Annotated in this window: 52 protein-coding genes, 1 pseudogene and 4 riboswitches (1 of these 57 running past the window's edge); of the genes and pseudogenes, 10 read left to right on the top strand and 43 right to left on the bottom strand. The window is 37.6% G+C overall.

Translation table 11 applies throughout. The features are described from left to right. Positions 1-264, bottom strand: partial view of an L-dopachrome tautomerase-related protein gene (locus D1953_RS17660; RefSeq protein ID WP_119118493.1) — the start only. The gene continues 834 nt to the left of window position 1, outside the view; 264 of the gene's 1,098 nt are visible here — the first part of the coding sequence; the start codon lies at positions 262-264; the stop codon falls past the left edge of the window. A 268-nt stretch (positions 265-532) separates the two neighbouring features. Between D1953_RS17660 and D1953_RS17655 the strand changes: the two are divergent. Beyond that, positions 533-847, top strand: a pseudogene (locus D1953_RS17655) (tyrosine-type recombinase/integrase); the annotation flags it as partial. A 77-nt stretch (positions 848-924) separates the two neighbouring features. Here the strand turns inward: D1953_RS17655 and sufB are convergent. The 16 genes from sufB to D1953_RS17575 form a co-directional block, all read right to left on the bottom strand. Continuing rightward, entirely contained in the window at positions 925-2,322 is a 1,398-nt protein-coding gene (gene sufB, locus D1953_RS17650; protein ID WP_119118483.1) for a Fe-S cluster assembly protein SufB, read from the bottom strand. A gap of 53 nt (positions 2,323-2,375) precedes the next feature. After that, a complete protein-coding gene (gene sufU, locus D1953_RS17645; protein ID WP_119118482.1) occupies positions 2,376-2,807 on the bottom strand; it encodes a Fe-S cluster assembly sulfur transfer protein SufU in 432 nt (143 codons plus the stop codon). Next, positions 2,797-4,026: a cysteine desulfurase gene (locus D1953_RS17640; RefSeq protein ID WP_119118481.1), complete on the bottom strand. Its 1,230-nt coding sequence runs from the start codon at positions 4,024-4,026 to the stop codon at positions 2,797-2,799. Before D1953_RS17640 ends, sufU begins: the two co-directional genes overlap by 11 nt. Then, entirely contained in the window at positions 4,026-5,333 is a 1,308-nt protein-coding gene (gene sufD / locus D1953_RS17635; RefSeq protein ID WP_119118480.1) for a Fe-S cluster assembly protein SufD, read from the bottom strand. The genes D1953_RS17640 and sufD overlap by 1 nt, the downstream gene beginning before the upstream one ends. 15 nt (positions 5,334-5,348) lie before the next feature. Further along, complete coding sequence (gene sufC, locus D1953_RS17630) at positions 5,349-6,134, bottom strand: Fe-S cluster assembly ATPase SufC (RefSeq protein WP_119118479.1); 786 nt, start codon at positions 6,132-6,134, stop codon at positions 5,349-5,351. Between the two features lie 535 nt (positions 6,135-6,669). Then, positions 6,670-7,518: a MetQ/NlpA family ABC transporter substrate-binding protein gene (locus D1953_RS17625; RefSeq protein WP_119118478.1), complete on the bottom strand. Its 849-nt coding sequence runs from the start codon at positions 7,516-7,518 to the stop codon at positions 6,670-6,672. A gap of 15 nt (positions 7,519-7,533) precedes the next feature. Further along, the gene (locus D1953_RS17620) at positions 7,534-8,202 is read right to left on the bottom strand and encodes a methionine ABC transporter permease (RefSeq protein ID WP_119118477.1); all 669 of its coding nucleotides are present in this window, start codon (positions 8,200-8,202) and stop codon (positions 7,534-7,536) included. Then, positions 8,195-9,229, bottom strand: coding sequence for a methionine ABC transporter ATP-binding protein (locus tag D1953_RS17615; protein WP_119118476.1), 1,035 nt, complete (start codon positions 9,227-9,229; stop codon positions 8,195-8,197). Before D1953_RS17615 ends, D1953_RS17620 begins: the two co-directional genes overlap by 8 nt. 208 nt (positions 9,230-9,437) lie before the next feature. Further along, positions 9,438-9,550, bottom strand: a riboswitch (SAM riboswitch). A gap of 125 nt (positions 9,551-9,675) precedes the next feature. After that, on the bottom strand, positions 9,676-10,980 hold the full coding sequence (locus D1953_RS17610; RefSeq protein WP_119118475.1) for an O-acetylhomoserine aminocarboxypropyltransferase/cysteine synthase family protein: 1,305 nt from the start codon (positions 10,978-10,980) through the stop codon (positions 9,676-9,678). A 100-nt stretch (positions 10,981-11,080) separates the two neighbouring features. Next, positions 11,081-11,183, bottom strand: a riboswitch (SAM riboswitch). 83 nt (positions 11,184-11,266) lie between these two features. After that, positions 11,267-11,581, bottom strand: coding sequence for a thioredoxin family protein (locus D1953_RS17605; protein ID WP_119118474.1), 315 nt, complete (start codon positions 11,579-11,581; stop codon positions 11,267-11,269). A gap of 3 nt (positions 11,582-11,584) precedes the next feature. Beyond that, entirely contained in the window at positions 11,585-11,959 is a 375-nt protein-coding gene (locus tag D1953_RS17600) for a toprim domain-containing protein (protein WP_182480667.1), read from the bottom strand. A gap of 137 nt (positions 11,960-12,096) precedes the next feature. After that, entirely contained in the window at positions 12,097-12,480 is a 384-nt protein-coding gene (gene gcvH / locus D1953_RS17595; RefSeq protein ID WP_119118472.1) for a glycine cleavage system protein GcvH, read from the bottom strand. Positions 12,481-12,579: 99 nt separating this feature from the next. Next, the gene (locus tag D1953_RS17590) at positions 12,580-12,936 is read right to left on the bottom strand and encodes an arsenate reductase family protein (RefSeq protein WP_119118471.1); all 357 of its coding nucleotides are present in this window, start codon (positions 12,934-12,936) and stop codon (positions 12,580-12,582) included. Positions 12,937-13,057: 121 nt separating this feature from the next. Continuing rightward, a complete protein-coding gene (locus D1953_RS17585) occupies positions 13,058-14,842 on the bottom strand; it encodes an acyl-CoA dehydrogenase family protein (RefSeq protein ID WP_119118470.1) in 1,785 nt (594 codons plus the stop codon). Between the two features lie 47 nt (positions 14,843-14,889). Further along, positions 14,890-16,068, bottom strand: coding sequence for an acetyl-CoA C-acetyltransferase (locus tag D1953_RS17580; RefSeq protein ID WP_119118469.1), 1,179 nt, complete (start codon positions 16,066-16,068; stop codon positions 14,890-14,892). Between the two features lie 60 nt (positions 16,069-16,128). Next, the gene (locus tag D1953_RS17575; RefSeq protein WP_425454287.1) at positions 16,129-18,519 is read right to left on the bottom strand and encodes a 3-hydroxyacyl-CoA dehydrogenase/enoyl-CoA hydratase family protein; all 2,391 of its coding nucleotides are present in this window, start codon (positions 18,517-18,519) and stop codon (positions 16,129-16,131) included. Between the two features lie 200 nt (positions 18,520-18,719). On the opposite strand from D1953_RS17575, the gene D1953_RS17570 reads away from it, so the two are divergent. Beyond that, a complete protein-coding gene (locus D1953_RS17570) occupies positions 18,720-18,851 on the top strand; it encodes a YuzL family protein (RefSeq protein ID WP_182480666.1) in 132 nt (43 codons plus the stop codon). Between the two features lie 147 nt (positions 18,852-18,998). On the opposite strand, the gene rodA is transcribed toward D1953_RS17570, so the two are convergent. The 5 genes from rodA to D1953_RS17545 all read right to left on the bottom strand — a co-directional run bounded on the left by rodA (position 18,999) and on the right by D1953_RS17545 (position 23,949). Further along, positions 18,999-20,159 (bottom strand): rod shape-determining protein RodA, encoded by a 1,161-nt coding sequence (gene rodA, locus D1953_RS17565; protein ID WP_119118467.1) that lies wholly within the window; start codon positions 20,157-20,159, stop codon positions 18,999-19,001. Between the two features lie 293 nt (positions 20,160-20,452). Next, positions 20,453-21,331, bottom strand: a complete 879-nt coding sequence (locus tag D1953_RS17560; protein ID WP_119118466.1) for a metal ABC transporter permease — start codon at positions 21,329-21,331, stop codon at positions 20,453-20,455. After that, entirely contained in the window at positions 21,324-22,253 is a 930-nt protein-coding gene (locus D1953_RS17555) for a metal ABC transporter permease (protein ID WP_425454286.1), read from the bottom strand. The genes D1953_RS17560 and D1953_RS17555 overlap by 8 nt, the downstream gene beginning before the upstream one ends. 10 nt (positions 22,254-22,263) lie before the next feature. Further along, the gene (locus tag D1953_RS17550) at positions 22,264-23,016 is read right to left on the bottom strand and encodes a metal ABC transporter ATP-binding protein (protein ID WP_119118465.1); all 753 of its coding nucleotides are present in this window, start codon (positions 23,014-23,016) and stop codon (positions 22,264-22,266) included. A gap of 12 nt (positions 23,017-23,028) precedes the next feature. After that, the gene (locus tag D1953_RS17545; RefSeq protein ID WP_119118464.1) at positions 23,029-23,949 is read right to left on the bottom strand and encodes a metal ABC transporter solute-binding protein, Zn/Mn family; all 921 of its coding nucleotides are present in this window, start codon (positions 23,947-23,949) and stop codon (positions 23,029-23,031) included. A gap of 380 nt (positions 23,950-24,329) precedes the next feature. Continuing rightward, positions 24,330-24,513, top strand: a riboswitch (Lysine riboswitch). Positions 24,514-24,688: 175 nt separating this feature from the next. Between D1953_RS17545 and D1953_RS17540 the strand changes: the two genes are divergently transcribed. After that, the gene (locus D1953_RS17540) at positions 24,689-26,140 is read left to right on the top strand and encodes an amino acid permease (protein ID WP_119118463.1); all 1,452 of its coding nucleotides are present in this window, start codon (positions 24,689-24,691) and stop codon (positions 26,138-26,140) included. A gap of 53 nt (positions 26,141-26,193) precedes the next feature. Here D1953_RS17540 and D1953_RS17535 read toward each other — a convergent pair whose 3' ends face one another. Next, complete coding sequence (locus D1953_RS17535) at positions 26,194-27,873, bottom strand: glycoside hydrolase family 13 protein (RefSeq protein WP_119118462.1); 1,680 nt, start codon at positions 27,871-27,873, stop codon at positions 26,194-26,196. A gap of 82 nt (positions 27,874-27,955) precedes the next feature. Beyond that, a complete protein-coding gene (gene sugE / locus D1953_RS17530) occupies positions 27,956-28,276 on the bottom strand; it encodes a quaternary ammonium compound efflux SMR transporter SugE (protein ID WP_119118461.1) in 321 nt (106 codons plus the stop codon). Positions 28,277-28,328: 52 nt separating this feature from the next. Further along, positions 28,329-28,430, bottom strand: a riboswitch (guanidine-I (ykkC/yxkD leader). 128 nt (positions 28,431-28,558) lie between these two features. Between sugE and D1953_RS17525 the strand changes: the two genes are divergently transcribed. Beyond that, a complete protein-coding gene (locus tag D1953_RS17525; protein ID WP_119118460.1) occupies positions 28,559-29,176 on the top strand; it encodes an RraA family protein in 618 nt (205 codons plus the stop codon). Between the two features lie 61 nt (positions 29,177-29,237). Here the strand turns inward: D1953_RS17525 and ltaS are convergent, their stop codons facing one another. The 5 genes from ltaS to D1953_RS17500 form a co-directional block, all read right to left on the bottom strand. Next, positions 29,238-31,211 carry a lipoteichoic acid synthase gene (gene ltaS / locus D1953_RS17520; RefSeq protein ID WP_119118459.1) on the bottom strand — a complete coding sequence of 658 codons (1,974 nt, stop codon included), beginning with the start codon at positions 31,209-31,211 and terminating at the stop codon, positions 29,238-29,240. A gap of 956 nt (positions 31,212-32,167) precedes the next feature. Next, positions 32,168-33,190 carry a siderophore ABC transporter substrate-binding protein gene (locus D1953_RS17515; RefSeq protein WP_119118458.1) on the bottom strand — a complete coding sequence of 341 codons (1,023 nt, stop codon included), beginning with the start codon at positions 33,188-33,190 and terminating at the stop codon, positions 32,168-32,170. Between the two features lie 257 nt (positions 33,191-33,447). Next, entirely contained in the window at positions 33,448-34,224 is a 777-nt protein-coding gene (locus D1953_RS17510) for an iron ABC transporter ATP-binding protein (RefSeq protein WP_119118457.1), read from the bottom strand. Next, positions 34,221-35,177 carry an iron chelate uptake ABC transporter family permease subunit gene (locus D1953_RS17505; RefSeq protein WP_119118456.1) on the bottom strand — a complete coding sequence of 319 codons (957 nt, stop codon included), beginning with the start codon at positions 35,175-35,177 and terminating at the stop codon, positions 34,221-34,223. The genes D1953_RS17510 and D1953_RS17505 overlap by 4 nt, the downstream gene beginning before the upstream one ends. After that, positions 35,167-36,120 (bottom strand): ABC transporter permease, encoded by a 954-nt coding sequence (locus D1953_RS17500; protein ID WP_119118455.1) that lies wholly within the window; start codon positions 36,118-36,120, stop codon positions 35,167-35,169. Before D1953_RS17500 ends, D1953_RS17505 begins: the two co-directional genes overlap by 11 nt. Positions 36,121-36,484: 364 nt before the next feature. Between D1953_RS17500 and D1953_RS17495 the strand changes: the two genes are divergently transcribed. Together D1953_RS17495 and shc are read left to right on the top strand one after the other, a co-directional pair. Next, the gene (locus D1953_RS17495; RefSeq protein ID WP_342769263.1) at positions 36,485-36,805 is read left to right on the top strand and encodes a DUF1450 domain-containing protein; all 321 of its coding nucleotides are present in this window, start codon (positions 36,485-36,487) and stop codon (positions 36,803-36,805) included. Positions 36,806-36,943: 138 nt separating this feature from the next. Beyond that, positions 36,944-38,821, top strand: coding sequence for a squalene--hopene cyclase (gene shc / locus D1953_RS17490; protein WP_119118453.1), 1,878 nt, complete (start codon positions 36,944-36,946; stop codon positions 38,819-38,821). Positions 38,822-38,956: 135 nt separating this feature from the next. Here shc and D1953_RS17485 read toward each other — a convergent pair whose 3' ends face one another. The 8 genes from D1953_RS17485 to msrA all read right to left on the bottom strand — a co-directional run bounded on the left by D1953_RS17485 (position 38,957) and on the right by msrA (position 45,844). Further along, complete coding sequence (locus D1953_RS17485; protein ID WP_119118452.1) at positions 38,957-39,652, bottom strand: ABC transporter ATP-binding protein; 696 nt, start codon at positions 39,650-39,652, stop codon at positions 38,957-38,959. Next, the gene (locus tag D1953_RS17480; RefSeq protein ID WP_119118451.1) at positions 39,649-40,461 is read right to left on the bottom strand and encodes an ABC transporter permease; all 813 of its coding nucleotides are present in this window, start codon (positions 40,459-40,461) and stop codon (positions 39,649-39,651) included. The genes D1953_RS17485 and D1953_RS17480 overlap by 4 nt, the downstream gene beginning before the upstream one ends. Before the next feature lie 143 nt (positions 40,462-40,604). Continuing rightward, the gene (locus tag D1953_RS17475) at positions 40,605-41,159 is read right to left on the bottom strand and encodes a nitrous oxide reductase accessory protein NosL (protein ID WP_119118450.1); all 555 of its coding nucleotides are present in this window, start codon (positions 41,157-41,159) and stop codon (positions 40,605-40,607) included. Next, the gene (locus tag D1953_RS17470) at positions 41,156-42,427 is read right to left on the bottom strand and encodes a right-handed parallel beta-helix repeat-containing protein (RefSeq protein WP_119118449.1); all 1,272 of its coding nucleotides are present in this window, start codon (positions 42,425-42,427) and stop codon (positions 41,156-41,158) included. The genes D1953_RS17475 and D1953_RS17470 overlap by 4 nt, the downstream gene beginning before the upstream one ends. A 192-nt stretch (positions 42,428-42,619) precedes the next feature. Further along, positions 42,620-43,129, bottom strand: coding sequence for a PepSY domain-containing protein (locus D1953_RS17465; protein WP_119118448.1), 510 nt, complete (start codon positions 43,127-43,129; stop codon positions 42,620-42,622). A gap of 66 nt (positions 43,130-43,195) precedes the next feature. After that, positions 43,196-44,524, bottom strand: coding sequence for a sensor histidine kinase (locus tag D1953_RS17460; protein ID WP_119118447.1), 1,329 nt, complete (start codon positions 44,522-44,524; stop codon positions 43,196-43,198). Further along, positions 44,521-45,216, bottom strand: a complete 696-nt coding sequence (locus D1953_RS17455) for a response regulator transcription factor (protein ID WP_119118446.1) — start codon at positions 45,214-45,216, stop codon at positions 44,521-44,523. Before D1953_RS17455 ends, D1953_RS17460 begins: the two co-directional genes overlap by 4 nt. A gap of 112 nt (positions 45,217-45,328) precedes the next feature. Then, complete coding sequence (gene msrA, locus D1953_RS17450; protein ID WP_119118445.1) at positions 45,329-45,844, bottom strand: peptide-methionine (S)-S-oxide reductase MsrA; 516 nt, start codon at positions 45,842-45,844, stop codon at positions 45,329-45,331. A gap of 137 nt (positions 45,845-45,981) precedes the next feature. Between msrA and D1953_RS17445 the strand changes: the two genes are divergently transcribed. From D1953_RS17445 to D1953_RS17435, 3 genes are read left to right on the top strand one after another with little or no spacing between them, the layout of a single operon-like run. Continuing rightward, positions 45,982-47,091, top strand: a complete 1,110-nt coding sequence (locus D1953_RS17445; protein WP_245980216.1) for an endospore germination permease — start codon at positions 45,982-45,984, stop codon at positions 47,089-47,091. Continuing rightward, positions 47,081-48,583, top strand: a complete 1,503-nt coding sequence (locus D1953_RS17440) for a spore germination protein (protein WP_119118444.1) — start codon at positions 47,081-47,083, stop codon at positions 48,581-48,583. The genes D1953_RS17445 and D1953_RS17440 overlap by 11 nt, the downstream gene beginning before the upstream one ends. Then, a complete protein-coding gene (locus tag D1953_RS17435) occupies positions 48,580-49,752 on the top strand; it encodes a Ger(x)C family spore germination protein (protein ID WP_119118443.1) in 1,173 nt (390 codons plus the stop codon). Before D1953_RS17440 ends, D1953_RS17435 begins: the two co-directional genes overlap by 4 nt. Before the next feature lie 128 nt (positions 49,753-49,880). Here D1953_RS17435 and D1953_RS17430 read toward each other — a convergent pair whose 3' ends face one another. From D1953_RS17430 to desA, 3 genes are all read right to left on the bottom strand, one after another. Continuing rightward, entirely contained in the window at positions 49,881-50,480 is a 600-nt protein-coding gene (locus D1953_RS17430; RefSeq protein WP_119118442.1) for a response regulator transcription factor, read from the bottom strand. Beyond that, a complete protein-coding gene (locus D1953_RS17425) occupies positions 50,477-51,616 on the bottom strand; it encodes a sensor histidine kinase (protein WP_119118441.1) in 1,140 nt (379 codons plus the stop codon). The genes D1953_RS17430 and D1953_RS17425 overlap by 4 nt, the downstream gene beginning before the upstream one ends. A gap of 78 nt (positions 51,617-51,694) precedes the next feature. Next, positions 51,695-52,720: a Delta(5) desaturase DesA gene (gene desA / locus D1953_RS17420; protein WP_119118440.1), complete on the bottom strand. Its 1,026-nt coding sequence runs from the start codon at positions 52,718-52,720 to the stop codon at positions 51,695-51,697. A gap of 245 nt (positions 52,721-52,965) precedes the next feature. Here desA and D1953_RS17415 point away from each other — a divergent pair, with 245 nt between their 5' ends. Beyond that, entirely contained in the window at positions 52,966-53,391 is a 426-nt protein-coding gene (locus D1953_RS17415) for a MarR family winged helix-turn-helix transcriptional regulator (protein WP_119118439.1), read from the top strand. A 188-nt stretch (positions 53,392-53,579) separates the two neighbouring features. On the opposite strand, the gene D1953_RS17410 is transcribed toward D1953_RS17415, so the two are convergent. The 3 genes from D1953_RS17410 to D1953_RS17400 form a co-directional block, all read right to left on the bottom strand. Further along, positions 53,580-54,992 carry a polysaccharide deacetylase family protein gene (locus tag D1953_RS17410; protein WP_119118438.1) on the bottom strand — a complete coding sequence of 471 codons (1,413 nt, stop codon included), beginning with the start codon at positions 54,990-54,992 and terminating at the stop codon, positions 53,580-53,582. A 369-nt stretch (positions 54,993-55,361) separates the two neighbouring features. Further along, a complete protein-coding gene (locus tag D1953_RS17405; protein WP_119118437.1) occupies positions 55,362-56,543 on the bottom strand; it encodes an NAD(P)/FAD-dependent oxidoreductase in 1,182 nt (393 codons plus the stop codon). A gap of 42 nt (positions 56,544-56,585) precedes the next feature. Further along, positions 56,586-57,017: a helical membrane plugin domain-containing protein gene (locus D1953_RS17400; RefSeq protein WP_119118436.1), complete on the bottom strand. Its 432-nt coding sequence runs from the start codon at positions 57,015-57,017 to the stop codon at positions 56,586-56,588. Between the last annotated feature and the right edge of the window lie 654 nt (positions 57,018-57,671).

Raw genomic sequence — 57,671 nt, 5'->3', positions numbered from 1 at the left:
ATCCGCGACTACACTTTGGACACTGATGAAAGACATTGTGATATTCCCTGGGTCAAACAAATTAGTTTCGTAACTAGGATAAGGTTGCAATTGACCCCCAACAATTTCAGCCACGGTAAATTTAACGACATCTCCCCATTTCGGAAAGCAAATGAAAATGCGACCGGTTTCCGACACACTCACACCTGTAGGCATAGCTCCATAAAATGAATAAACTAGTTCTAAATTACCGAAATATTTTTCACTAGGTAACATAGGTTTCATAATATCCTCCTCAAGCATTCAAACGGGATATCTCCTATATATGATTTATGTTTTTTCTAGTGCATGTTTCTTAATAAGTTTTTCTATACGAAAAGATGATTGAATTGATTGTTTTCGAAATTTAATAAGTCTGTCAGAAGAAAGAAAACATTTTAATTTAAAGGTCTCCAGATGAATTAGATTTCAATTAGCAGGTAGCGAAGTTCAATATTCCCGAATCAACGTTAAGCTGTTACAAATAAAAATTTGGAAAGTTTACTTTTCAAATTTAGGAAATAAAAAATTCAGTAAAAATGAAGATAATATCATTTTTCAAAATTATCATGGTCATTATTTAACACCTTATATTGTTCGTGAAATGATTCAAAAATACTGTAAAAAAGCTGGTGTAGAATATAATGGCACTCACGTGTTTAGACATACACACGCTGTTCTACTTCTTGAATCCGGTGCAAGTCTGAAATATGTATCTAATCGATTAGGACATAAAACCATTAAAACAACAGCGGATACGTATCTGGATATAACTGAAAAAATAGAAGAAGACGAACTTCAAAAGTTCGCCTCCTACACTAAAAGATAAAATCAAATCGGCACGTCACCAATTTTACATTTTATAACAATTACTCAAACCCTTGATATACAAAGGTTTCTTATTCATTAACCGATAGAACCTTCCATCTCGAACTTGATTAAACGGTTCATTTCTACGGCATATTCCATTGGAAGTTCTTTTGTAAATGGTTCAATGAAGCCCATAACGATCATTTCTGTTGCTTCTTGCTCAGAAATTCCACGGCTCATTAAGTAGAACAATTGCTCTTCTGATACTTTAGATACTTTCGCTTCATGCTCTAATGAAATGTTATCATTCAAAATTTCATTGTATGGAATCGTATCAGAAGTAGACTGATTATCCATAATTAATGTATCACACTCGATATTAGCACGCGCTCCATCCGCTTTACGTCCAAATTGTACGATTCCACGATACGTTACTTTTCCGCCGTGTTTTGCAATCGATTTAGATACAATTGTAGAAGATGTATTTGGTGCAAGGTGAATCATTTTAGCACCAGCATCTTGATGTTGTCCTTTACCAGCAATGGCAATAGATAATGTCATCCCACGTGCGCCTTCACCTTTTAAGATAACAGCTGGGTATTTCATCGTTAATTTAGAACCGATGTTACCATCAATCCATTCCATTGTTGCATTTTCTTCACATACTGCACGTTTTGTAACTAAGTTAAAGACGTTGTTCGCCCAGTTTTGAATCGTTGTATAACGGCAATATGCACCACGTTTAATGATGATTTCAACAACCGCACTATGAAGAGAGTTCGTTGTATAAACGGGAGCTGTACATCCTTCTACATAATGAACATGTGCGTCTTCGTCAACAATAATTAACGTACGCTCGAATTGTCCCATGTTTTCAGAGTTAATACGGAAATACGCTTGTAATGGCGTATCTACTTTTACACCTTTTGGTACATAGATGAATGAGCCACCAGACCATACAGCAGAGTTTAAAGCTGCAAATTTATTGTCTGTCGGTGGAATGACTTTCGCCCAATGCTCACGGAAAATATCTTCATTCTCTTTTAAAGCAGAGTCCGTATCTTTGAAGACAATTCCTAAGTCTTCCAAATCTTCTTTCATATTGTGATACACAACTTCTGATTCATATTGAGCAGACACACCTGCTAAATATTTTTGCTCCGCTTCAGGGATTCCTAGTTTATCAAACGTTTGTTTAATTTCATCCGGTACTTCATCCCATGATTTCTCTGATTTCTCAGATGGTTTTACATAATACGTAATCTCATCGAAGTTTAAACTTGCTAAATCTCCACCCCATTGAGGCATTGGCATATTATAGAAGTGTTCTAATGATTTTAAACGGAAGTCGAGCATCCATTGCGGCTCTTCCTTCATGCGTGAAATTTCTTCCACGATTTCTTTTGTTAAGCCACGCTTTGAACGGAAAATCGAGACGTCTCTATCCGCAAAGCCATATTTATAATCACCGATCTCAGGCATTTTCTTTGCCATAGCTCGTATTCCTCCTTTTCAAAGTGCTGAATGTGAATCAGCATTTTGATTGTTTATTCCTGAAGTCCTTTTTCCATCGCTTTCCAAGCTAATGTCGCACACTTAATACGTGCTGGAAATTTCGATACACCTTGAAGTGCTTCAATATCTCCAAGGTCCAAATCTTCTTCATCGTATTCTTTGCCTTGAATCATTTCAGAAAAAATATGTGACAACTTCATTGCCGTTTTAATATCTTTTCCTTTAATTGCTTCTGTCATCATGGATGCTGAACTCATCGAAATAGAGCATCCTTCTCCTTCAAACTTCACGTCAACCACTTTATCCTCCTCAACCTTCATCATTAAACGAATTCGGTCTCCACAAGTTGGGTTATTCATATCAACTGTCAGGCTGCCGTCTTCAAGAATACCTTTATTACGCGGTTTTTTATAATGATCCATAATGACTTGTCGGTAAAGTGTATCTAAGTTATTAAAAGACATTACTAAAATACTCCTTTGTTTTGATAAGTGATGAAACTAACTTATCAATGTCTTCTTCCGTGTTATATAGGTAGAAACTTGCTCGTGCTGTCGCTGAAACATCTAACCATTTCATTAATGGTTGAGCACAATGATGACCTGCACGTACGGCAATTCCATCTGCATCTAGAACTGTCGCTACATCATGCGGATGTACATCCTCTAAGTTGAATGTAATAACACCTGCACGTTTTGCCGAATCTTTCGGACCGTAGATTGTCAAACCTTCAATCGTCGACATTTTTTCCATTGCATATGCAGCTAAATGATGCTCATGACGTTCAATATTGTCTAACCCAATTTCCTCTAGGAAATCAATAGCCGCTCCTAAGCCAATTGCTCCAGCAATAATCGGAGTACCACCCTCGAATTTCCACGGAAGCTCTTTCCATGTTGATTCATATAAACCTACAAAATCAATCATTTCGCCGCCAAATTCAATCGGCTCCATGTTTTCTAATAATTCTTTTTTACCGTAAAGCGCTCCAATACCAGTTGGTGCAGCCATTTTATGACCAGATAAAGCGAAGAAATCACAGTCAAGGTCCTGCACATCCACTTTTAAATGCGGTGTGCTTTGTGCCCCATCCACAACCATAATGGCTCCGTGCTCATGAGCAATCGCCGCAATTTCTTTAACAGGATTGATTGTGCCAAGAACGTTTGACACATGCATAACAGATACGATTTTTGTTGCATTCGTTACCGTTGCTCGTACATCATCCAGTGAAATTGTACCATCTTCTTGAAGTGGAATATATTTCAACACAGCACCTGTTTGTTTCGCAACTTGCTGCCAAGGAATAATATTACTATGATGCTCCATATATGAGATGACAATTTCATCACCTTCTTGTACATTAGCCAGACCATAGCTTCTTGCTACCGTATTTAAAGAAGTGGTTGTTCCTCTAGTGAAGATAATCTCTTCAATAGAGGAAGCATTAATGAATTTACGAACCTTTTCACGAGCTCCTTCATACGCATCCGTAGCTTTTGTTCCAAGTGTATGCACTCCACGATGTACGTTCGAATTGTACCCGCGATAATATTGTTCAATCGCCTCGATAACTACAGCCGGTTTTTGCGATGTCGCAGCACTATCTAAATATACTAATGGCTGACCGTTCACTTCTTGATTTAATATAGGGAAAAGCTTACGAATTTCGTATGGGTTCATTACTTAACTTTCCTTTCAATGACCTCAACAAGTTGTTTTTTCACACCTTCGATTGGAAGTTCGTTAACAACAGGGGCCAAGAATCCGTGAATAACTAAACGTTCTGCTTCTTGTCTGGAAATACCACGGCTCATTAAATAATAAAGTTGCAATGGATCTACGCGACCTACAGATGCTGCGTGTCCTGCTGTAACATCATCTTCATCAATAAGAAGAATTGGGTTCGCATCTCCACGAGCTTTTTCACTTAACATAAGCACGCGTGATTCTTGTTCAGCATTTGCTTTCGTTGCACCGTGCTCAATTTTTCCGATTCCGTTGAAAATACTAGAAGCACTATCTTTCATAACTCCGTGCTTTAGAATTTGTCCATCGGAACGTAAGCCGTGATGAATCACTTGCGTAGTAAAGTTTTGTTTTTGTTCTCCACGACCAACAACAACTGTTTTCGTGTCACCTGAAGAACCATCGCCCATTAGATACGTTGTATTATCGGAAATTGTGTCCCCATCATTCATTAGCCCAAGTGCCCACTCAATACGAGCATCGCGCCCAGCTACACCACGACGGTTCACATATGTTGTATACCCTTTATCTAATGTGTCTACTGCACCGTATGTTACTTTCGCATTTGCGTTGGCAATGACCTCTGTTACGATGTTTGCGATACCATCTGTTGTTTCCACATTGGAGAAATAGTTTTCTACATACGTTACAGAACTGTTATCTTCTGCCACGATTAATACATGATTGAAAAGTGTTGCATCAGCATTATCGACTAGGAAAATCGCTTGAATTGGCTCTTTTACTTCTACGTTTTTTGGAACGTATAAGAAAGCTCCTCCGTTTAACAATGCTGCGTGAAGAGCTGTTAAGCGATGCTCATTCACTTTCACGCCGTCTTTCATAAAATATTGCTGCACAAGCTCTGCATGATCGCGAGCCGCTGTTAGAATATCTGTAAAAATAACACCTTGTTCTTTCAACTCAGCTGAAAGACTTGTATAAGCCGGTGTATTATTACGTTGAATATATAAGTTACGCTTTTCTTCAATAGCTACAATCGATTTCACTTGTTCTGGAAGCTCATCTAATGATGTAAAAACTTCACTCTCGATTGAGTGCTTACGGAAAGCGGTAAAGTTCCACTTATCAATCTTTGTTTTGTCTGGCTTTGGCATCGGTAGGTTTTCTAAGTCAGAAAACGCTTGAACACGAAGCTCAGTTAGCCAAGCTGGTTCATTATTTTGAGTTGAAAGAGAGTTAATATCCTCTTTTTCAAACGGTAATTTCGTTTCTGTAGTCATGACAAATCCTCCTACTTATGCTTCTTCGCCGACAGTTTCGTCTTCAATACCTAATTCTTGTTTAATCCAGTCATATCCTTCTGCTTCTAAACGTGCAGCTAATTCTGGACCACCAGATTTCACAACTCGACCTTGCATCATTACGTGAACGTAATCAGGAGTAATGTAGTTTAATAAACGTTGATAGTGTGTAATCATAAGGCAACCGAAATCTTCGCCGCGCATTTCATTAATTCCTTTTGATACAACTTTAAGAGCATCGATATCAAGACCAGAATCAATTTCATCCAAGATTGCAATTTTTGGTTCAATCATCATCAATTGAAGAATTTCATTACGTTTCTTTTCTCCACCTGAGAATCCTTCGTTTAAATAACGTTGTGCCATATCTTCGTTCATTTCTAAGAATTCCATTTTTTCATCCATTTTACGAATGAACTTCATTAAAGAAATTTCATCGCCTTCTTCACGACGTGCATTAATGGCCGAACGTAGGAAATCAGCATTTGTCACTCCGCTAATTTCACTTGGGTATTGCATAGCAAGGAAAAGACCAGCTTTAGCACGCTCATCTACTTCCATTTCTAATACATCTTCACCATCAAGAGTAATGCTTCCGCTTGTTACTTCATATTTAGGGTGACCCATAATCGCTGAAGAAAGAGTAGATTTACCAGTACCATTCGGTCCCATGATTGCATGGATTTCTCCGCCTTTTACTTCAAGGTTAACCCCTTTTAAAATTTCTTTACCTTCAATTGATACATGAAGATCTTTAATCGTTAAAGTAGAACCTGACATAATTATACCTCCGTGAACTAATCCCTATTTTATTTTAGAAAATAATGTGTTTTTATTTTCCTAACATGTATTCTCATTTTATTCTCATTCTAATTTTATAACAAATTTAATTAGTGTGCAACCATTATAAGTGATTTATATCACACCTTACTTTACTACTTATTTCATTATTCCATCAACAAATATGTAAACATAAAATCAAACATTGGCCCCTACTATCTTTTGTTTACAACATATTATTATACGAGAAAACATTCGTTATCACATTAATAGTTAACATTGAAGTCTCCGTGTAGAACGCTGTTAATGGTTGGATGATGTCATTCAACATCGCACGTTGAGCAAAACCAAAGCCTTTTAAATAGTATTGCCATATGTATCTAAACTCAACACTTACCATTTTACCCTTCAAGAACTATCGTTGAAAGACCTTTTTCAGTTAATCGGAGTAAAATAGTACTTATTAACTTTTAACCACCCTAGAAACACTTGAAAAAGACGACTTGCCTATTAACAAGTCGCCCTTCTTCATTACTTATTCACTTACAGGTACAACCGCGCCTTTAAATTCTTTCGTGATGAAATCTTGAATTTCTTTTGAGCGTAAAACTTCTACTAATGTTTTAATCGCTTCGTTGTTTTCATCTTTCTTATTCACTGCAATAACGTTTACGTATGGTGATTTTGAATCTTCAATAGCAATTGAATCCTCAAGAGGATTTAAACCAGCATCAATAGCATAGTTAGAATTGATTAATACAGCGTCGCCTTCTCCATTTGCATAAATTTCTGGAAGAAGAGAAGCTTCGTATTTCGCTTCAAATTTAATATCGCGCTTGTTCTCTACAATATCTTCAACTGTTGCTTTTGTTTTATCAATACCTTCTTTTAATTTAATTAAACCATTTGCTTCAAGTAAAGAAAGCGCACGGCCATGGTCAGCTACTGAGCTGCTCATAATAAGTGTTGCACCTTTTGGAAGGTCAGATAAGCTTTTGTGCTTTTTAGAATAAATCGCGATTGGTTCAATATGGATACCGCCCGCATTCACGAAATCATAGCCGTTTTCAGCAATTTGTGATTCTAAGTAAGGAATGTGTTGGAAGTAGTTAGCATCCAATTCTCCCTCTGCTAATGATTTGTTCGGTAATACATAATCTTGGAATGGAACGATTTCTAAATCAATACCTTTTTCTTTAAGAAGCGGCTTTGCTTCTTCAAGAATAACAGCATGCGGCGTATTAGATGCGCCAACTTTTAGCGTTGTTTTTTCCTCTGCATTATCTGCGGCTTTTTCGTCTTGATTATCTTTTTTATCATTGCCGCAAGCAGCTAGGGCGATTGATAAAACTAAAATTAAAGCAAACCCTAAAAACTTTTTCATTCTGTTCATCCCCTTTTATCTTTTATCTAATTTTGATGTAATAAAGTCTCCAATCATTTGAATAATGAAGACAATTATTAAAATAATGATTGTTGCTACTAGTGTTACGTCATTTTGGTTACGCTGGAACCCTTCTAAATAAGCTAAATTTCCCAGCCCTCCAGCCCCAATTACTCCAGCCATCGCCGTATAACCGACTAAAGCAATCGATGTAACAGTAATTCCGGAAACAAGCGCGGGCATAGATTCTGGAAGCAATACTTTCCATATAATTGTACTCGTTTTGGCTCCCATCGATCTTGCAGCTTCAATAACCCCTTTATCAATTTCACGAAGACCAATTTCAACCATTCGTGCATAAAACGGTGCAGCACCAATAATCAATGCAGGCAATGCTGCATTTTCTCCAATCATCGTTCCGACAATCGCTTTCGTAAATGGAATCAATAACACAATTAAAATGATGAACGGGATAGACCGGAAAATATTAACAAAAGCACTGATGATCCAATTGATGAATCGGTTTTCCCATAAATTATCCTTCCCTGTTAGGAACAAAACTAATCCCAGTATGATTCCTAAAAAGAAAGTGGCCGCAACAGAAATCGCTGTCATATATAACGTTTCATTTGTTGCTTCAATCATCGTTTCCCAATTTATATTTGGCAATAATTCTTCAAGCATGCGTCATCACCTCCACGCCTACTTGCTGCTCTTCTATAAATTGAATAGCGCGAAGAATTTCTTCATTACTTCCATCAATATGAATAAATAGTGTTCCATAAGAGCCATTTCGCGTTTGCGAAATTTTCCCTTGGACAATATTAACATCTAATTCAAAATTACGAACTAACTTTGTAATCAGAGGACTTTCTACATCTTCCCCAACGAAAGTAAGCTGAATGACTTTTCCTTTTGGGAAACGTTCTAGCAAATTCTCAATCGTTTCTCTTGTTTCCTCTGGCTCTGTTACTTGCTGAACAAAACGCTTTGTAATCGGAGCCGTTGGGTTTTTAAACACTTCAAGGACTGGGCCTTGCTCAACAACTTGTCCACTTTCCATTACAGCGACACGATGACAAATTTTACGAATAACGTGCATTTCATGTGTAATCAGTACAATCGTTAACCCTAAACGCTGATTAATATCGACAAGTAAATCTAAAATGGCGTCCGTCGTCTGAGGATCTAAAGCTGAAGTCGCCTCATCACATAACAATACTTTCGGATTATTTGCAAGCGCTCGCGCAATGCCGACTCGTTGCTTTTGTCCCCCGCTTAGTTGAGAAGGATAGGCTTTTTCACGACCTTCTAACCCAACAAGTTTAATCAGTTCATTTACACGTTCTGCTCGTTTTTTAGCTGGAACACCCGCAATTTCAAGCGGAAAGGCAATATTTTCTTGAACTGTTCTTGACCATAATAAATTAAAATGCTGGAAAATCATACTGATTTCTTGACGTGCTTTGCGAAGCTCAGCACCTTTAATTTTAGAAATTTCCTTACCAGCTACAACAACCGAACCTTCTGTAGGAGTTTCTAGGCCATTTAACATGCGGATCAGTGTACTTTTTCCAGCTCCGCTATAGCCAATTATACCGAAAATTTCACTTTTGTTTATCGTTAAATTTACATTATTAACCGCTTTAATGGTCTCGTTTTTCGCAGTCCCTGAGCGGAAATACTTGTTGACTTTTGACAAAGAAATCACTGCACTCACCTCTATATCCAATCAACGAACTATATCATTGAAGGTAGTTGCTTTAACGAGTTGTCACTCCCGACAATATAGAGACTGTTCATCCCGCTAAAATAGATAAAACCTATTAAGATAGTAAACTCTCCTATGTAATGATTTATATACCCTTAATAGAAAAACCTCTCTACATGAGCAGAGAGGCAGGAAAAACTAATCCTTCCTCTCATCTTTCAAAGCGTAACACTTTGTGTGAATTGGCACCTTTTCAAAGCGAGTACTTTGCCGGTTGCCGGGCTTCATCGGGCACAATCCCTCCACCGCTCTTGATAAGAGTAACATCCTGTATAATTAAATCGTACATAGATTAAGTTCATCTATAATTATGTTTGTGATTTTATCACAGATACATAGGGAGTGCAATTATCTTAGAAAAGTCAATCATTTCCGATTATTCTGTTTTATTTAACTTCTTTCGCTGCCGCATCTGTCGCTTTTTCAATTGCTTGATTCAAATCATCAATTAAATCTTCTACATTTTCAATGCCGACAGATAAACGAACTAAGTCTGCGCTTACGCCTGCTTTCAGTAAGTCAACATCACTCAATTGTTGATGTGTTGTACTAGCTGGATGGATAATTAAGCTCTTCGCATCTCCAACATTCGCAACATGTGACCATAGTTGAACAGAATTAATTAATGCCGCTCCAGCTTCTCGGCCGCCTTTAATACCAAATGTAATAATCGAACCTGCCCCTTTAGGCAAATATTTATTAGCTAATGCTTTATCCGGATGGTCTTCCTTACCTGGATATGAAATCCACTCAACGGCCGGATGTTGTTCTAAATAGTCAATAATCACTTTTGTATTAGCAAGATGCTCTTTCATTCTTACATGTAATGTTTCAAGCCCTAATGTAAATTGAAAAGCACTTTGTGCACTTAACGTTGCACCAAAATCACGAAGCAATTGAACACGAGCTTTCACAATAAATGCGGCCTCCCCAAGCGCCTCGGCAAATACTAAATTATCATAACTCGGATCAGGCTCCGTAAATCCAGGGAAGTTCGGTGAATTCCAATCAAATTTACCTCCATCTACAATAATCCCACCAATTGTTGTTCCATTTCCTATCAACCACTTTGTTGCGGAATGCACAACAATATCTGCCCCAAATTCAATTGGTCGGCATAAGTATGGAGTTGCAAATGTATTATCAACAATTAATGGGATCCCAGCTTCATGTGCAATGTCAGCAAGCGCTTCAATATCTAATACATTTAGGCTTGGATTTCCGATTGTTTCTCCATAAATTGCCTTTGTTCTAGGTGTAATCGATTCTTTAAATTTCTCTAGATTATTTGGCTCGACAAACTTCACTTTGATTCCGTATTTAGGAAGTGTATTAGCAAATAAATTGTATGTTCCACCATAAATAGTTGAAGAGGAGATAATTTCATCGCCTGCACCAGCAATATTCAAAATCGCTAATGTAATAGCAGCCATTCCGCTTGAAGTAGCCAAAGCACCTATTCCGCCTTCTAAAAGAGCTACTCGTTCTTCAAACACACTAACTGTTGGATTATGAAGTCTTGTATAAATATAGCCTGTTTCTTTTAATCCAAATAAATTAGCGGCATGCTCTGTATCTTTGAATAAGTAAGCATTGCTTTGATAAACCGGCAATGAACGTGCCCCTGTTTCATCAACTTGCAATCCCCCATGAATACTTAATGTTTCAAAACGATAATTTTTATCTGCCATTTTTTATTCTCCCCTTCTTCTTTTTACTATAACTCTTTATGTTTCTACGAAGGAGCTACCCAAAAACAAAAGCCCCTTCCTAAGAAGAGGCGATATACTCTTCTTATCTTTCAGAGCGAATACTCTGCTGGAATTAGCACCGTGTAGATTATACCGGTTGCCGGGCTTCGTCGGGCCAGTCCCTCCGCCTCTCTCGATAAGTGTTATTCGATTGTCGTGTAAAATTCACTACAGTCAATTTACCACTTTTAATAATCGTCCGTCAATAAATATTGATAGACTATTTTTAATTATCTAAAAATTCCTTAAGAGTCGTGTATAGATAAGGAACAGATTGAAAAGCATAAATCTTCTGAATCAGTTTCCCCTCTTTATATAGTAATAAACATGGTACGCTCTCTATTTCACAATGCTTCGCAATACTCGGAAAAAAATTCACATTCATCTTTCCAATCGTCAATTGCGGAACAAGCTCTAATGCAACAGTGAGCATTTTAGAAGCAACCTGACATGTTCCGCACATCGGCGTATAGGCATAGACACAAAATGTGTCACCTTCCCTAGCGGCTGCTTGTACATCAGTCTCTGTCCAATCTTGCATATACTATTCATTCACCCTTTGTTCTAAAAATTGTACTTTTACATCTATATTAGCAGCTAGTAAAACAGAGGCGAGATGATGTAAAGGCGCACTTGCCACTTCCTTATACATTTTATTAATATACATATGCCTTGCCTCTGGTAATTCTCGCTTAAATTGTTTTCGAAGCTTTTCTCCGGATTGATCTGCATCAAAGAAAATATATACATCGCGGTCTTCAAATTCTTCTACGAACTCGTCAAGCTTGACTTGTGAAATCGTTCCATTTGTACAAACAACTTCAACTTCTTCATTTAATACAAGCTGAACTCTTTTCTTATCAGAACTTCCTTCGACAATGATTACTTTATCGGATTCTCTCCATTCCACGGTAATCATCCTCCCCACGAGTTATAATAAATGAGTTAAAAGTATACGGAATATCTCTCTGAAACAAGTAGTGTTCACACTATATATTTAACAAAACCTTGTTTTAAAAAAGAGAGCAGGCCAATATAAGCCTCCTCTCCTTGTAATTAACCTTCGTTTATCATTTCCTCATATTGTTCAGCTGTCATCAATTTTTCGATTTCGCTGCTATCAGATGGTTCGATTACAATCATCCATGCTTTTTCATATGGTGATTCGTTTACATACTCTGGACTATCGCTAAGTTCCTCGTTCACCTCAACTACTTTTCCGCTAACTGGTGCATATAATTCAGAAACCGTTTTTACAGATTCTACACTACCAAATGGCTCGTCTGCTTTTAATTCAGTTCCAACTTCAGGAAGCTCCACAAATACGATATCCCCTAATTCAGATTGAGCGAAGTGTGTAATACCAATGCGAGCGTTGCCGCCTTCTACTTTTACCCACTCATGTTCTTCAGAGTAACGCAATTCTTTCGGTGTTGTCATCTTAATTCCCTCCATACTATGTATTAGTTAATCTTTTCTATTATAAGATAGATTATACAATATGATTGTTTATAATTAAGAATTTTCCAATAAAAATTCTTATTTCCATGTTTGTTCAAATTGATCTTCTTTAAACCCGACTGTTACTTTATCGCCATCTGTTACAATTGGTCGCTTCAATAACATCCCATCTGTCGCTAAAATATCTAGCATCTCTGTTTCAGTAGCATCCTTTAGACGATCCTTTAAACCTAACTCACGATATTTCTGCCCGCTTGTGTTAAAAAATTTCTTTAACTCAAGGCCACTTTTCTTATAAAGTGTTTCAATTGTAGCTCTAGAAGGAGGATTTTCGACAATGTGGATGGTTTCATATTGAAGTTGATGACTATCGAGCCATTTTTTCGCATTGCGACATGTGCCGCATTTTGGGTACCAATAAAATGTTAAGCTCATTATTTCACCTCCTAGAGATAGAATAACTGTTTTTTCCTTTGTTTACAAACCTTTTACCTCTGTACAGCAAAAAAGAGAATACCTGTCATGATATTCTCTTCTTCTACTCGTTAAAGAGCGTTTACACCACATATTTCTCTGCTTCGATTAGTTTAACGGAAGCCTCGCGTTTCTTCGCAATAACATTCGTTGGGGTGTGACGAGTCAATTTACGAAGTGAGGCAAGGAAAATTCGCAATGTGTCTCCTGTTTCGACTGCAATTAGTGTTTCTTTTGCATGCTGTTCGATTTGATTAAAGGCTTCTTGCACAAAAATTTGTGTGTATAGCAACTTTTGTTGATTCTTTTCTACTCCTGTTTTAGCAATGGCTTTTTCTGTACGAAGAACAACAGACTCTGCTGCATAAGCAAGCGAGGCAATATCCGCAATATTAACGAGCAGCTCTTGCTCTTGCTCAAGCTTTGCACCGAACTTTTGAGCTGCTAATCCTGCTGCTAAAATACCCATTTTCTTCGCATTTCGCACCAAGGCTTTTTCTTGCGCTAATGGTTCATCACCAATTTCTTCCGGCATGAGCATCATAAGCTCTTCTTGCAAGCTTTGTGCTTTTTGAAGAAGCGGCAGCTCGCCTTTTAACGCCTTTTTCAAAAATGTACCAGGTACAATCAAACGATTAATTTCGTTTGTTCCTTCAAAAATACGGTTAATGCGCGAATCACGATACGCTCTTTCGATTGAATATTCTTGCATAAATCCATAACCGCCATGTAGTTGAACCCCTTCATCCACCACATAATCTAATACTTCCGATGCAAAAAATTTATTCATCGAGCATTCAATCGCATACTCTGCAATAGAACCTGCTACAGCTTTACCATCCTTTATTTGTTCATCTGTAAGCTGACCCATTCGCTGCTCAAACAATCCAACTGTACGATATACAGAGCTTTCAGCTGCATAGATTTTAGAAGCCATTGTTGAAAGCTTTTCTTTCGTTAAATTAAAAGAAGAAAGACGAGTCTTAAATTGCTGACGTTGATTTGTATACGCCACTGTCGTTTCAAAGGCTGACTTCGCTCCGCCTACCACGCCTACTCCTAATTTATAACGGCCAATATTCAAAATATTAAAGGCAATGATGTGTCCTCTGCCAATTTCGCCAAGTAGATTTTCCACTGGAACTTGTGCATCCTCTAAAATTAATGTACGAGTAGATGAGCTTTTAATCCCCATTTTCTTTTCTTCCACACCTGTCGATACGCCCGGATAATTACGTTCTACAATGAAAGCCGTAAATTTCTCACCATCAACTTTGGCATAGACAACGAATACATCAGCAAAGCCCGCATTGGTAATCCATTGCTTCTCGCCATTCAAAATATAGTGGGTGCCTTCCACATTCAACTTTGCCGTCGTTTTTGCTCCCAGTGCATCTGATCCTGAACTTGGCTCTGTTAAAGCATAAGCAGCTAACTTCTCACCTGTAGCAAGCAGTGGAAGATATTTTTGTTTTTGCTCTTCATTCCCGAATAAAACAATTGGCAAAGAACCAATGCCAACATGTGCACCATGAGAAATACCGAAACCACCCGCTGGTGCTAGCTTCTCAGCGATTAAAGCTGAGCTGATTTTATCAAGCCCTAGCCCACCGTACTCTTCCGGAACATCAGCCCCTAGTAATCCAAGCTCACCTGCTTGCTTTAATAGTTTTACAGAGCGATCAAATTCATGATTCTCTAAGTGTTCTACTTGTGGGAGCACTTCATTCACTAAAAAGTCTTCCGTTGTTTTTGCAATCATTAATTGCTCATCGGTGAAATCTTCTGGTGTGAATACACGCTCACAAGAAATTTCTTCAACTAAAAACCCGCCGCCTTTGATTAACTTTTCTGTTTGATTAGACATCCGATTACCCCCTATTTAGTGATTCATCGTTTACAGCTTCCACTTGATTAAGCTAGTAATTCAAACACACCAGCAGCTCCCATACCGCCGCCAATACACATCGTTACAATTCCAAATTGTTCATTGCGTCGTTTCATTTCATGAAGCAACGATAAAGTCAACTTCGCTCCTGTGCAGCCAAGCGGATGTCCTAGGGCAATCGCTCCGCCGTTCACATTTACAATCTCTTCATTTAATCCAAGCTCACGAATAATTTGAATCGATTGGGAAGCAAACGCTTCATTTATCTCAAACAGACCGATATCCGATAATTCAAGGCCTGCTAATTTTAACGCTTTAGGAATGGCTGCGATTGGTCCGATTCCCATCACTTCAGGCGGAACACCTGCAACGGCAAAAGAACGGAACTTACCAATCGGCTTTAAACCTAAAGAGTTAGATTTTTCACGATCCATGACCATCACTGCTGCAGCACCATCACTTGTTTGTGACGCGTTCCCAGCGGTTACAGTTCCTGTCACTGAAAAAGCTGGGCGTAGCTTTCCTAGTACTTCAGCCGTTGTATTTGCTCGCACTCCTTCATCTTCCGTAAAACGAAAGGACGTTTCTTTTAGTTTCAAATCTGAACCTACTGAACGCACCGTTACATCTACGGGCACAATTTCATCAACAAATTTACCTGCTGCAATCGCTTTAGCCGCTTTTTGATGACTGCGTACTGCAAATTCATCTTGATCTTTGCGGGAAATACCATACTTCTTCGCTACTTCCTCCGCGGTATGTCCCATCCCCATATAATATTGTGGAGCCGTTTCTGCTAGCCTTGCGTTAGGACGCATAACATGGCCAGTCATCGGAACCATACTCATCGACTCCGATCCGCCTGCAAGAATGGTGTCGCTTTGCCCCAGCATAATTCGTTCCGCTCCATAAGCAATACTTTGCAAACCGCTTGAACAATAACGATTAATCGTAATGGCTGGAACTGTATGCGGCAAACCTGCCAATGCTCCAATATTTCTAGCCATATTTAAACCTTGCTCTGCTTCAGGCATGGCACAGCCCATAATTAAGTCATCAATATTGCCTTCATAATTTCCGGCACGTTTTAATGTTTCTTTCACAACAAGAGCCCCTAAATCATCCGGTCGTACAGTCGCAAGAGAACCTTTCTTCGCTTTTCCTACCGGAGTCCGCGCTCCAGCTACTATAACCGCTTCTCTCATGCAGAAGATCCCCCTATCCATATTAAACTGCTGCTCTATCAAACTATCCTTATCGTTCTATTAGTTACGTAACGGCTTCCCTTTAATAAGCATATGCTGCATTCTTTGCTGAGATTTCGGCATGGAAATTAATCGTAAAAATGCTTCTCTTTCTAAATTTAATAAATATTGCTCATCGACTTCCGTTCCAAATGGCAGTTTTCCTCCTGATAATACATAAGCAAGTTCCTTAGCAATCACCATGTCATGTTCAGACAAATAGCCAGACAGTCGCATCGCTTCTGCACCAAGCAATAGCGTTGCATAGCCGCTTTCGCCAACTACCGGAACTTTTTCACGAACAGGCGGTGTATAGCCTTGTTCATACAGAGAAAGGACAACTTGTTTAGCATCGTATAATTGATGATCCGGATTGACACTAATACCATCGGCAAAGTTTAAGAAGTTCGTTTCATGAGCTTCTGCTGCAGACGTAGAAACCTTCGCCATCGCCACTGTTTCAAACACTTTATTAGCAACTTGTTGAATATCCACAGACACTCCTTTTGGAAGCCCTTTTAACGCTTTCATATACAGCTCTTTCGTTCCGCCACCGCCAGGAATTAAACCGACGCCTGCCTCAACAAGACCAATATACGTTTCCGTTGTGGCTTGAATTCTAGCAGCCGGTAATGATACTTCCGCTCCCCCGCCAAGTGTCATATTGAATGGTGCAACTACTACTGGAACAGCACTATATTTAATTTTGAGCATTGCATTTTGAAATTGCCTGATGACGAAGTCTAATTCAAAAATATTGTCATCTTGGGCTTCCATTAACATCATCGCAATATTGGCTCCAACGCAGAAGTTTTTGCCTTGGTTTCCAATCACTAACCCTTTATAATTCGCTTCCGCTTCATCTACAGCGGCATTAATCATTTGTACAATGTCTAGACCAATCGCATTGTTCGGTGAAGTAAATTCAAGTAAAATGACACCATCGCCAATATCTATTAAGCTTGCTCCACTATTCTTCTTAATAACCCCTTTTTGCTTTTTTATAGTCTGTAAATGAATGACCCTTGGATTTATAATTACTTGTTTATAGTTGCCGTTGTCGTAATAAGAAACAACACCGTTCTCTTCCTTATAAAAAGTTTCATGTCCAGCAGCTACAAAATCTTTTATCCATTGCGGTACAGCGATTCCTTCTTGTTCTAAACGAGCTACAGACTGCGCTATCCCAATCGCATCCCATATTTCAAACGGCCCAGCTGACCAGCCAAATCCCCATTTCATTGCCCGATCTAAATCTACAATTGTTTCAGCAATTTCACCAAGTAGTTGAGCAGAATAAACAAGCGTTGGCATGACTATATTCCATAGCAGTTGACCTGCACGATCTTCGCTATATACAAGCGCTTTCATTTTATTAGCAAACCCTTTTATTTGCTTTGCCATCTCAATGGATGGTGCTTGTAATTTTTTTCTTTCTTCATACTGTAATGTTTCAGGATTCAACTCCAGAATTTCCTTACCTTTTTTCAGAAAAAACCCTTGCCCTGATTTGCTCCCTATCCAACCTTTTTCAAGCATTTTCTGCATAAAATCTGGTGTACGAAAGATTTCTTGTTCATCACCCTCTACCTGGTCATAAACGTTCTTGGCAACATGCACAAAGGTATCCAGCCCAACGACATCAAGCGTGCGGAATGTCGCACTCTTTGGTCGACCGATGAGCGGACCTGTAATAGAATCCACTTCTCCTACACTGTAGCCACCTTTTAACATTTCACGAACAGTCACGAGTAAGCCGTATGTGCCAATACGATTTGCAATAAAGTTCGGTGTATCCCTCGCTTCAACAACACCTTTACCAAGCACATTTTCACCAAATTCCTTCATAAAAGCAAATACTGCGGAATCGGTTGCCTTCGTTGGTATAATTTCTAATAACTTCAAATAACGCGGAGGGTTAAAAAAATGCGTGCCAAGAAAATGCTTTTGGAAATCTTCCGAACGTCCCTCTGCCATTGCCTCAATAGAAATACCCGATGTATTCGAGGAAACGATACTGCCTGGTTTCCGAAACTGATCCACTTTTTCAAATATGCTCTTTTTCACTGCTAAATTCTCTATAACGACCTCAATGACCCAATCAACATCTTTTAACCGTTCTAAATCATCCTCAAAATTTCCACTCTCAATGAGTGCTAGATTTTTTTTGGATGTTAACGGTGCTGGCTTTTGCTTTAATAGCTTTGAAAGCGCCGTTTGACTGATACGATTTCGAACGGATTTATCTTCAAGCGTTAGCCCTTTTCTCTTCTCATCCTCTGTGAGTTCCCGAGGAACCATGTCTAATAATAAAGTCGGAATGCCGATGTTAGCGAGATGTGCTGCAATCCCTGATCCCATAACTCCTGATCCTAAAACAGCAGCCTTTCGTATTTGTCGCACCAAGCTCATATCCCCCTTACGCAGTGTATTGAATGAATACTCATTCATTTTTCAAGCAAAAAAAGTGAAAATCTTTTGTTACTTTTAATAATAGGATATTTATGTAATTTTTTCAATGATTAAACAGTTAATTTTTCAATTTATTTTTTGATTATTTTCACACGAATTAGAAAACATAAAAGAAGTGATTACTGGAGGTGACAACAATTATGAAACAGAAACATCAACCATCGAAAGCTGCTGTTAGTGCAGCAAGCGTCAAAGGCGATGCTGGACCTGGCGTAGAAAATCGTCATGGAAAAAATAAAGTAAACAGCCAAAATAACCAATTTAAAAAATAAGGTAGCGTGAATGATGCAGCTTTAAAATGCATTGCAAGTCTTTATGTAAACTAAAGGCTTTGTGTTGATTTTTAGCCCTTACCGTTTGATCAAAAATATTGTTGGATAGAACCTAAACTAAAAAAAGTCGACCTTTGTCGACTTTTTTTAGAACATATATTTTTTATGATGATAACGAATACTGAAGATTAAACCCATCGCCATCATATTCCCCATCAATGAACTACCTCCGTAGCTAATAAAGGGCAGCGGAATCCCTGTAATTGGCATAACACCGATTGTCATCCCAATATTTTGGAATACATGGAACGTCAGCATACTAATTACACCGACACAAATGTACGTATAGAAGTTATTTTTCGTTTCCATCCCTGTTTTCGTAATATGATACACCAATAGGAAAAATAAGCTAATCACAATACTAGAACCGATAAAACCATATTCTTCACCAATAACGCTGAAAATAAAATCGGTTTGACTTTCGGGTAAATATACCTCGCGTGAGCCAAGTCCTTTTCCAAATGTTTGACCTGAACCAATTGCAAGTAACGATTTAATTAAATGAAACCCTTCAGCACTTGAATAGTTATACGGATCCAACCAAGAATAGATACGTCCAAACTGATACTCTTTAACACCTAAATATTTCTTAATTAAATCAGGCTGCCATAAAATAAAATAAAAAATGGTAGAAATAAGCAGAACCGCTGTTGAAACAATCGGCAGCAATATTTTCCACGATATCCCTGAAATAAAAATCATCCCTGCCAAAATAGCACATAGTACAAGAGAGGTTCCTAAATCCGGCTGTTGCATAATGAGGAGTAACGGCGCCATAGTAACTAAAATTAATTTACCGAGCAGCCATAAATCCGTTTCAATCGTTTTCAACGAATTTTTCAAATGATGTGTGTGAATGACATTTGCAAGCGCCAAAATGAGGAATACCTTCATAAATTCCGAAGGCTGAATCGTACCAAACCCTGGGAATTTAAACCAACTTCTTGCTCCATTAATTCGAGGGACAATGCTTTCTGGCATAATGACGAGCATTAGGAGTACAAACAGCCCAAAGCCGTATGCATACCAAGATATTTTCTTTAATTGATCAGAGTCTAATGTAATGACTCCTAAAACAATCCCGACTCCAACCATATAAGAAACAATTTGTTTCAGTAAAAAGTTACTCGAATACTGCCCTGTTGATTGTGCACTATAAATGGCTACACAGCTTGTAATACACAGTAACAATAAAATGGTAACTAACCCAAAATCTATACGCGATGAAAAATTATTTTGTTCCTGCATACTAACTCTCCCCTAGCAAGGATCTTACTGTAGATATAAAGTAAAATAACACACTTACTCATTATACTTTATACATTAAAAATCACAACTATATCGAAGAAGAAGTTATAAGAAAAGCGAAAACGGCTCGACCAGCTCGTTGGAGCTAGAAGCGCAAGCTCCTTAATTCTCCCTAAAAAACATAATGCCTTGCCCCTTAAAGAGAAGCAGCTCATGTCCGGAAAGAACTAATCAGCTTACGCTAAAACTTAAAACTGAGCTAAAAATGACCTAAGTAAATACCCGTACATCATTTAGATGCTCTTAAATGAAACTTTACGACGCCAAATCCGACTAATCAGCCCATGGCTCGGTGAGAATAGAAATGCTAAAGTAAAAAATAGTGCCGCAACACATACCATACATCCAGAAATCGAAGCATCTAAAGCAGTCGCTACGTAATAGCCAACTACCGAGCTTAAGATACCCATAACCATACTGATTATAATCATTCGATGTAATTGATCTGTTAATGAATACGCTGTGGCGGCCGGAATAATAAGCATACCCACTACAAGAATTGCACCTACACTATCAAAAGCTGCGACCGTTGTTACAGAAACAAGACTCATTAATAAGTAATGAAAAAACATAACGGGAATTCCCATTGCTGCTGCCAGCGCTGCATCAAACGAACAAATTTTAAACTGTTTAAAGAATACAAAAACGAGAACTATATTAATGAAGAAACTGCCACCAACTATCCACACTGCTCTCGGGCCCATATCCATACCTGCAATCGTCATCGTATGCCAGGGTGTATAGGCAATTTCTCCATACAAAACGTGATCTAAATCAAAGTCAATTTGCTGTGTATACAGGCTAACCAATAACACACCGATTGTAAAAAGGGAAGTAAACACAACACCGATTGCCGCATCCCCCTGTACACCTGAATTTTGAAATAATTGGATTAAAAAGACAGTTACTAATCCAAGCAAAGCAGCCCCCATTAAAATGAGAATAGATTCTCGCGAGCCGCTCCATAGAAACGCCAACACAATTCCAGGCAATACAGAATGACTAATGGCATCCCCTACCATTGCAATTTTTCGGATGACTAAAAAACAACCAACAACGCTACAAGAGCAAGCAACAAGTGCTCCGACAAGGATAATCCAGAAATCATTCATAATGATGCGCCCCTTGCTTCTCCAGTTTCTTTATTAGTTCATATTTCCGCTTCGCCTCTACTCTTCGCCAAAGCTTTGCTACTACACCTCGGTTAGGGGCGAACAATAAAGAAAACATAAACCAAACAGTTGCTGAAAGAACAATAAGTGGACCAGTTGGCAAATTATTAACGGCCGCACTAAGCAACGTACCAACGACCCCACTGAGCATACCGAATATACCGGACAATACAACCATGACACTTAATCGTTCTGTCCAATACCTAGCCGAAACAGCTGGTGTGATTAATAGAGCAGCCATCAGCACAACACCAACCGCTTGAATCCCAATCACAACCGCTCCAACAATGAGCAGCATAATGATATAGTCCAGCAACAGGACAGGTAAGCCAATCCCCTTTGCAAATCCTGGATCAAAAGATAGAAGTTTGAACTCTTTAAAAAACAGCGTACAGGCTAAAATTAGAATAAGCGATACTGCCATCATGACATACACATCCGACATCACCATAGAGGCCGTCTGTCCGAACAGAAATTTATCTAATCCACTTTGATTTCCATAAGAACTTTGTTGGATTTGTGTTAATAAAACAATGCCTAGCCCAAAGAAAGCTGATAATACAAGCCCTAATGCCGTATCTTGTTTAATTCGACTATATTTGGTGACTACATTAATGACGAAAACGGCAATCATCCCAGCAATGGCCGCCCCGAAGAGAAAGAAGGAAATCGATTTAACTCCGGTTAACATAAAAACAATACAAATTCCTGGAAGTGCTGCATGAGCAAGTGTATCTCCAAGTAAAGACTGTTTTCTAAGATAAGCAAAGCTCCCTATAACACCGCTGCTTAAACCAAGCAACAGTGTTCCAAGTAAGATCCACTGCGTGTTCGGATCCCGAAGAATCTCTAACATATTCATGAACTCCACCTCAATTTATTAACAAGCCTGATTGTGAATCCGATAAAATCGCGAGTTTACCTCCATACGTTTTTTGTAAATATTCCGGAGTAAATACTTCTTCTGTCCTTCCTACTTGAATAATCTCTTTGTTCAATAACAGCGTCCAATCAAAGTATTCTTTTACTGTTGAAAGATCATGATGAACGACAAGTACCGTTTTCCCGTTTTTCTTTAGTTCCATAAGTAACTGAATAATAGCTTTTTCTGTTGCTGCATCTACGCCAACAAACGGCTCATCCATAAAATATAAATCGGCTTCCTGCGCCAACGCTCTTGCTAAAAAAATTCGTTGCTGCTGTCCGCCGGATAGCTGGCTAATTTGACGATTTGCATACTCAGCCATACCTACTTTTTCTAAGCACTCTAACGCCTTTTGCTTTTCCGCCTTACCAGGGCGCTTTAGCCACCCTAAGTGGCCGTAACGCCCCATCATAACAACATCTAAAGCATTCGTCGGAAAATCCCAATCAACAGATTCACGCTGCGGCACATATCCTACGCTTTTCCGCATCGCTCTATATGATTTTCCCTGAATCGTCACTTTCCCGGAAATACGCGGAACAAGTTCTAAAATTCCTTTAATTAAAGTGGATTTCCCTGCCCCATTTGGCCCGATAATCCCAATCAACTTGCCTTCTGGTACTTCAAAAGAAACAGATTCAATAACTGGCTTTTTATGATAAGCGATTGTGAAATCTTCCACCTTTAATACATTAGGCATCCAAACCCCTCCTTATTTCAACGCATTTACAATCGTATCGGTATTGTGACGTACCATTCCGAGATACGTTCCTTTTTCTGTTCCTTTTTCTCCCATTGCATCCGAAAATAATTCTCCTCCAATTTTCACAGTATGCCCTTGTTTTTTAGCCCCTTGAATAACGGCTTCTATTGCTTTTTTTGATACACTTGTTTCTATAAAAATTGCTTTAATTTCGTTTTTTATTAAGTAATTGCGTAAATCGATTACATCTTTAGAACCATATTCAGATACGGTATTCATCCCTTGTAATCCTTTCACTTCTAATCCATATGCTGCCCCAAAATAGCCAAAAGCATCGTGGGCTGTAACAAGTACACGTTGTGATTCTGGAATCGTATTAATCTCTGATTGCACATACTTATGCAGTTCTTCTAATTTCTTAATATATGCCTCATAATTTTTTTGGTAACTTTCCTGATGTTCAGGATTTTCCTTTATTAAAGCTTTATTAACTGTATGAGCAGCTTGCATCCATAGCGTCACATCGAACCAAATATGAGGGTCATATTCTCCAACTTTTACTTCATGCAAGTTTTCCTTCGCAATATCTTGAGTAACAGCAATCGTCGGTTTTTGTTTACCCATCTGCTCAAAAATTTCTTCCATTTTCCCTTCAAGGTGAAGGCCGTTATATAAAATCATATCTGCCTCATCAAGTGTTTTAACATCTCCTTGAGTCGCTTTGTATAAATGCGGATCGACTCCGGGTCCCATTAAACTTGTTACTTCCACATGCTCTCCACCAATATTCTCTACTAAATCTCCAATCATTCCGGTTGTTGCTACTACCACAATCTTTCCTTCTGTTTGATTATCCTTCTCGGTTGAACATCCGACTAATAAAAGAAAAACAAGCACAACACTCACCAGGGACTTCCATATGAATTTCATACACATCTCCCTTTTTCATGTAGTTATAAATGTTTCCTTAACACAAAACTAAGTATAAAAAAAATACAGAATGAACTACTTTATGGCCAAGAACCAAAAAGTTTCCTCAGGTAAACTTATTTTATATATATAGATAATTTATATGCAAAGGTTCAGCCTTCTTTACATTTTTATCGAGTAATCTAAATATTCTATATTCCAAAATAATAATAGAACCATTTAAAAAGCCCGTTAAACCTATTCGTAAAACGATTGTTTATATAGAATATTCAGAAAAGTACAGCCGCAACTATTCGCCATTTCCAATAAGTTATTATTGCACTATTTAAGTTGCTAGATTATAATTCTGATATAATAAAAATGCATATTTCCTCATTAACCGATGGGGTAGAGGCTGCGGCTTATAAAAGTAGAACGAGTGAGATACAAGAATATCGATGATTTCGTTTAAAAGGATAAGTTGCCGAAGCAAGACGATTTTCTTGGGATCATCTTGCTGGTGGTGTGACCGAATAGGCACATTACTGTCACGTTGCTGAAACAACGTGGGGAGCTATCTTCGGAAGGATTACACGGGTTTATAGAAAACAGCCGTCGATCTTTCGATGGCTGTTTTTTTATACTTTAAGACAGTTTAACTTCTCTTAAGTATAAAAACACATCGACTTTCGCCATTAAAAGCGATAATTCATGTTTTTCTAATGTCCTTTCCTTCTAATTTAAAAGGAGTGTTACATGTATGAAAAATTCAAACTCATCAACACCACCGTCCCAATTAAGGCGAAATCTAAAAGCTCGTCATTTAATGATGATTTCTTTAGGTGGAACAATTGGGACCGGTTTATTCCTAGCTAGTGGAGGAGCTATTCATCAAGCTGGACCTGGCGGAGCACTTGTTGCCTATGCAGCTATTGGACTTATGGTGTACTACTTAATGACAAGTCTAGCCGAAATGGCCGCCTTCATGCCAGTTGCAGGTTCATTCCGCGTATACGCATCTAAGTTCGTTGATCCATCCTTTGGCTTTGCCATTGGCTGGAATTACTGGTATAACTGGGCCATTACAATTGCTGCAGAACTGGCGGCCGTTGTTCTTATTATGAAGTTCTGGTTCCCAGACAGCCCGTCTCTCTTATGGAGCGGATTAGCATTAGTAATTATGTTTTTATTCAATTACTTATCCGTTAAAGGCTTTGGAGAAGCGGAATTTTGGTTTGCCATGATTAAAGTTGTAACAGTTGTCATCTTTATTGTTACCGGAATCCTTATTATTTTTGGCATTATGGGAGGAAACGATCCAATCGGATTCTCTAACTTCGTGGCAGATGGTGGTCCATTTAACGGTGGATTTTTCGCAATCCTCGGTGTATTCATGGTTGCGGGATTCTCTTTCCAAGGAACGGAACTGCTTGGTGTAACAGCAGGAGAAAGTGAAGATCCTGAGAAAAATATTCCTAAAGCTATTAAATCTGTATTTTGGCGTATTATTTTATTCTATATTTTAGCCATTCTAATTATTGGTATGATTATTCCATTTACAGATGCCCGTCTGTTAAGCGATGATGTTGCGGTTAGTCCATTTACACTTGTATTTGAAAGAGCCGGTCTTGCCTTTGCTGCTTCTGTTATGAATGCGGTTATTCTAACATCTGTATTGTCCGCTGGAAACTCTGGTATGTACGCATCTACGCGTATGCTTTGGGATTTAGCCCGCGATGGCAAAGCACCAAAATTCCTTGGTAAATTAGACAAACGCGGCGTTCCTGTGAATGCTCTTATTGTCACAGCATTAGTCGGTACACTTGCTTTTTCCGCTTCTTTATTTGGAGATGGTGTTGTCTATGTTTGGCTATTAAATGCTTCAGGTATGGCTGGTTTTGTAACATGGGTCGGAATTGCTATTGCTCATTATCGATTCCGTAAAGCTTACATTGCTCAAGGAAATAGTTTAGATGATTTACCATATCGTGCAAAAGGATTCCCGTTCGGCCCAGTATTAGCATTGGTTCTTTGTATCATCATCATTATTGGACAAGGATATCAAGCATTCTCAACGGACGGAATTGACTGGAATTCTATGCTTGTTTCATACATCGGCTTAGTCCTATTCTTCATTGTATGGATTGGGTATAAAATTAAACATAAAACAAAATTAATTCCTCTTGAGGAATGCGACTTTAAAGCTGAATAATATTAAAAAAAGAACCTGATATTGTATATCGGGTTCTTTCTTTATAGGTTCTACTATAGATGGTACACACGGCATTCGTAAGGGCGTAGTGGAGCCTCGTTTATTCCATCCTCATCCCTCTGATTATAATTACTAATTAATAGCTTAACTGATTTGCGAATGAACTCTTCCGATAAGGAAAAGTCAGCAGCATCAGCTGTGAAGTTACAAAGTACAAGCAGCTTTTCTTCTCCTAACGTTCTCGTATACGCAAAAATACGTTCGTCTTCTGGAAAAAGCAAATCATAACGACCATAGACAACAATGCTATATTTCTTTCGCAATCCAATTAATGTTCGATAATAATGAAAAATAGAGGTCGGATCATTGATAGAATCTTCAGCATTAATTTGCGGATAATTAGGATTTACTGCAATCCATGGAGTCCCTGATGTAAAACCCGCATGCTTAGAGTGATTCCACTGCATTGGTGTTCTCGCATTATCACGCCCGCGAGCATGAATAGCAGCCATCATCTGATCATGTGACCATCCTCGGCTGTATACGAGCTCGTGATAAGCATTGATTGTTTCAATATCACGATATTCATCTAACTGATGAAAGGCCACATTAGTCATCCCAAGCTCCTCGCCTTGATAAATATAGGGAGTCCCCTGCATCATATGAAGACAAGTCGCTAACATTTTGGCACTAACCTCTCGATACATGCCATCATCACTAAATCGAGAAACGGCTCGTGGCTGATCATGATTATTCCAATATAAGCTGTTCCAGCCATCATCTTCTAAACCCTTTTGCCATTTCGTTAAAATATGTTTCAAATCAGTCAGCTTCCACGAACCATCGCTCCATTTCCCTTCTGATCCTCCCCCTAAATCGACATGTTCAAATTGAAATACCATTTGTAATTCATTCCGCTTTTGCCCTGTATACAATTTCGCTTGATCCGGATTAACTCCAGGTGCCTCACCAACTGTCATAATATCGTAATGGGCCAATACTTCCCGATTCATTTCTCGCAAAAACTCATGAGACCGAGAGCGATTCATAATATATGGACTACCGTCTCCATACTGTTTTCCTGGATACACATATCCATCTGGAAAAGCAGGGTCCTTGGAAATCAAGTTAATAACATCCATCCGGAATCCATCCACTCCCTTATCCAGCCACCACTTCATCATTTCATAAATTTCTTTTCGTACCGCTTCATTTTCCCAATTCAAATCCGGCTGCTTTTTACTAAATAAATGTAAATAATATTCATCCGTATTCGCATCATATTCCCAGACAGACCCTTTAAATGCAGATTCCCAGTTCGTAGGAGGTTGTCCATTCCTGCCTTGGCGCCATATATAATACTCTCGTTTCGGATTGTCTTTAGACGACCTTGATTCAACAAACCACTCATGCTCATCTGATGTATGATTGACAACGAGGTCCATCACCAACCTCATTCCACGCTCATGAAGCGCCTTTAACAACCGTTCAAAATCAGCCATTGTCCCAAATTCGCTCATGACCGAGCAATAATCACTAATATCATATCCGTTATCATCATTAGGAGATTGATAAATTGGAGATAGCCAAACGACATCGATACCGAGCGTTTGCAAATAATCGAGCTTCATCATAATGCCTTGTAAATCACCAATTCCATCGCCATTGCTGTCCATAAAGCTCCGTGGATAAATTTGATAGACAACCGCCTCTTTCCACCATCTTCTCTCCATTTCAGCCACTCCCTTCTATCCCTATTATAAAAAGGAAAACTGTTAAATATGCTCAGTCAGAGCAATACCTAAAAAAACTTGCCTATTGAGAAGAAGTAACCTTTAAACCAATAATCCCTATTACAATACAACCTACAAAGAAGAGACGCAGGAAGTCTTTCGGCTCCTGAAAAAAGATAATTCCTATAGTAACCGCTCCGACAGCGCCAATTCCTGTCCAAATCGCATAAGCTGTTCCAAGCGGTAATGTTTTAACTGCTGCTGATAAAAAGTAAAAACTAATAATCATCCCAGTAACAGTAATAATAGATGGAATGATTTTCGTAAATCCTTCCGTATATTTTAAGCTTGTTGCCCATATCACTTCAAATAATCCTGCAATGATTAAATAAAGCCACGCCATTTTTTCTCCTCCTCTTTTTTACAGCAAAAAGCCCGGAAGTATATTTTTCAATACCTCCCGGGCTTTTATCCCTCCGTGTACGCAAGCTGAATCCTGCGCGTTTCTCTCGAACCAGTCCGACCTTTATAATCGCGGAACCCTAGAAACTTTTATATCGCCCTTACTATAGCACACAATATATATAGGGGCAAATACATGAATTTTATTCCAAAGAAACATTTTCTATTTTTCCATTAAAATAGTATAATTGTTATATAACAGTTTAATAGGAGGAATCATTGTATGGAAAATATTATTAAAGAATTTCAGAACATCCCTACAACAGCCATTTCAGATGCACTCGATGGATTAAACAACCTCAATTCCGCTATCAAACCTTTACAGGAGCATTATCGCTTTGCTGGACGAGCACTAACCGTTCAACTGCCGATTAATGATAATCGCGCTGTCCTAAAGGCTATTGGGGCCGCACAACCTGGTGATGTACTTGTTGTTGATAGTAAAGGAGATACATATCGTGCTATTGCTGGAGACTTTGTTGTTGGTTTAATGAAAACGATGGGCATCCGTGCATTAGTTGTTGACGGAGTAATTCGAGATATCGTGGCCATTAAGGAGCTAGATTTCCCTGTTTTCTCTAGAGGTACAACAGTCGCTTCCAGCGGTAAAGCAGGAGTTGGCGATATTAATGTCCCAATCTCATGCGGCGGTGTCGCTGTTTATCCAGGAGATATTATTGTCGGCGATGCGGACGGTGTTGTTGTCGTGGCACAAAAAAGTGCTGAAGAAATTCTAAAGAAGGCAAAAGAAAAGATTGCAAAAGATCAAATTCGTGAAGATACAATTGCCGGAAAGCCAGAAGAAATCAAAAAATATATTGCACAAATGCTTGCTAAATAAAGTGAAACTTCCATAATCCAAAATAAAGGAGCCTAGAAATTGATTCTAGGCTCCTTTTACTTTACTTGGATTCTTTATTAGAAGAAGGTGTGTTTGTTTGCTCTTCTTCTTTATATGTGTAATCATAGTCGTTTGGATCAACAGGTACAAAGCCTTCTGGTTCATAGAAACGAAGCAAGTCGCCATTGACAACTTTATCAGACAGATTCAATTTCATTTCAACAAACTCTTTCGCTTTAGTCATCTCTTCTGTTGGTTTAACAACTTCGCCTGTTTTCGTATCGTAATATACTCCTTTAAATGATGAGAAATCCGGCGTTACAAAATCACCATTTCGGAATGGAACAATTTCATTATGATCCTTAGATAATAAATCTGTACCGAATTGTACATATTCACTTGTATCTACACCTAATAAATGAAGCAATGTCGGTCTAAGGTCGATTTGACCACCATATTGATGTTTCACTCCACCTTCAACACCTGGTACATGGATGAACAATGGCACGCGTTGTAATTGACCATTTTCAAATTCACCCACTTCTGTTCCAAGAACCTCTGACATTGCTCTCATATGATTCTCAGAAACACCATAGTGATCACCGTACATTACAATTACAGAGTTATCATATAACCCTGATTCCTTTAGATACTTGAAGAATTCCTCTAATGCTTCATCCGCATATCGAGCTGTTTGGAAGTAGTTATCTACAGACGCATCACCCGTTGTATGCTTACCAATTGTTGTTAGCTCTTGATTAATTGCATAAGGGAAGTGATGAGATACCGTAATAAACTTCGCATAGAAAGGCTGTGGAAGAGTTTCTAAGTTAGGAATAGATTCCGCAAAAAATGGTTTATCCATCAATCCGTAACTTGCAACCTCTTCTTCTTTCATATCATAATATTCCGCATCAAAGAACTTATCAAAACCAAGTGCCTTATACATCTTGTCACGGTTCCAGAATGATTTATAGTTTCCATGGAATACAGCTGATGTATAGCCCTCTTGTTTTAAGATAGCTGGAGCTGCTTGGTACGTATTTTGTGCCTGATTTGTAAAAGCTGCTCCTTGAGGCAATCCAAACAACGAGTTTTCTAGCATAAATTCTGCATCAGATGTTTTCCCTTGTCCCACTTGATGGAAGAAGTTATCGAAATACATGAAATCCTTACTCTTTGCTAATGAATTTAAAAATGGTGTAACTTCTTCTCCATTTAATTCATAGTTAATTAAGAAATTCTGCATCGACTCTAAGTGAAGATAAATGACGTTCTTCCCTTTTGCTGCACCAAAGTATTTCGGATTCGGTTCAGCTTTTGTTGCCTTTGTATAGTTGACTACTTCCGTTAAATCATTACTGCTAGCTGTTGCACGTTGAGCATATGTTTTTGTATTTTGAACAGCATCATATATTGTGTAATTATACAAGCCTAAATATTTCACAATATAGTTACGGTCAAACGTTCTTGATAATAGCTGTGGACGATCTTTCTCTGCTAATGCTAGGTTCACCGCAAAAATAGCAATCCCTGTTAAAAACACTATTGCAACAGTTCGACGCTTTGGTTTAACAACTACGAATTTTTTCCCTTTCCATTTATATAGAACAAAGAGAATAACCGTATCTACAAAGTACAATACATCATATGGTTTAAAAAGCGCTAATACGCTCGATCCCAGGTTTCCTGCATTTTGTACTTGTGTTAACGTTGGCAGCGTAATAAAGTCCGTAAACGAACGGTAATACACAATATTAAAGAATAACCATAAGGAGAAAATTACATTTAAACGAATAATCCATTTAATCATCTTTTTCTCTTTTGCTAATAATGCTAAAGCAAAAAATAGAACGGCTGAACTTAATGGATTAACAAATAATAAAAAGCTTTGTAATCCATTCTCAATGCCTAAACTGAATTCCACTTGATACCCAATATATGTTTTAATCCAAAACATGACGACTGCAATTAAGAAAAAGCCAAGAGTATGATCAATCAAGAACTGCTGGCCTTTTTTAAAAAAGTTATTCATGGTTTCACCTCTATTAATCTAGTGGTAGTGTATATACCTACTGTTACACTTTCTTTATAAACTTCGAAAAACGATAAAGTTAATACTAACACTTATAAGTTCATTAATCAATCACCTATAAAACCCATTGTTGCTACATTCTGAGACAACTTGTACTCCGGCACCTCACTATCTTATGAATGAACTTTACAAATCATCACCTAATTTTGATATTGCTCTTTGCATCCTCAAATTCACCCTTCTACTATATAAGATCATTCGTGAACTTGCCAATAAATAATACTGTAAACTAAACGCAGCTAGGCTGTACCTATTATAAACGACTTATAAAAAAAATGCTATAAAGTTCAATATTTTGGAAGTGAATATCCTTTATTTGTAATGCTATTCTAAATAAGTATTTTGAACGACTTCACACGAATAAACAAAAATTAACAACGTTATTAAATAAATAGCCGTGTGAAATATTAAGCACATAAATGAATGAAATAATCGTTATTTAATTATAAGTTATTATTCACCGATTAAAACGAAAATACAAGCGCCCGAGCTTCAAAAGTAAAGCCGCTTATCTTTTTAATGAAAAAGCCACCTATCCTCGTCAAATAAACGAAATTAGGCGGCCTTCTTCATATACTTCACAACTGCTTCAATATCACTAATCGTTTTATCAAGAGACACTAAACCGCCGCCAGATGTTAAAACACTCAGACCTTTTTTATCGGTTGGAGCCATTTTGTTTAATTCTTCATATACTTCTGCTTAATGCCCAGAGACCAACATCCATTCTAGTGCTAATTAATTCATTAATTGCTTCAAAGTCAGGCTCTTTTAATCCGCCTGCATGTTCTGTTATGTCTTTATATTGAGAAAAATAACTATGAAACAACAAAACAAGGCTGCCCAGAGTCAGTTTTCACTAACTTTCTGGACAGCCCCATACACAAATTATTGACCTATTTTAATTCCGCTAAAATCTCTTCAATTTTTGCAAGCTCAGATTGTAAGCCTCCGCCACTTAAGTACCAAAGTGGACCATCTAAGTAAACGATTTTATTGTTTTTGTAAGCTTGTGTTTTCTTGACGATTTCATTTTCCATATCAGCTTTGATGTTAGATTTTTCACCTGTAGCCGCTGTACGGTCGATTACGAATAACACTTGTGGGTCAAATTTTAAAAGTGCTTCAAAACTGAAATTAGAACCGTGAGAAGAAGATTCGATATCATTTGTTACTGGTTTGAAGCCATACACGTCATACATATAACCGTAACGAGAATCTTTTCCGAAACCAGATAAATTACCTTGGTCATACATAGTAACTAATGATGTTTCATAGTTACCAGCTAAAGCCTTAACTTCTTCTAAAGCTGAATCGTATTTAGCAAGATATTCTTTAGCTTCCTTTTCCTTACCGAACATTTTAGCTGCTGTATCTACAGAGGCTAAGAATGTGCCCCAATAATCATCTTGAGAAGTACCAATGAATACTACAGGAGCGATTTCTTTTAATTGATCATAATACGCAGATTGACGACCAGAAATAAAAATTACATCCGGATTAAGTTCAGCGATGTCTTCAAGTAATGGTTCCTTTAAACCACCGATACTTTTATACTTATCATCAGCATATTCTTCAAGGTTAGCTGGTAAAGAAGAGTCTTTAGCAACACCTACAACTCCTTCAACACCAAGCGCATCTAATGTGTCTAAAAATCCATAGTCAAACACTGCGATTTTTTCCGGCATAGTTTCAAATGTTACATCTTCAAAGTTAATTGTACCTGCTTCTTCATTTTCAACTGAAGTAGTTGTTGAAGATACAGTCATTGGATAAACAGCAGCTTGCCCCTCCTTAGCTTGATCTTTAGCTGTTGTAGTTTGCTTTGTTTCTTCTTTTGCAGTTTCTTCGTTAGAACCACAAGCAGTAAGCATTAAAGACATGGCTAACATTGCACTAGCTAATTTCCATTTTTTCATGTTTGTTACTCCCCTTTTATGTAATTTATATTTCTTTATCATTAATGATAATCATTATCAGTGATAAGCATTTTCAATTATAGGATGATTAGTTGTTATCGTCAATACCATTTTGAAAAATTATTTAAACTTTTTTCAGAACGGGTGATCTATCAATAATCCATAGTTTAAAGCTACAATTGTGTCACTAAAAAACACACCTAGAGAAAATAAAAGTTAAACTTGTACATCCTCTCTAGGCTGCTCTTTACGACCATTCACTTAGCTTCTGTATGTGAATTGAAGTATACACAAATACGACATCCATTTTGCTCTTGAATTGGAATATCCATATCGTAAATTTCACGCAGTGCATCCGAATTAATAATCTCATGAGTCGGCCCGTTTTTCACAAGCTTACCGTTTTTCAACGCGACAATACGATCTGAGTAAACAGATGCGAAGTTAATATCGTGTAGTACAATGACAACTGTTTTACCAAGCTCATCTACAAGCTTACGTAAAATCTTCATGATTTGAACAGAATGCTTCATATCTAAGTTATTTAAAGGCTCATCAAGTAATATATAGTCTGTATCTTGAGCAATAACCATCGCAATAAACGCACGTTGTCTTTGACCACCTGATAATTCATCTAAAAACTTATCTTGCATCTCTGTTAAGTTCATATATTCAATTGCCTGATCAACAAATTTTTCATCTTCTGCTGTAAGATGTCCCTTCGAATACGGATAGCGGCCAAATGAAACAAGCTCACGTACCGTTAATCGAACATTAATATGGTTTGCTTGCTTCAAAATCGAAACGCGCTTCGAAAACTCAGAGGATTTCCACTTTTTCACACTTTCTTTATCAAGTAATACTTCCCCAGTATCTGCATCTAATAATCGGCTCACCATAGAAAGAAGTGTAGATTTACCGGCACCATTCGGTCCGATAAACGATGTAATCATCCCCGACTCTATGGTTACAGATACGTCTTCTACAACAGGCTTTTTACCAAACAGCTTCGTTAATCCCTTGAGTTCAATCATCCTGCTGACCTACTTTCCTTTAATAATAAATAAATAAAGTAAATACCACCGATAAAGTTAATAATCACACTTAATGTTGTACGTAATTCAAAAATATGTTCAACAAGGAACTGACCACCAACTAATGCAATAATACTAATTAAACTTGCACCTAAAATTAAAACAGAATGTTTATATGTAACTAAATATTGATAAGAAAGATTCGCTACGATTAAGCCGAAGAACGTAATCGGACCAACTAGTGCTGTTGATGTTGCAATTAAAACCGACGATAAAATTAAAATATTCATTACCATACGGTCATAGTTAATACCAAGGTTAATCGCATTTTCACGACCAAGTGACATAACATCCAGTTTCCCCATAATGCGATAACCGTAAATAAACGCAATGAATAAAATACCGATTGCAATATATAATAAGTCAGCGTTTACCTTTGTAAAGCTCGCAAATAAGCGACTTTGCAGACTTAAATATTCCAATGGGTCAATCAGTACTTGGAGAAATGTCACAAAGCTTCCTAAAAGCGTTCCTAAAATCATCCCGATTAAAAGAAGTAAATAAATAGGATGCTTATCCGCTCGGAATAAGAATCGATATAAAATGAGTGCAAATAATACCATTGCGATAATCGATGCACCGAAATTTAAATATTTATTTAATACCCAAATCGATAGTGACCCTGCAAAGAAGTAAATTAAGGTTTGTACTACTTGATACATAGAATCAAGGCCCATAACAGAAGGTGTTAAAATACGGTTATGTGTAATTGTTTGGAACACGACTGTCGAATACGAAATCGCAACACCTGTTACAACCATTGCCCCAATACGCATCATACGTTTCGGGAAGGCGTAATCAAAGCCGCCTTTTATATCATAAAATGCGTAAAGTAAAATACAAATAATCGCTAATACCGCCAAAAAGATTAACTTCGTACTATTATTTCGCATATGCTCTCCCCCTAATTAACATAATTAAGAAGATCACACTACCGATTACTGCCACAGTTACGTTAACAGGAATCTCATAAGGGTGAACAATAATACGCCCAATAATATCGCATACTAACAAGAAGACAATTCCTAGTACTGCTGTATGTGGAATAGTTTTACGTATATTATCACCTAAATAAAGAGATACAATATTAGGAACAATTAAACCTAAAAACGGAATAACCCCGACAGTTAGCACGACAGTTGTAGCAATAACTGCGACAAGGATAAGACCTATATTCAGTACAAACTTATAGCTTAATCCTAAGTTTTTAGCAAAATCTTCCCCCATACCTGCAACTGTAAATTTATTTGCATAAAGATACGCTAAAATAACCGCTGGAATACTTATGTATAACAGTTCATAGCGTCCCGCCATAACTAATGTGAAGCTTCCCATTAACCAAGCTGAAATATTTTGAATAAGGTCTGCTTCATAGGCAAAAAATGTCGTAACCGATGACAAAATATTCCCGTACATAATCCCGATTAATGGAACAAAAATGACATCTTTAAATTTAATACGATCCAGAATTTGCATAAAAATTAATGTTCCTACTAAAGCAAAGGCAAAGCTAAAAATAATTTGCTGCGTATAGGTTACATTGGTAAAGAACAACATCGAAATTAAAATTCCTAGTTTTGCTGCATCTAACGTACCAGCAGTCGTTGGAGAGACGAATTTATTTCGACTTAAAGACTGCATAATTAAACCAGCAATACTCATTCCTGCTCCTGCCAATATAATCGCCATTAAACGAGGTACTCGACTTGCCAAGAAAATTTGTGTCTTATCCGAATTCCAGTCGAGCAAGTCACTCGGCTTAATATCAATAGCCCCAACAAATAACGATATAAATGACAGGACTACAGCTGTAATTATTAACATCCATATTCTCATTTGTAATCCTCATAATGTGTATATTCTCAGAATAACAATTGAAAATAATTATCATTCTGAGTGCCAATTAAATTGTATATAAAGAAAATTCTAAAATCAATCTCTACAAAAAAGATAGATAGGAAAATGAATATTTTCATAATTTCAAATACTTATCTAACATTCACTTCATCCTAATTCTTTCTGCTTTTCTCTAATCTAGTTGAAACAAACAGTGACTTCCTTTAGAATCTTCATTAAACCCATATAATGGAATATTGCAAATGATATTCATTATCAATAAAACTTTACAATAAACATTTTAACATCTAATTTTATACTGTCAACCGCTTTTGCCAATTCCATATGTTTATTTTGTCGAATCATGTATGTGACAAGCCATTTTTATACAAGGGACGTGATAGATATGAAAATATTTTTCTCTACCATTTTCTCCTCTAAAAAAAAGATACACATAGAGTTCTGTCAAAATAATCTCGACCGTTATTTAAATGAAGAAACAGCACTCGACTTCAGTCACTTTCTAAGGCAATCACATATTCGCTATAAGGAATATGAATGCATAAGCAACTGTTCCACTTGTCGCAAAGCTGCTTATGCCATTGTAGATGGACAAGTAATCGAAGCCAATCATATGGACGAGCTTTTGCAACTGCTTAAAGAACAGCTACCAAAACAGAGCTAGATTTCCTTCACCCTCAGACTTGATTTTGATCTTAAAGATTATTTAATAATCCCAAGAGAAAGCAACAGGATAGACCGCACGCTACATCATTTCATGCATATATTTATGAGAAATGATGTATACAAGGGAGGGTTCTGAGTGACTCAGCATGTTCAACCCGAAATTGATTGTCTCATTCAACGCTTAAAAACGGATCAAACAACTAATGGAGCATGGGAATACCCATTCGAAATGGGCATCACACCAGACGCCTATATGATTATTTTACTTACCATTCTTAATATGAAAGATGAAGCACTGATTTCTTCCTTAGTAGAAAGAATCGCAAGTAAACAGGAAGCTAATGGAGCATGGAAGATTTTCGAAGACGAAAAAGAAGGAAATCTTTCGGTTACCATTGAAGCCTATTACGCTCTGCTTTATAGTGGACATTATGAAAAAAATGATCCGCCTATACGTAAAGCTCGCCAGTTTATCCTGTCAAAAGGCGGCATAAAAAAGGCTAAACTATTTACTAAAGCGATGCTGACCATTACTGGACAAATTAAATGGCCCCTCGTGTTTCCGATCCCGCTCGAATCGATATTACTGCCACCGACTAGCCCTATCAGCATGTACGATTTTTCCGTCTATAGCCGCGTTCATTTCGTTCCCCTCCTGCTTCTCGCTCATAAAAAATTTCGGATTAGACTAAGCAGTAGTCCGAATTTACAGGATTTATATGTAAAAAAAGAAGAACGAGAAGAGGAGCAGTTGTGGGAGGAATTTCGCACGGATGAATATCGTTCTCTATTTTCCAAAGTGCAAGAAGGGGTCTCTTCATTAATCGGCTTACCTCATTCTTTACATTCCTTGGCTACGGCCTCTGCCAAACGCTATATGACAGATCGAATTGAAAGTGATGGTACCTTATACAACTACTTCAGCGCAACTTTTTTTATGATTTTTGCCTTCCTTGCTCTTGGTTATTCTAAAGACGATCCCATCATTACGAAAGCCGTTGCCGGCCTTAAAGCAATGACCACTTCAACCAATGGATATTCGCATGTTCAATTCACAACAGCTTCTGTTTGGAATACGGCTTTAATTAGTTATGCGCTTCAAGAAGCTGGCGTATCTAGTCAAGATTCCGTCATTCAAAAAGCGACTGCTTATTTACTCTCTCAACAGCAAGAGAAATATGGCGATTGGGTGATTCACAATCCACAAGCTATCCCTGGTGGCTGGGGATTTTCCAATGGCAGCACGATGACCCCCGATGTAGATGATACAACCGCTTCACTACGAGCACTGACACATCAATTACATGCTCAAAACAACTGGCAGCGTGGACTTAACTTTACCTTATCCATGCAAAATAAAGATGGTGGATTTCCCGCTTTTGAAAGAAATGTAGATAAATCGTGGATTACGTATCTTCCAATAGAAAATGCTGATTTCATTCTATCAGATCCATCCACAGCTGATTTAACGGGGCGAGCATTAGAATTTCTCGGCAATTTTGCTAATATTAAAAACCCTAATCATGTCAGCAAGCAAGCCAGTAAATGGCTGATTCGTCACCAAGAGAGCAACGGTTCATGGTTTGGCCGCTGGGGTGTTTGCTATATTTATGGAACATGGGCCGCTCTAACTGGATTAGCCGCAGCTGGATATTCATCCGAGCACTATGCTATCCAAAAAGCGGTCAATTGGTTAAAAAAGATTCAAAATGAAGATGGCGGATGGGGAGAATCTTGTTACAGCGATATCCATAGAACGTATATACCACTGAACACAAGCACCATTACACAAACTGCATGGGCGGTAGATGCTCTTATTGCGGTTAGTGATCAGCCAACTCCTGCCATTGAACGCGGAATTTCCTTTCTTCTTAATCAAAGTGAAACGTCAAACCGGGCGAAAAATTATCCCGTTGGTCAAGGTTTAGCAGGTTATATCTATTGGAACTACCACAGTTATAAATATCTATTCCCACTGCTTGCATTAAGTCATTACCGAAATAAATATAACTAATGTCGTTACCTCTTATAATCCTGCCTTCATTCAATGAATTGGCGGGATTATGAACCGAATTGGCGGGATTTTTACTTTCAAACGAAAACGAGCTGCATCAAAGCATATACTTTGAAACAGCCCCGTTCCTCTAATTCATTGACGATGCAGCTTCATTAATTGAATCGTTGTTTCTTCAACCGTTCCTTTACGAACAATCTTTTCAATCACTTCACCTTGCTTCATAAATACAATCAAGTCCCCTGTTTCAGCAGCCACATCCATCATATGTGTTGAGAAAACAATAGTAGTTCCACTTTTTTTGACCTCATTAACAATTTCAACAAAACGATTGACCCAATAAGGATCCAAGCCATTTGTCGGCTCATCCATTAATAAAACAGCTGGTTCAGCTAGAATCGATTGTCCAAATATTAACCGCTGTCTCATTCCCTTAGACAAACTTTTTACTAGTTCACGACGTTTATCTGTTAATCCAATTAATTCAACCACTTGATTAACCCGTTCTTTCTTTACTTTTCTAAATGCCCCGTAAAAGTTCAAAAACTCTTCCACTGTCATCATTTCTTGAGCATAGAAATCATCGGGCATAAACCCAATTTTCTTCAAATAACTTTCTCGATCATCTTTTATATTAATGTCATCAATAATGGTTGTACCTGTAGTCGGTATGCTAATCGCCGCAATCATTTGGAGCAACGTACTCTTACCTGCTCCATTCCCGCCACATAAAACAACGCAACTGCCTGCTTCTGCTTCAAAAGAGCAAGGGTGCAGAGCTGTTTTTTCCTTATATACTTTAGAAACACCATCCACTTTCAATCTTGTCATCGTCTCTTCCTCCATTCAAGCATCCCCATCGAAAATAAAAATGAAACCGATAAAAAGCAGATAAAATAGAGAATATAAATCAGTATAGAAAGAGACGTTTCTAAATAACTAAGTAGAGAATCATAAGCTTGGCCAAAGACAGAGCCTGCATCCAGACTAATAACAAAAGCAACTCTAATAAGTTCCGCAGGATTAACGAATAACAACGCATTCATCAGCGGAGCAATCCACGTATAGGGCACTGAGCCAAGTATCCCAATTAAAGCGGTTGGCCAAATCATAATTAAGAAAAACCATAGCATCACGGAAATCGATAATGCCTGCCAACGAGTTTTTACAAAAGAACCAATACAGACTCCTATGACAAGAAAGATAAATAGTAAAGTAACGGAAAAAAGATAAATGGCCCATAGCCATTTCATCGAAAAGCCGCCACCGATGACCAAACTAATCGCCATACTAATTCCGAAGCTAAATGTAAATACAATCCACTGGGCGGTAAATTGACCACCGATTTTTCCGATTACGTAAGACAAGGTAAACAGTGGATACGTACATAATAAGCGCCATTGTCCATTCTCTATTTCATTCGCTATTGAAAATGAACCGATAATGAGCATAAACAGCGGAATAATATACAATGCAATATTCGCAACTGTCCCTGTCATATTTGTATAGCCCGTTAAAGATGGTGCGCTGTTTTGCAGTAAAAAAAGCAAAGATAACACAGCGACCCATAAAATGAGAAATGAATAGTACGAACGCTGCCGCACCGTCATCCGTAATTCAGAACGCCAAATATTCCACATCGTAATTCTCCCCCTCCTTAAGAAAAGAGCAACGTGCCTGCAGCCAGACATCAAAACCTATCAACCAAATGATGTTTTTTATCTATTCCTCATAGAAAAAGGGCGACACAGAGAAATGCGCCGACCCTCTTCCCACTAATCCATTAATGACTTGTATTCTCTTGCTCCATATCATGACCCGATTCTTCTGTTCCGTCTTCAGAATGGGAATGTCCTTCTCCCATGTTCTGCATCATTTCATGATTTTGCGTCCAGCTATGTTTGGCTAATTCATCCGCTGTCATTAACGTACTACCTGCATGATCTGCTGCAAATTTCTCGGCATCCGCTTTTTGTTCAAAAGAAATTACATTATAAGCCATTGGTGTTTTCACCGATTGATTATATACATAGGTAGCATCATCCGCTGATACCCACTCTTTATTATCGTAATCACGTACGAATTCGGCACTGATTTTTTGATCTGCGTTTTCATTCATCCATGCATACATACAGCCCAAATCATCAAATATAAGTGACTTTCCATTTTCTAAAATAACTTGGGTAGCATACTGATTATCTACTACAGCCATATTACAAGTCGCACACGTATCTGTTTCTTCATTAATAGCTACTGGTTGAACTTCCTTATCACCGCATGCGGCTAGCATGGATAGAACGCCTATTAATACTAAAAAGCTAAAAAGCTTCTTTTTCATACTCTTTTCCTCCCTACTATAAATAAGCTTGTACTAACGATTATCATTCCTACACTCATCGCCCACAACGCTGATGCAGACGTCTCTGTTCTTTCTACCTCCATCGTTGTTTCCATCAAAGGTGCTTCATCCGTTAATACTTGATCAGCCGGACTTTTCAACATTTTCTGCAGCAGCAGCACGCCAGGTGACTGAAAGAATAATTGAAATTCAGGCACATCCGCCGTTAATGTTAAAAAATAAGGGTCCGCCACAAACGGAAGTATACTTTCCCCTTTGCCCTTCAAGTCGAGCTTAGCTGAAGCGTCCCAGTAATTATGACTAACTTCATTATTCGAACTCTCAATCGCTTGCGCCTCATTTACATTTCCAACAAACGTATTCCTCGTTAATTGATTATTATTTGCTTTAGTAAACTGAACTCCAATAAAGTTATCCATTACTTTGTTGTTTGTCATCAGATTGTCTTCAGATGTTTCCATATAAATGCCGACTCGATTTCCAGTAAGCGAGTTTTCAGCAATGCGGCTATTTTCCACAAAATAAATTAACAGCCCTTGTGCATTAACATTATCACGATTATAAGAGAAATCATTCCCTACCACTTGCACGCGATTGACACGCATTAACATCGTTCCCGTCATATTATACTGAGCGATGTTTTTTTCGAGTACATTATCATCGGCAAACATTAAATGCATCCCATATCGAGAGCCTTGAATATGATTTTGACGCAGTGTATTTTGATGGCTTTGTTCTAAGTAAATTCCGTCTTGCATCCTGGTAATCTTCATATTTTGAATCGTATTATGACTAGATTCCCATAAATCAATCCCATTTCCTTTTCTTTGACCAGTAATGAGACCATCTTGTATATTTACTTCGCTCGCCCCATCAAGTCGAATGCCGTAACGTTTTGTTTCAATTTCAAAATCGGTTAACTGATGCTTAGATCCTGAGATTGAAATAGCCGTTGCTTCCTTTCCCTCACCACAATATTCTACTTGGATTTGTTCGAGTGAAACATGTTCTCCTTTAATCGTAATAGCGGGCTGTTCTTCACACGAACGAATCAACACCTTCCCTTGACCTTTCAATGTAATCGGTTTTGTAATTACGAGATTTTCTTCATATATCCCTTCCGATATCTCAATCGTTTCACCAGGTACGGCGCGTTCAATTTTAGATTGTAGCGTTGCTGCATCGGTCTCCCCCGGTAAAAGTAAAACTAGAACGAGAATTAATAGCATATACTTCAACTGGCTCATAAAGCCCTCACCTCGCTCTCTTAAAAACTTCTCTTTATTATTAAATTCTATAATTGTGAAAAAAGTTTGAAAAACAGATGAATAAATACAAAACCATTTGGCATTCTTCCTTACAGTATCGCGAAAATCTTTATTTTTTAAACACGAAAAAGAATTTACCTGCCCAGATAACAGGCAGGTAAACTCTTTTCCTTAATCATCCTTCCCTACATGCAACACATCTCCTGTGTTTGCATCAATCACTAAGTCATACTCCAACCACTTTTTCTCTACTTCAATTTCATATACAAGCAAACCATTTTCTCTGTCTAACTCAACATCTGTAATCGTCCCATTCGCCACTTTCTTCAAAGCAATTTTCTCTGCTTCTTCAAGACTAATCTTAGCTGCCGGGTAGCTATCATCGCTATCATCGTTGTACTCTCGCTCAATCACTTCACCATTAGAGGCATCTACTTCAATATCTTCATAGCCATTTTCTGTTTTCATTGTCATCTCATATGTCAACGTGTCATCCAAGTCTTTCTCAACCTTGATCACTTCGCCATTCACTTGTTCAGAAACACTTTTAACCGCTTCCTCTTTTGAAACCGTCCCTGCGTTTAAAGCATAAGCTGTAATCGCGGAGACCCCTCCGAGGACTAACACTCCCGTTACCATTGCTATTATCATCATTTTCTTTGTAAAAAATGTTTTCATCATCAAATCCTCCTATCTGTTAGTAACTTCATCATAGGATAGTAAAATGAAAACAAGATAAGAGCTAGATTAAAATTTGATGAGAAACGAGATATTCACTGTGGTTCCAACTCCTACTTCACTTTCAATAGCAATTCTTCCCCCTAGTGAATCCACAATTGATTTAGCAATCGATAAACCAAGGCCGCTCCCGCCCGTACTTCTTGTTCTTGAAGGATCAACCCGATAGAACCGTTCAAAAACATGTGGTATATCTTGTTTAGGAATTCCAATTCCTTGATCTTGAACACGAATCATTAAGACTTCCTCAACAACCTCAATCGAAACCGTAACATCCGTTTCGCTGTATTTCAATGCATTATCAACCAAAATAATTAGTACTTGTTCGAAACGGTTAGCGTCTGTTTCATAAATAACCTCTTCTGGCTTCGCTATCACTTGCACAATGCGATTCGACGTTTGACTAAAATTCCGCGCCACCTGCCTGCATAATGAAACGATTTCAACCTCTTCAATAGAAAGATTATTTCTAGAAGCCACTTGCAATAAATTTTGCGTTAGTTCCTTCATTCTTAAGGCCTCATGATGAATGGCCTCTACTGCCTCTTCTTGAATATCCGCCTCTTCCTTTCCCCATCTCTTCAAAAGAGATGCATAGCTTTCAATCACCGTAATTGGTGTTTTCAATTCATGAGAAGCATCAGAGAGAAATTGCTGCTGTTGATAATAATTCTGTTCTAAACGGGCCATCATTCTATTAAAAGCGGCTCCCATTTGTTCAAGCTCATCCTTCGTTTTATCCGGCAAAGGAATTTTCTTAAATTGACCGCTCTGTTCAATCTCAACCATCGTACGACTCATAATGGAAACAGGCTTTAAAATAAGTGTCGCTAACCGTTTACTAGCAAAAATAGAGATAAGAATAACGAATAAAGACATAGCTAAGAGCACAACTATGAGCATGACTAAATGATCGATTACTGATTCAATTGGCTGTGAAACTTCAATAACGCCCTGTTGCTGCCCTTTATTTTTTACAGGCAAACGATATGTTAAAACGTACTCACCATCAACTTTACTTAGTTCAAAGTCATCCTCTGATACATATTTTGTCTCTAAAGCAAGCAATTCCTCTTCCTCCGTAAATGGAGAAACCACGTTCTCTTTTCCATAATAGATGCGTACCATCCCGTCATCCGGAATCATTGGTTCTATATCAGCCAAACGACTTGTTAAGCCAACATTTTCTTCGATCAGTTGAGCCTGTTCTTCTAAAAATTCCTGTTCTCTTTGCAAGGAAAGCCAAAAGAACGCGATTGCCACTAAAGCACTTAACATCAATAGCATGACTGTCAAAAACAACATCGAATACCATTGAATTTTCGTTCTGATTTTCATCGACGGTGCTCCTTTATGCTATACCCCACTCCTCGATGCGTATGAATTAACGGACAATCAAAAGGATCGTCCACTTTTTTCCGAATATAACGGATATATACGTCAACTACATTTGTGTCACCTGTAAAATCATAGCCCCAAACATGGGTTAAAATCTGTTCACGTGACAGCACTTGATTTTTATTTTGCATCAAATAGACAAGCAAATCGAACTCTCTAGACGTTAGCTCAATGTTCTGATTATCCCTTCTGACCTCTCTCGCTCCAAGCTGCAGACAAAGATTTTCAACAATTAAAAGGTTCTCATCTTCTTCTACATTTGTTTGATGGGATTGGCGTAAGCACACCCGTATTCGAGCCAGCAATTCTTCTATTTCAAACGGTTTCGTCACATAATCATTTGCACCATGGTCTAAGCCGCTTACTTTATCCGGCACGGCATCCCGAGCTGTTACGAGAATAACGGGCGTATGCGTATTATTTTTTCGAAAACGACGGAGAACTTCAATTCCATTCAGTTCTGGAAGCATAACATCTAGTAAAATTAAGTCCCATTGCTCCTGTTCTGCTTTTGCTAGCCCCGTTTTTCCTGTATAAGCGGTATCTGTTTCGTATCCTTCATGACGCAATTCAAGCGTCAGAACACGGGCAATGCTTTGTTCATCTTCAATAATTAAGATTCGCTTCCCCATCCTATTCCCACCTTTCTATTATTAGTGTAGCGAACCAACATTAAAATATTATGAGAACAGTACAGAGAGAAAAAGTTGTGTGTGAATATTCACACCCAACTTAACCCTCTCATTATTTCCAATGCTTTTCAATAAACTCATCGCGCCCTGACTTTTTTCGATCGTCTTTATAGTAAGCTGAATTCTTCTTATGAAAATCTTGATGGTATTCTTCAGCAGGATAAAACGTCTGTGCTGGTAAAATTTCAGTCACGATTGGTTTCTTAAAAACTCCACTGGCCGCAATCCTTTCCTTTGACTCTTCCGCTAATCTTTTCTGTTCTTCATTATGATAGAAAATCGCTGTTCGATATTGGCTTCCTCGATCTTGGAACTGTCCTCCTGCATCGGTCGGGTCAATTTGCGGCCAAAATAAGTTTAATAATCGTTCATAAGAAAACAGCTTTGGATCATATGTAATTTCAACTGCTTCATAATGACCTGTCGTACCAGTTTTCACCTCTTCATACGCTGGATTTTCAACATCCCCTCCTGTATAACCAGAAATAATTCCTTCAATTCCCGGCAGTTCCTCAAAAGGCGAAACCATACACCAAAAACAGCCGCCTGCAAATGTTGCTTTTTGCATGTAAATCAGTTCCTCTCTCTCCATTATGAAAAAAATATACCATATCTTGCACCAAATAGCGGTATTTAATCTCTTCATAAACACCATGTATAAAAAGGCAAATATAACAAAAGATACTAAACAAGAATTTATAGTAGGTGGTTTCTATTCATAAAACGGATTCAATTACTCCATTTCAATTAATCCTTATCGCTACGACAACCATTGGTTTAAATAATCATGTGTTTGCCGTCTCTCCTTTGATTAGAGAAGTAGGCCGGGATTCTTGGATGACAGTTATCATTACGATGCTACTCATGATGCTGTGGATACCATTATTGATTTATATTCATAAAAAAACGAATAGACAGCCTTTATTTGAATGGCTTAAAGAATCTATTGGTAAAACAGCAACTAATATTTTAACCTTTATTTTTATTAGTTATCTTATAGTGATGGCAGGGTTTACTCTAAGAGAAACAATTACATGGATTAGTATTTTATTTTTGCCAGAAACACCCGTATTTTTAATAACCTTTCTGTTTATCTTTACATGCTGGCAACTTGCTATCACTAGCTTACGCACATTAAATATTCTTAATATTTTTCTATTATTTTTCATTACGATACTTGGCTTTTTTGTCTCTTTCGCTAATATCGAGCATAAAAACTTCATGCTGCTTCTTCCACTTTTAGAACATGGCTATCAACCTGTGCTGAGTGGTACCATCTATCAAGCAGCTGGTATATCAGAGATTTTCATTTTCCTTTTATTACAGCATAAAGTGCAAAAGCCGCTCAATTGGCGTCATTTTGTCAGCATCATTCTTATCTTAACGATTCTGACAATAGGTCCCCTCATTGGAGCAATTATAGAATTCGGACCAACAGAAGCCTCTATACAACGATTTCCCCCCTATGAAGAATGGGGGTTAGTATCGTTAGGTAATTTTGTAGAGCATGTAGATTTTTTATCTATTTATCAATGGTTGGCTGGGGCTTTTATTCGCCTCGCTCTATTACTGCTGTTAATGAAAGAAATATTGCCATCCAAGGCAGACAAGGTGAAAAATAAATATTTATTTGGTTTCTCCCTTATTATTGCAGGAATAGTGTTGGCTCCTATTAGCGACTTTAGATTCTCTTACCTGACAGCCAATATTATTTTACCTGGGACATTTTTGTTCTTTTTTAGTTTTTCTCTATTAATAAGTGTACTGGTAATAATTTCTTCAAGGAAAAAACGGGGGGCCAGCTATGAAATTTAAAACATCTAAAACATTAATCCCTCCTGCAAAAGAGAGGCCTCAAAAGAAAAATAAAGACATAGCACTGAATGAAGAAGCTTTAAGAAAGCTGTTTACTAAATGTATTGATATTCAATTTTCATCGTTACAATATAATCAGCATACTATCACCCTCATCTATTGTATGGGCTTGGTGAATACAGACATGTTATATCAGGTTGTTCCTAAGCGATTTGAAGATTTTTTCACTCACTTAAAGGGAGAAGTTACATTAGACTCCCTTCAACAACTATCTCTTCCGTCTCTTCAACTAGTAAAAGAGGAAGAACAAGCTACCGATGCTATTTTTGAAGGCAAGCTGCTCTTCATTGTACAAGAGCAAAATCTTATCATGTCAGTAGATATTGCCGATCGACCCGAGCGTCAGCCGGAGGAAACAGCAACAGAAGTCAGTGTCAAAGGTCCACGTGATAATTTTATTGAAAATATCACAGTAAACTATGCATTGATTCGAAAAAGACTGCGTACAACAACACTTGTCGGGGAAGCTTTTGAAATTGGTAAACGCTCTAAAACAAAAGTATCGCTTTTATATATGGAGGATATCGCCAACAAAGAGTTTCTCCAACAAATTCGCCAAAAGCTGCAGTCTATTGATATAGATGGTCTGTTAAGCGGCACACAGTTGGAGGAACTAATCAATGACAGTCCCTATTCGGTTCTTCCTCGTCATGATTATACAGGCAGACCTGATTTTGCTGTAGAGTCTTTATTAAACGGCCGCTTCGTTCTATTAATTGATGGCATTTCCTATGCCTATATCACACCAGTTAATCTATTTTATTTATTAAAAAGCGCTGAAGATAAGGAATATAATTATTTATACAACTCTTTTGAAAGGCTGCTCAGAATACTTGGTATTTCCATTGCCGCTTTTTTGCCCGGTTTTTGGGTCGCATTAACGGCTTTTCATCAAAATCAGCTGCCCCTAACATTATTAGCAACAGTCCTTGAATCACGAAGAGGGGTCCCATTCCCTACCGCTTTGGAAGCGATTTTAATGTTACTCTTGTTTGAATTATTTAGAGAGGCTGGCATGAGGCTCCCTTTGGCTGTTGGACAAACATTAAGTGTGGTCGGCGGGCTGATTATTGGCGACGCGGCGATTAGTGCTGGCTTAACGAGTCCAGCTATGCTCGTCGTTATTGCCGGTTCTACCGTTGCCACATTCACTTTAGTCAACCAATCCCTTGTAGGGACTGTTTCATTGGCTCGCTTTTTCGTCATTTTCCTTGTTTCTCTTTTTGGCTTTGTCGGCTTTTTCGTCTCTATCTTTTTAATTGGTACATATGTAGCCAAAATCCGCACATTTGGAGTACCATACTTAGCACTTGCGACACAGCTAAATATGAAGAATATCCTAAAAGCTGTCTTCCGCTTACCAGCTCAAAAAAAAGACACACGCCCCTCCGCTCTTAAGCCTCATGACCCTACTCAGGAGGGAGAGCCATGAGGCAAACTGGAAAAAGAAAATGCATATATATAGCTCTCCTTCTCACGATGACTCTTCCATTAGCGGGATGCTGGGATACTACGGAACCAGAGCGCATGGTATACGTTCATGGATTAGGCATCGATTATAAAGATCAACAATATACAGTTTATTTACAAATCCTTAATCCTCGTCTCTTAGCTAAATCAGAAGTGGCTAGTGGTGCTTCAGGAACAAAGGTTGAGGTCGGTCGTGCATCTGGAAAAACAATCGATGATGCAATCTTTAAGTTATATAAGTCATCTCAGCGCAGGATTTTTTGGGGACATCTTAGTTTTGTTCTCTTCACCGAGGAAGCATTAAAAGCAGAGGGGATTCAAGCAACTACCGATTTATTAGACAGATATCGAGAAACGCGATACCGCCTTTGGATGTATGCAACAAATGAACCACTATTGGATGTATTAACAGCTGTTCCCATTATGGAAATGTCAACAGCTCTATCTCGACTAAGCGATCCGCTTGCTACCTATGAACAAAGTTCGTTTGTTAAGCCAATTGATATGCGTGAATTATTCATTCTACTAAATGAACCGCCTTACGAAGCTAATATACCTTATATCAATTTAATAAAGGAAAATATTTGGAAAACAGAAAAAAAGAGTCATCCGGTCATTCAAATAAAAGGCATTGCATCCATCAAAAATAAAAAACTGCAAAAAGTAATAAAGAATCAAAACATATACGGCCTTAGGTGGATGACTAAAGATATGGAGCGTGAGGCGTTAAATCTCTCTGCTAATGGATTTTCAGATGTTAGTTTACTTATTAATAAGGTAAAAGTTAAAATAAAACCTATTGTTAAACAAAGCAACATCCAATTTGCAATTTCTATTAAAGCGGATGCTGTATTACGAGAGAACCCTAAAGATAAGAGTTTAAAAAAAATAATGCAAGTTGCCGAACAGACCATTAAACAGCAAGTGAAGGAAACTTACTTACACGGGGTTGAAAGCAATATAGATATATACCGCTTATCAGAAATGTTATACAGAAAAAATGTTCAAGCTTGGAAAAATGCAGAGCAAAACGGGAAAGTTCCATTGACTGAGGATTCAATTCAGAAGCTGGATGTTCAATTACATTTAATTCATGGAGAAAAGAATCGAAAGCGTTCTACTATTAAATAAGCTCTCTGACAACCTAGTTTCTCACTGCCCCCAATTAGGTTGTCTCCTTTTCTTATGAAGGAACTGCAAATCCTAATCTAAGCAAAAAAGCAAGTTCGCCACAAAACGAACTCGCCTCTCTATCGACCTTATTTAAACCAGCCCTTTTCTTTAAAACGGACGATGGCTTCAATTCGATTACTTACGTCTAATTTATCAAGAATAATAGAAATATAATTACGAACAGTTCCTGTTGTTAAATAAAGCTCTTTCGCAATTTCTTTCGTATTTTTCCCATCAGCAATTAAACCAAGTACTTGTTTTTCTCGCTCAGTTAACGGATTTTCTTCTTGAAATGCCATATCAACGAGCTCAGGAGCATAAATCCGACGGCCATCCATAATAATGCGGATCGAATTTGCCAGTTCCTCACTTGGGCTATCCTTTAATAAATACCCGCTCACACCAGCTTTTCGAGCTCGTTCAAAATAACCCGTACGCGCAAATGTCGTTAAAATAATCACCTTGCAGGACTGGCCTTTAATTTCCTCAGCAACATCTAATCCGCTTTTGACTGGCATTTCGATATCCATAATGCAAACATCCGGCTTCAAACGATTTACTAGCTCAAGCGCCTCTTCACCATTGCTCGCTTTCCCGACTACTTCCATATCTTCTTCCAAATCTAACAGAGAACCTAGCGCTCCCAGCAGCATCCGTTGATCTTCAGCAATGACTATTCGAATCATATTGATTTCCCCCGTTCCGCTTGTTTAATCACATTCGGCACTCTAATAACGAGTTTCGTTCCATTTGATGCTGGAATGTCTAAACTCCCATTAACAAATTCTAATCGTTCCTTCATCCCTTGAAGTCCATGTCCTTTAAAAAAGTCTCCTTTATGCTGAAAACCGACCCCGTTATCTTCTATTTCTATATACCACTCCGTCGGCAACTGCTTAATCACTAGCCTGCAAGAAGAAGCATAACTATGTTTAACGATATTATTAACTGCCTCTTTTAAGCACATACTTAACACATTTTCCACTAACAATGGTGTATCTTTAAGCTGTGAAGAACCTACTAGCTCCAGCTTGATTTGTGCCGCACTCAAAATTTGGCGAATTCGAAGCATTTCTTCGACAAGACGCGTACCACGCATTTCAGACACTAACTCGCGTACTTCCTTTAAAGCCGTACGCACTGTTTGCTGAATATCTTTAATTTCATTTTTAGCTGCCTCTGGACTACGAGTCAGTAATTTGCCTGCCAAATCACTTTTTAAACCGATTAAAGAAAGCTTTTGCCCTAATGTATCATGCAGGTCGCGAGCAATTCGCTGCCGCTCTTCTATCTTTACAAGCTCTGAAATTCGTTTATTTGCATCTTCTAACTGTTCTTCTAACTGCTCCCTTTTCTTTCGATTGTATGTGTTAAATGGTATCAAAACCACACCAATCACACAAATGACAATGAACGGGAACTGCGTAAGAAAAATTTTATTTTGATAGAGAAACCCTACATTTACAGCCAATACTGTAGTGATGATATGGATGGTATATAGTGTATAAAAACCAATCTTATTTTGAATATTTCCAATAAAAAAAGCGAGAAATAAACCAAAATAAATATAACCAAAGAGACTCGTCATCGCAATGGAAATGATAATTTGAATGGACGTCCATAAATAGACACTCCATCCCTTCGCAGCAAAGGATAATCCATAAGCAACAAAAAATAAAAGAATCATCCCAATCCCAGCTGCAATTTCTAACTTAGAGGACGATTTAAAAATAAAATAAAACGGTAGAATACAAAAAATAATCCAAACATACGGGCTCAGCCCCGTATTTTTCGGAAAAATATGATACCAGTTTTTTTTCATAACAGCCTCCCTTCCTGTACATTGTAATCTAATCAAAGACTAAAAAACCATTCGTAGCAAGAATGGTTTTTTAGCTTGTTATTTTTCTTGAAAGCTTGGTTGAGCTTTTTCCACCAAAATCTTCGCTTCATGGAAGCCAACAAACGTTTTTCTTGACTCATCCCATAGGCGGAATCGAAGAGCTTTTAAACTAGAACGAATTGTAATCGTTGTAGCTTGTTGCAAAGGTGGTGTAGAATCATGAGCTTTCTCAAGATGATAATTCGGGACCTTCGGGCTAAGGTGATGTACGTGGTGAAAACCAATATTTCCTGTTACCCATTGCAATAGCTTTGGAAGCTTATAATATGAGCTTCCATCAATCGCAGCCTTCACATAATCCCAGTTTTCTTCCTCTTCAAAATAAGAATCCTCAAACTGATGTTGTACGTAGAACAGCCAAATTCCAAGCAACCCTGACACAAACATGATTGGAAGGTGAATCATAAGAAACGCTTGCCAGCCAATCGCTAAACATAACAATGTATACAGTACAATAACAGAAACATTCGTTACATACGTATTCATTCTTTCTTTCTTACGTGCCCCTTTTCGATTAAAACGATTTGATACTAAAAATAAATACGCTGGCCCTAATCCAAACATCACAAGCGGATTTCGATATAAACGATACTGAAGACGAACCCAAAACGAAGCGTTTACATACTCCTCCACCGTCATAATCCAAATATCGCCTGTCCCTCGCTTATTTAAATTACTGCTTGTCGCATGATGAATTGAATGGTCGCGCTTCCACTTTTCATATGGAAATAGCGTAATAATGCCTGTAATTGTCCCTAAAACATCATTAGCTTTTCGGCTTTTGAAAAAAGACTGATGGCAGCAATCATGAAAAATAATAAAAATTCGAATCACGAACCCTGACGCAATAATCGAAAGAGCTAAACTTAACCAATAAGAAATTCCCAAACTATAATAAGCAGCAACCCATAACAAAATAAACGGCGGAATCGTATTAACTAACTGCTTCACACTCGTTTTTACATTAGACTTTTCAAAAGGAGCAATTTGTTTTCTTAGATTGACTTGATTTTGCTTACTCATTTTTGCCTCCTGAACAGTTCACTTCTCTTTTATCTTGAACAATTTACTTCTCTTCTATAATAAAAAAGAACACAATATCATTATAGTCATAAACGTCAGGTAGAGGATATGACAAATGTCATATCCTCTACCTATTTCAAGAGGGGGATAGATTCCTCCTAAGTTTTTGGGTTTTTTAAATAATATTGTGCATTATACAACATCCTATAACAGAGCCATTAAATAAAAGGCAGGAGTAATAAGGAATGGAAAAACAAACAATCTTTGAATTGATTCATATGATGGATCAATTAACGAATAATATGATTATTAAATGGAATAAAATGTTTGAGGAGAATCTGGGTATTTCCCATATTCTTGTACTAAATTATCTTAAAGAACATGGAAAAAGCCGACCATCGGATATCGCAAAGGCTTTAGGTTTGACCCCGCCCTCTTTAACTCACTTATCTGAAAAACTCGTACAAAAAGAATTAGCTATACGAGTTGTTGATCAGGAAGATCGAAGAATTATTTATTTATCGATTACAAACAAGGGCGTCGAAATGGTTCATACAGCGCATGAAAAAGGCAAAGCATTACGCACAAATTTATTTGAAGCATTATCAGAAGAAGAACGACAACAACTATTAACTATCTATGAAAAGCTTAACCACTCGCTGGAAAAATAAAAAAATATATGCTTGTTCTCATGTGAACAAGCATATATTTTTTAACTATATATTCAAATTGGTAAACTGGTATAGGAGGACTCCCTGCTCATACAAGACATTGCTTTCCTGTGAGCAGCCCCTAACAATCATTCTATTCTGCTAACTAAATGAAATGTAATCCTAGTAGAAAACTAACTTGGATGATACTAATCTACTTTTCTTAATTGCTGGATTTCCTGTAATTCCGAAATAGTTACTAATTGATAGCCTTGCTTATTAAGTCGTTTAATAATTTCAACAGCAGCCTCCGCACTTGATTGATAAATATCGTGCATGAGAACAACTTTCCCATCCTCTGCTTGAGCCATTACTCGTTTTACAACCTTATCTTTATTACGAGCTTTCCAATCTTCTGGGTCAATATCCCATAAGATTATATCCATTTTCTTAAAATACTTATTAATTTTTTTATTTGTCGCTCCATATGGCGGGCGCATATGAATGGGTTCATACCCACTCACCTTTTTAATAATAGATTGGGTTTTTTCAACTTGGCTTTTCACTTGCTTCTCATTTAATCTTGTTAATTGTGGATGGTCCCATGAATGGTTTCCTACCTCATTTCCACCCTCCAGCATCTCTGTAATCATATCAGGATAATAGTTCACTCGACTTCCCAGTACAAAAAATGTCGCATGGCTATCGTATTTTTTTAATGCCTTTAAAATGGTCTTAGTCGTACTTGTATTCGGTCCATCGTCAAATGTAAGGGCAATGACTTTTTTATTCGGGTCAATATTCATTTCTCTTTTAGGAAGCTCTGCCACAGCATTTGGCGGCTGAATTTCTTTAATTTTATTTTTATTATCCTCATTATTTTTATAGGCATCCAGAATATCATTTTTAAAGACATTCTTTTTAATCGCAACCGTTTGTACTCCTAAATGATCAGGAGCAACTTGATTAGGTCTGAAATACAATACGATCGTATCTTCCAATATACTAAAATGACTAAAATTCTCTTTTATCGGCTTGGTTCCGTCTTTTAAAGTATGCATTGAAGCAGCAAGGTCTTCGTTTTTCTTTAGTTGTGCATAAGAAATAGTAGATAATATAGATAAATAATCTGATTTTTCCTTAAAGATATCCTCCAATGAGAGGGACTTTTGTAGTGGAATATCGAAGTTAAATGTCTGTAGGTCTATGTAACTATCTTTTTTATCAATTTGCTTATATTCCTCAAACACAATCGTCACTGTTTGTTTACTATAATGAACGATATCATAAGTAATACTTAACTCGGAAGTTTCCTTTTGTGAAGAGTTTTTTTCACTCAACTCTTTCTCATATTGAGAAATTCTCTTTGTTACATAATTTCCCAATGTTTCATCAATTGTTTTCATTTGGAAAAATGGATAACTAACCGAATAACCTCCGTATGTACTATCTTTGAGTAACATTTTCATCTCTACATCCGAATATTTGTTATCCATATTTTTTACCGCTTGAGCCTTCGAATTAATTGAATTAATTAAATAACTAATTATCCCTATTAACATACAACAACCGATCAGCGCAATAAAGACCCTCTTATAATTCAGTTTTCTCTTTCTTTCCATTTGTTACTCTTCCCCTTATATAATTCTAATAAATAAACACATTAAAATTTCTGTTCTCTCAAGCGCTAGTTATATAAAAGTTTTGTATGTAGCAATTTAGATTGCACGAAGGCAAAAAATCTTCCTCTCTCTGATTTTACCAGTATTGATGTTTTTAGCAATGGAAAAGTACATAATTATCAAGAAATTGACGAAAAATAACGAGAAAAATAGAATGTTAGCAAATATAAAGGTGTGCCCCTTATTCATCATTATTATATGAATCTAAATCGCAATATAGCTAGATTTTTTATAAAACTTATGAACACTAAAAACCCCTATTCCAAAAAATCGAAATAGGGATTGTGATTATCTTAACATATCTGCAAATTAATAGGCGTAAGTATATAACGCTTTAATGTGAGACATATAACGAATGTTACTTGCTTCTTTCATTAATGTTGCCGGAAGACCTTTAAGTGGAGTGTTGTTAGCTCCGATTGTCGCAACACCATCTTTGCGTCCAAGACTTGCAAGTGTACCTGAGTTTACAGGATTAAACTTATCCATTTTTTGGCCTGCGAAGTATGCAAACAAGTTGAATCCAACAAGTTCACCCATTTGCCAAGCGTTTTGTGCAGTTGGTGCGTACGGACGACCGCCTTCTTCTGGGAAAGCAACAGCGCTGTCCCCAACAACAAATACATCGTTATGTGATTTAGATTGAAGGAATTCATTAACTGTTGCTCTTCCACGATCCACTTCAAGACCTGATTCACCAACGATTGGAAGTGCTGCTACGCCACCTGTCCAAACAAGCGTGTTAGCGATGATTGTTTGACCGTCTTTTAATGAAATCTCATTTCCTTTAACACCTGTTACAGGAAGACCCGTTAAGAATTCAACACCACGTGCTGCTAAGCTTGCCGTTGCGCGTTCGATTAAGTTATCAGGTAGAACTGGAAGAATCTTAGGACCAGCTTCTACAAGCTTGATTTTCAACTCGCTGAAGTCCACGCCATATTGTTTCGCAACTTTCGGGAAGTTGTCAACGATTTCACCAACTAATTCAACACCTGTTAATCCGCCACCGCCGATTACGATAGTTGCATCTGCTTCATTTTTCGTTTTCGCATATTCACGAATGCGACCTTCGATGTGGTTGTAAATTTTGTTAGCATCTGCTACAGATTTTAATACTAAGCTGTTTTCTTCAAGTCCTGGGATACCGAAGAATCCAGTTTGACTTCCTAAACCAACAACAAGAGCATCGTAAGTTAAGATAGAACCATCAGCAAGTTTTACTTCTTTTTTGTCTACGTTGAACGATTCAACTTTAGAAATTTTAAGGTTAATATCTTTTCCTTTGAAAAGCTTTTCTAAAGGCACAGCAACAGCTTGTTCTTTAATAGTTCCACCTGCAAGACGATGCAATTCTGTGATGATTTGGTGAGTTGGGAATTGGTTCACCACTGTAACTTGAGCTTCATCCTTGTTTAAATATTTACGAACAGTTAAAGCAGAAAGTACTCCGCCATAACCTGCACCTAAGATGACGATATGTTTTGACATAGTTAATCCTCCGTCCTTACGAATTAAATGTGAAACAAACTATTATTTTTGGCTATTTTTTTCTGCTGTAATTTGAAGAAAAGCGTTTGCAAAACGGAACAACTTTTGTGCTTGTGGATCTTTAAGCATTTTTAAGATACCGAATAAACCGATTACTTCATGATTTGCATCTGCACGATCTTTTGCTTCAATAGCAGTCGCAGCAAGACTTTTTACAGAGTGTGTAACTGGTTCTACGATTTCTGTAATCGCACCAACGGTATCGCTTTTTAATACTTCATCCGTGGCAACCGCTTGAGCAAGATCGTAAGACTTCGTTAAAATGTTTACTAATTCAGTCAATTTCGGCAATTGTTCTACTAGAGTAGTCAGTGATTCTTGTACCTCAGGTTTTAATAGCTGATCTAGTACATCCAGTTGTTCTTGGCTCGCTGTCAATGCTTCAGACTTTTGTTGAGTGCTTGTTTCTGACATATCCAATTCTCCTTTACAATAAGCATATTGCTTAATTTTGCATTTTCTTAACTCATATAAGTTTAGGAAACTTTGTAAAACTTTACACAAAAAAATAAAACCTTTTAAATGTTTTTAAACGTACCAATCCCAGTGACTCTTCTCATTATATCCTGCTATATAATTATTGAAAACCTTAAAAATAGATATAAAAGCTTCCTTTAACTGGATTAATAAAATTAAAAACATCCGCTAATAAACCTCCATAAAAAAGAGCTGCGTTTATTAGCTGAGATTTTCTTCATAGAAAAAAATCCAACGTGCGATTCGCGACAATACCTATCTTAACACAGAATGCGACGCATTAAAATGCACGACTTTCTTTTAAAATAAGTATGCGACAAATACCTACTCAATATGTGGCTGCTTGGTCGTTATTCGCATATTGCCTTCTCATTAAACAACATGTGAATAACATCACAAACTATGCCAGCAAATAAAACGAATTCAGACAATGACAGTATAACATAATTCATACATGATGTAACCAGGTGCTTTAAAATGAATGTGTTAAATAAGATTGTTACTTTTTACTCAACAATATTCATAATTATAGCCTTAAAAACGCTAGACGTGATACATAATCGAGTAGAGGGAAAATAAATGTATTATTTT

This window comes from Peribacillus asahii (genome assembly GCF_003570725.1).
Taxonomy (GTDB): domain Bacteria; phylum Bacillota; class Bacilli; order Bacillales; family DSM-1321; genus Peribacillus; species Peribacillus asahii.
Note: the sequence above shows the minus strand (reverse complement) of the source record. Positions and strands in the feature narration are given on the sequence as shown.

What these genes read in the sequence shown, in the direction of transcription:
- sufB (WP_119118483.1), bottom strand. Translation starts at nt 2,322, where the DNA reads ATGGCAAAGAAAATGCCTGAGATCGGTGATTATAAATATGGCTTTGCG.
- sufU (WP_119118482.1), bottom strand. Translation starts at nt 2,807, where the DNA reads ATGTCTTTTAATAACTTAGATACACTTTACCGACAAGTCATTATGGAT.
- D1953_RS17640 (WP_119118481.1), bottom strand. Translation starts at nt 4,026, where the DNA reads ATGAACCCATACGAAATTCGTAAGCTTTTCCCTATATTAAATCAAGAA.
- sufD (WP_119118480.1), bottom strand. Translation starts at nt 5,333, where the DNA reads ATGACTACAGAAACGAAATTACCGTTTGAAAAAGAGGATATTAACTCT.
- sufC (WP_119118479.1), bottom strand. Translation starts at nt 6,134, where the DNA reads ATGTCAGGTTCTACTTTAACGATTAAAGATCTTCATGTATCAATTGAA.
- D1953_RS17625 (WP_119118478.1), bottom strand. Translation starts at nt 7,518, where the DNA reads ATGAAAAAGTTTTTAGGGTTTGCTTTAATTTTAGTTTTATCAATCGCC.
- D1953_RS17620 (WP_119118477.1), bottom strand. Translation starts at nt 8,202, where the DNA reads ATGCTTGAAGAATTATTGCCAAATATAAATTGGGAAACGATGATTGAA.
- D1953_RS17610 (WP_119118475.1), bottom strand. Translation starts at nt 10,980, where the DNA reads ATGGCAGATAAAAATTATCGTTTTGAAACATTAAGTATTCATGGGGGA.
- D1953_RS17605 (WP_119118474.1), bottom strand. Translation starts at nt 11,581, where the DNA reads ATGCAAGATTGGACAGAGACTGATGTACAAGCAGCCGCTAGGGAAGGT.
- D1953_RS17600 (WP_182480667.1), bottom strand. Translation starts at nt 11,959, where the DNA reads ATGATTACCGTGGAATGGAGAGAATCCGATAAAGTAATCATTGTCGAA.
- gcvH (WP_119118472.1), bottom strand. Translation starts at nt 12,480, where the DNA reads ATGACAACACCGAAAGAATTGCGTTACTCTGAAGAACATGAGTGGGTA.
- D1953_RS17590 (WP_119118471.1), bottom strand. Translation starts at nt 12,936, where the DNA reads ATGAGCTTAACATTTTATTGGTACCCAAAATGCGGCACATGTCGCAAT.
- D1953_RS17585 (WP_119118470.1), bottom strand. Translation starts at nt 14,842, where the DNA reads ATGTCTAATCAAACAGAAAAGTTAATCAAAGGCGGCGGGTTTTTAGTT.
- D1953_RS17580 (WP_119118469.1), bottom strand. Translation starts at nt 16,068, where the DNA reads ATGAGAGAAGCGGTTATAGTAGCTGGAGCGCGGACTCCGGTAGGAAAA.
- D1953_RS17575 (WP_425454287.1), bottom strand. Translation starts at nt 18,519, where the DNA reads ATGAGCTTGGTGCGACAAATACGAAAGGCTGCTGTTTTAGGATCAGGA.
- D1953_RS17570 (WP_182480666.1), top strand. Translation starts at nt 18,720, where the DNA reads ATGAAACAGAAACATCAACCATCGAAAGCTGCTGTTAGTGCAGCAAGC.
- rodA (WP_119118467.1), bottom strand. Translation starts at nt 20,159, where the DNA reads ATGCAGGAACAAAATAATTTTTCATCGCGTATAGATTTTGGGTTAGTT.
- D1953_RS17560 (WP_119118466.1), bottom strand. Translation starts at nt 21,331, where the DNA reads ATGAATGATTTCTGGATTATCCTTGTCGGAGCACTTGTTGCTTGCTCT.
- D1953_RS17555 (WP_425454286.1), bottom strand. Translation starts at nt 22,253, where the DNA reads ATGAATATGTTAGAGATTCTTCGGGATCCGAACACGCAGTGGATCTTA.
- D1953_RS17550 (WP_119118465.1), bottom strand. Translation starts at nt 23,016, where the DNA reads ATGCCTAATGTATTAAAGGTGGAAGATTTCACAATCGCTTATCATAAA.
- D1953_RS17545 (WP_119118464.1), bottom strand. Translation starts at nt 23,949, where the DNA reads ATGAAATTCATATGGAAGTCCCTGGTGAGTGTTGTGCTTGTTTTTCTT.
- D1953_RS17540 (WP_119118463.1), top strand. Translation starts at nt 24,689, where the DNA reads ATGAAAAATTCAAACTCATCAACACCACCGTCCCAATTAAGGCGAAAT.
- D1953_RS17535 (WP_119118462.1), bottom strand. Translation starts at nt 27,873, where the DNA reads ATGGAGAGAAGATGGTGGAAAGAGGCGGTTGTCTATCAAATTTATCCA.
- sugE (WP_119118461.1), bottom strand. Translation starts at nt 28,276, where the DNA reads ATGGCGTGGCTTTATTTAATCATTGCAGGATTATTTGAAGTGATATGG.
- D1953_RS17525 (WP_119118460.1), top strand. Translation starts at nt 28,559, where the DNA reads ATGGAAAATATTATTAAAGAATTTCAGAACATCCCTACAACAGCCATT.
- ltaS (WP_119118459.1), bottom strand. Translation starts at nt 31,211, where the DNA reads ATGAATAACTTTTTTAAAAAAGGCCAGCAGTTCTTGATTGATCATACT.
- D1953_RS17515 (WP_119118458.1), bottom strand. Translation starts at nt 33,190, where the DNA reads ATGAAAAAATGGAAATTAGCTAGTGCAATGTTAGCCATGTCTTTAATG.
- D1953_RS17510 (WP_119118457.1), bottom strand. Translation starts at nt 34,224, where the DNA reads ATGATTGAACTCAAGGGATTAACGAAGCTGTTTGGTAAAAAGCCTGTT.
- D1953_RS17505 (WP_119118456.1), bottom strand. Translation starts at nt 35,177, where the DNA reads ATGCGAAATAATAGTACGAAGTTAATCTTTTTGGCGGTATTAGCGATT.
- D1953_RS17500 (WP_119118455.1), bottom strand. Translation starts at nt 36,120, where the DNA reads ATGAGAATATGGATGTTAATAATTACAGCTGTAGTCCTGTCATTTATA.
- D1953_RS17495 (WP_342769263.1), top strand. Translation starts at nt 36,485, where the DNA reads ATGTATGTGACAAGCCATTTTTATACAAGGGACGTGATAGATATGAAA.
- D1953_RS17485 (WP_119118452.1), bottom strand. Translation starts at nt 39,652, where the DNA reads ATGACAAGATTGAAAGTGGATGGTGTTTCTAAAGTATATAAGGAAAAA.
- D1953_RS17480 (WP_119118451.1), bottom strand. Translation starts at nt 40,461, where the DNA reads ATGTGGAATATTTGGCGTTCTGAATTACGGATGACGGTGCGGCAGCGT.
- D1953_RS17475 (WP_119118450.1), bottom strand. Translation starts at nt 41,159, where the DNA reads ATGAAAAAGAAGCTTTTTAGCTTTTTAGTATTAATAGGCGTTCTATCC.
- D1953_RS17470 (WP_119118449.1), bottom strand. Translation starts at nt 42,427, where the DNA reads ATGAGCCAGTTGAAGTATATGCTATTAATTCTCGTTCTAGTTTTACTT.
- D1953_RS17465 (WP_119118448.1), bottom strand. Translation starts at nt 43,129, where the DNA reads ATGATGAAAACATTTTTTACAAAGAAAATGATGATAATAGCAATGGTA.
- D1953_RS17460 (WP_119118447.1), bottom strand. Translation starts at nt 44,524, where the DNA reads ATGAAAATCAGAACGAAAATTCAATGGTATTCGATGTTGTTTTTGACA.
- D1953_RS17455 (WP_119118446.1), bottom strand. Translation starts at nt 45,216, where the DNA reads ATGGGGAAGCGAATCTTAATTATTGAAGATGAACAAAGCATTGCCCGT.
- msrA (WP_119118445.1), bottom strand. Translation starts at nt 45,844, where the DNA reads ATGCAAAAAGCAACATTTGCAGGCGGCTGTTTTTGGTGTATGGTTTCG.
- D1953_RS17440 (WP_119118444.1), top strand. Translation starts at nt 47,081, where the DNA reads ATGAAATTTAAAACATCTAAAACATTAATCCCTCCTGCAAAAGAGAGG.
- D1953_RS17435 (WP_119118443.1), top strand. Translation starts at nt 48,580, where the DNA reads ATGAGGCAAACTGGAAAAAGAAAATGCATATATATAGCTCTCCTTCTC.
- D1953_RS17430 (WP_119118442.1), bottom strand. Translation starts at nt 50,480, where the DNA reads ATGATTCGAATAGTCATTGCTGAAGATCAACGGATGCTGCTGGGAGCG.
- D1953_RS17425 (WP_119118441.1), bottom strand. Translation starts at nt 51,616, where the DNA reads ATGAAAAAAAACTGGTATCATATTTTTCCGAAAAATACGGGGCTGAGC.
- desA (WP_119118440.1), bottom strand. Translation starts at nt 52,720, where the DNA reads ATGAGTAAGCAAAATCAAGTCAATCTAAGAAAACAAATTGCTCCTTTT.
- D1953_RS17415 (WP_119118439.1), top strand. Translation starts at nt 52,966, where the DNA reads ATGGAAAAACAAACAATCTTTGAATTGATTCATATGATGGATCAATTA.
- D1953_RS17410 (WP_119118438.1), bottom strand. Translation starts at nt 54,992, where the DNA reads ATGGAAAGAAAGAGAAAACTGAATTATAAGAGGGTCTTTATTGCGCTG.
- D1953_RS17405 (WP_119118437.1), bottom strand. Translation starts at nt 56,543, where the DNA reads ATGTCAAAACATATCGTCATCTTAGGTGCAGGTTATGGCGGAGTACTT.
- D1953_RS17400 (WP_119118436.1), bottom strand. Translation starts at nt 57,017, where the DNA reads ATGTCAGAAACAAGCACTCAACAAAAGTCTGAAGCATTGACAGCGAGC.